This is a genomic window from Psychrobacter sp. 4Dc, assembly GCF_002836715.1.
Lineage (GTDB): Bacteria > Pseudomonadota > Gammaproteobacteria > Pseudomonadales > Moraxellaceae > Psychrobacter.
Genome location: NZ_PJAT01000106.1, coordinates 1 through 40797, shown reverse-complemented (window position 1 = coordinate 40797; position 40797 = coordinate 1). Strand labels below are relative to the sequence as shown.

The following is a 40797-nucleotide window of genomic DNA, read 5'->3' as shown; positions in this document are numbered from 1 at the left end:
ATAAGCCAATCTGAAAGCTTTTTCATATCAACAGTAATTACTTCCACAGCGATATTTGGAGCAATTTTCTCTAGGCTTGAGAGAATTAAAGGTAAAAAATACATACCTCCGATATCTGTCAAAGCGATTCTAAAGCAGCGATTACTGTTCCTAAAATCAAACTCCTTCACTTCATTGATAACATTTTCAATATCCAATAAAGGTTGATTTAGAGAATCGTATAGTTGAGTTGCATGAAAGGTTGGAATCATTCCCTCTCTAGTTCGGGTAAATAATTGATCTTTCATCAAATATCGCAACCGAGAAAGGCTATGACTGACCGAAGGTTGGGTAATATTCAAACGTTCAGCTGCTAAACTCACACTCTTCGTATCAAAAATTGTAATAAATACTTTTATCAACTTCAAATCGACAACCATGGTTTCATCCTACCAACACTACAAATATAGATAACAGTTATATTTAAACATATATTTTATTAATTTGCTCTATAAAAAAAATCTATCTAAGCTAAAAGATACAAATCAATATGCATGACTGATAAAGAACATCAGTCCAAGTGTATATCTGATAGTAAACAGGGATTGGGCAAAAACTAAATCGACATGTACGATTTTTATAGTTTTTAGCCTCAAAAGGATGAAGTAATGCAAAATATCAATGCTGCAACACTGATTGATAAGGCTCCATTAAATACTCAACATAAAATTTTAGTATTTTGGTGTGCCTTAATTATGTTATTTGATGGCTATGACCTAGTCATATATGGCTCTGTATTGCCCCGTTTAATGGCTGAATGGCACCTTACACCACAAACCGCGGGATTATTAGGCGCAGCCTCCTTAATGGGTATGATGATAGGTGCAGTTACTCTAGGAATGGCAGCCGACAAATTTGGTCGAAAGAATATTATCGTCGCCTGTACAATTTTATCAAGCCTAGCCGTTGCAATGAATGGCTTTGCCTATGATACAACAACTTTCTTTATTTGCCGCTTATTAACGGGTGTTGGATTAGGCGGGGCAGTACCTAATCTTGTTACTATTATTAAGGAAATGGCACCTAGTAGTCATCGTAATCGTTTAATTAATTTAATGCTATCGTTCTATGGAGTAGGTGCAATTATTTCAGCTTTATCTGGTTTGTTTTTAATTCCAACCTTTGGATGGGAAGTCACGTTTTGGATAGCAGGTAGCTGTATCTTAGTTGTTCCAATTATGTATAAAACTTTACCTGAATCAATTAGTTATCTCATTCAAAAAAACAAACAATCCGAAGTTATTAGAACTCTAGCGAAGTTTAATCCCGCTCATAAACATCAGCCAAATATGCATTATGTAGTTGATGTCACAGCTCATCAGCAAAAAATTCCATTAATTGGTTTGTTTACTGAAGGTAAAGCGACCAAAACCTTATTGATTTGGATTGGTTTTGCAATGGTAATGCTTATGGTTTATGGGTTAAGCACATGGTTACCAAAGCTAATGAATGTCGGAGGATATTCTCTAGGTTCGAGTATTACTTTCCTTGTTACCCTCAACTTAGGAGCAATTATTGGTGCATTAGTTTTTGGTGTGCTGGCCGATAAATGGGGAGCAAAAGCTACGCTAATCTTTGGCTATTTACTCGCGGCTGTATCCATCAGCTTTTTAGGCTTTCATCCACCGGCATTTATTCTAAGTTTTTTACTGATAATTGCAGGCGGTGCGACCGTAGGTTCAATGTCAGTCATACATACCTTAGCGGCAGATTTCTATCCTGCTAATATTCGTTCTACCGGCGTCAGTTTCTCTGCAGCAATGGGACGTTTCGGAGCAATTTCAGGTCCTTTATTTGGAGGGTACCTCTTAGCGATGGATCTACCATTTGAGCAAAATTTTATGTTCTTTGCGATTCCAGGCATTATTGGTGCAGTTGCAATCGGTTTATTTACACATCAAAAATCATCATTAGCCCATCAAGCTTTAAAAGGAGAAGTTTATGAATAATCAGATAAATAGTACGGGTCATATTTGGAAGGATCATATTTTCCAAGGCAAATGGGTTAAAACAAATCATAAATCCCGCAATATTGTGAATCCAGCTAATGGTAATATTCTATCATCGGTTCAATTGGCTTCTACAGACAATGTAAATACTTCTGCTGAGATTGCTACTCAAGCACAAATTTTATGGAAAAGCAGTACTTTTGAAGTACGTGCAAAAATTATAAGAAAAGCAGCTCAATGGTTCGAAAAAAACATTCAAACTTTCATTGACTGGAATGTTCAGGAATGCGGCTCGACTTTATTAAAAGCTGGTTGGGAGGCAAACGCCTGTATTGAGCAGCTTTATATGGCATCTTCTATGCCTATGGCAGCTTCGGGAGAAGTTTTCCCTTCTTCTATCCCAAACAGAACGAATGTATGGCAACGTGTACCTCTAGGGGTAGTTGGAGTAATTTCCCCATGGAACTTCCCATTGCTTCTGTCCATTCGCTCTATAGCTCCGGCTTTAGCCATGGGTAACAGTGTCATTTTGAAACCATCTGAATTTAGTAATATCACAGGTGGAGCCTTATTGGCATGGTTATTTGAAATGGCTGAATTACCTGAAGGTGTATTTCAGGTTTTAAACGGAGAAAGTCAAATTGGCGAAGCTCTAGTTAACCATCACCAAGTTAATATGATTTCATTTACAGGTTCAACTGGCGTAGGTAAAAAAATTGCTGAATCTTGTGCTAAACAATTAAAAAAATGTGCACTGGAATTGGGTGGAAATAATGCCATGATTATCTGTGAAGATGCCGACTTGGATATAGCTGTAAATAACGCAGTTTGGGGGACTTTCCTGCATCAAGGGCAAATTTGTATGCAAACTGGGCGCCATCTAGTTCATCGTAATGTTGCAGATTCTTATATTCAGAAGTTAAAGCAAAAAGCATTATCTCTTAAAGTTGGAGATCCATCTTCACCAGATACACATTTAGGTCCACTCATCAATGCAGCACAACACCAAAAAGTCTCTGATATGGTAGAGAATGCTGTAAGTCAAGGTGCCGTTCTAGAATGTGGCGGTAGAGGTGACAAATTATTCTATCATCCTACCATAGTTACCAATATCAATAAGGATGATCCAATTTTTACCGATGAAATCTTTGGCCCTGTGGCTCCTGTTTTAATATTTGATGATATTGACGAAGCAATTGATATTGTCAATTCATCTAAATATGGACTTGCTGTTGCAATCCATAGCCGTCGTACCGCAGCAGCATTTAATTTAGCCAAAGAAATCAAAAGTGGTATGATTCATATTAACGATCAGACCGTAAACAATGAATACCATGTACCTTTTGGCGGTATGGGTGAATCAGGCTATGGTGGTCGTTTTGGTGGACCAGCTAATTTTGATGAATTTAGTCAACGCCAATGGGTCAGTATTCTCGATCAAGGAATTCAGTATCCATTGTGAGATTCTCTTGTTAACTAGCAAAAATAAACCCAGCTAAAAAGCTGGGTTTATTGATTAACACATATAGGGCATATTGAATATTTAAAGTTTTAACCAGAGATACGCCCAATCGAGTGCTACCATATTCTCGTAACTTTACTTGAGACGATCAAAGCTAGTCGCAACTGTCCTGTAGTTTCTCAATGTAGCAAAAGCATTTTCTATTAAGTATCGCGCCTTGCACAAGTGCCAGTCTATATGATCATTAGTGGACTTAATGTTCTGTTTTCTGGGAGTATTATTGAAGAAAATCGCTTGTTTAATATACGCCCGCGATGGGTCAAAATTATAATGAGCTATGCTGAAGCAAGCGTAGAGACAAACTTGGTAACCTGGCGACTCGATAGGGAGCTTACCATTACTAAGAGAGACCTAACCTAAAGCACAGAGTTCAAAGCCGAAGCTATTAAGAAAATATCATACAACAGCGATAATATCTCAGCCGCCGAAAAACAGTTTGGCACAGCCATGCAGACCTTATCTAACTTTCACAATAAAGCCAACCAAGGTAAGTTTTTCGTTACAGAAAAATATGATCCTGAGCTTATGAGAGCTCTTGAAGAGAACAATCGCCTTAAACGACAGCTTAAAGTTGTGGAGGAGAAACGAGGGGTATCAAATGAGGAGGAATAAAGCAAAGCACTGCTTTATCCCGATGTACAAGCCACCGCGTACTTTGCGAAAAATAGTCAGTGAAGTATGCCTTTATCAAAGCCAACCAAAAGATATTTAGCATCGCCCGTATGTGCAATATGTTGGACATTAAACCATTAAGCGACTATGACTAGCTAAGTCGTGATATTAGCGACTATTGTGAGCTACTAGTTAAGGCCGCTCACAGTGAAACTAGTGAGTGTTAAGGTGTTAATCGATTGCATGTGAAGCTGACAGAGCAAGGCTATGATATTAACCCATATATGATCAGAAGCATCAAAGAAGTACACGGCATCACATGCTGTCGTCACAAACATTTTAAAGTCACTACTGACTCAAAGTACAACAAGCTGGTTGATCCAAGCGTGTTGAATTAGACGTTTGATGCCAACCGTCCTAATGAGTCTTGGGTCAGTGATATTACCTATATTTGGACGAATAAAGGTCGGTTATATTTAACAGGGATTAATGACTTGTACATCAAAGAGCTGTGTTAGCAGTGAGACAAGAATTCAAAAAGGTTTGGGCTACAGATCGTCAAGATAGATGTTGTTTGACTTTTATCGGCAGGCTGCGTAACTAAAACATCCCAAGTTTAACTGTACGGATTCGACAATATAGGTCTTAATGTTGCCCTTTGAGTATTGTGCGAGAACTTAAAGACTAACCATTTCCTATTATTTTCTTCTCAATTTTCAGTAAGCCCCAGCAATATTTTAAGTAATTAAAATATCTGACCCTAGTTTCTTATTTAGCTGAAGTCAGATATTTTGAATTTAACAAATTGGTAGACGGACATCCAATTTGCGCTAGCGTTCGATCGACATCTTGTTTTAAAAGCTGAATGACCCCATCGACCCCCGCTTCTCCTTGAGCTGCTAAACCGTAAAGCGTAGCTCGTCCTAGACAAACCATATCTGCGCCTAGACACAATGCTTTAACAATATCCGAACCTCGTCTAAAACCGCTGTCAATTAATACAGGTTTATCCATTACTTGTGCAACTTCCGCCAATGTTTCCATTGGTGAAATACTACAGTCTAATTGTCTTCCACCATGATTAGATAAGATCACACCATCAGCCCCGCATTGCACTGCAATATTTGCATCTTCATGACGGACGAGCCCTTTTAATAATAAGGTATGGGGCCAAATTTCCCGAATGCGTTTTAAACTCTCGGTATCAAAAGTGGCATCCATTTGACGACTCATCAGTGCTGCTTGAACTTCCAGACTAGTGCTTTGTGAAGTGACAAAATTCGCCAATTGAGGCATACCATTACGCATAAAACGCAATGCCCAAGCAGGATGCAATATCCCATCTAGCAATAAACTTGGAGTGAAACGGAGTGGTAAACCAAACTCATTACGAATATCACGTTCGCGATAACCATTCACACTAACATCTAAGGTAATAATTAAAGTAGTATAGCCTGCAGTCAATGCTCGCTGTACCATGTGTTCAGCTAGCTCCTGATGTACAACATAAAGTTGAAACCACTTTTCTCCATCACAAGCCTGTGCCACTTCTTCAAACCCCAATTCTAACCTTTTAACCTAACAAAATCATAAAATCTAAAAACCTCTTAAAGCTATATTTTATATAGCTTTAAGAGGTTTTTTATATCTAAAATAATACTAAATGTTTAATAAAATTAATTATTTTACGATTTTAAAACCCACAAAAATAAAGCGTTTGACACCTGAGTGGTTATTAGATAACATGAATTGTATTCACTAATATCGTATATAAGATGAAAAATAATAAACTTAAGGTTGGGCAAAAACTTGCTATTCCTAGTAAGGATTATTTGTATGTACATCCGTATGCTAGAGCTGCTTTATGTGTTTGGCAGAGACTGAGACCTAAAACTCCTTATATCGATATGAAGTTTTTGGATAACTTTTACCGTCCACCACTTCGCTTGGTTGAGGGAAGGAATAATACTTTTTATTTCTTTAACGATTTCGAGAGAGTCGATCAGGTCTTAAGATTCGAGAATGATAGTGATTACCCATGTTTAATCATCCCTGAAAGTATCAATGATATTCAGCAGCTAGCATGGCGAGAAGTAGTCAGTTTGATTTCCTTGAAAGGTGTCAATCATCCTGATTTATTTAAGACACTGAAAAATAACGCGCCTCAAAGTGTTATATGTCAGTTGATGCGTATTAAGTATTTGACCGTAAAGGAATACTGCCGCTTTGCACGTATTAGCCAGAGCAACTATGAGTATCAACAATGCAAGTTTGCATCAGAAGAGCGTGTCATAGGTATGCCTAAAAGCATGGACTGGCTGAGTGACGCACGCTAATGAATATGCATAAATTCGATACTACTGAATTACAGAGAGTCCTAGAACAGTTGGTACCCTCTAACTCACCGCACTATATAAAAGTACAAAATCTGGTTGTTAATCTGCTGGATATCAATCCAAACTTTTACCTGCACATTGGTGAACATGCCAGCCTAGATATACAGGTATTGACACCGTCTGAATGTGAAGCTATTGCTGGTACAGTTATCAAAGAGAAAAAGATTGAGGATTGGGCCGTCACTTATATGCTGGTTTTGTTTTACCAGAGATATGGTCAAGTACATATTAATAATGAAGCATGGCGGTTTATGAGTGCATACCTGCAAGTCATTATTATGATTGCTGCACGTAAAGATGAGCACTCTGCCAAAATCAATCAGCTAAGTGTGCGCTTTAGAATGGGATTAAAGAACAACAACCCACAATCTAAGATCGTCGACAAGTTAATCACTATTCATGCTCAACATGATTCAATGGCAAACGTACTATCAGCGTTACGTCAGTATGAAGCTCAGACAAAAAATAACGAAGCATCAGGCAAAGTCATTAATCAAAAATTGGCGGGTAAAATTGGGCAAATACGACTTGCTTATGAAGTGATTGCAGAGAACAAAGTCTTTGTAGGCAAAACTTATAGCAATTCAAAAGATAATGAGCCTAGCAAAGAACACTCTAATACGTTGTACCTTGATAGTACTGACGAACCACTAAGAGCGACAGTATTTGGCAATACCCATAGAGAGGATAACGTTGCTTACGATGAAAATATTGCTGACGACGAACCACCTAAACTTTTAGACAATGACTTCAAACCTTCCAAGACAACAGCCAAATCCTCAGAGTTACAACAATGGAGGCTAAAAAACAACTACCGACATGCCCGCCGCAATCAATTTAATTTTCCCACCAATATTCGTCAACTCAGCCTACTAAGTTATCAAATGCTATTTGCTCGAATGTGGCAGCTTTTTACCACTGTCAGCTATAAACAGCGTCAGGTTTATGCCGTTATATTACTATCAATGCTAAGTGGCCGTAAGATTCAAGAAGTGGTTCAGGAGCTGCAGTTGGATAAAAGTCAGCGTAAGTGGCTGAGTCATGAGAGCGGTTCGGCTGCTGATGGTTATGTTATGAGCATCACTATTAACGTGACCTCGAATCGTAGAAGTCACTTATTACCGTATCGTCAGAGTTACGATAATGAATTCAAACTACCTCTACCAATTAGATTACAAGCGGTTATTAAGAATAAGTTTTTGGTTAATAGCCATGATGTTTCTGAGGTGCTAGTAAGCTTAAAAAAACAGCTGGACTTGCCAGCATTATCAAACCAGCATATTGATGCTTGTTTATATACGATTATCAAGAATGAGCTTCATGAGCCACTCCATGCCGAGATTCTGACTGGGGTTGATGTGAAGCACAGCTCACCTTTGTACTACACCAGTATTGAGACGATAAGCTTAGAGCAGACATACAGCAATGCTATACATCTATTGACCCAATATTGTACAGCGGACATTCAGAATGAAGTTCGACCATTTATTCTATCTAGCACGAAAAGTAATCAGTACAAAAAATATATCGGTAGTGACATGACTTTAAATACTGATATCTGCCAAAGATTCTTTGATGAGCTTGCTGAGGCAGCTGAGAGCTATAACGGTCGATTAAAGCGGAACGTAAGCATAAGGCAGGACCGTTATATTGAGCAGTTTAATGCTTATGGTGTCTGGCTATGGCACATCATATTTATTCAGACTGGGATTAGACCTGTAAAGCATGCGCCGGGGCTTTTAAATCAATTTGACTTTAGGCAAAGGCTGTTATGGGTGTCCGATAAAGAAGAGCGTCAGGGACAAGGGCAGGGAAGACTCATTCCTCTAAGTGATTTCTTGATCACAGCCGTTCAAACCTATATTGAATATATCAATCAATTTGCAGTCCTCCATAATGCAATTTATCCAAATGACCAATTCCCACTAGACGACATATTGAAATCTAAACAGCCGCTCATCCAGCTTTTTAGTAAAAATCCTAAAGGGTTTTCTGGTATTACGCCTAGTAAAATTCGTTATCAGACAAGGCATTTTTTTAGCCATCAAGATAATTGGCTAAGGCATCAATTACGCTCAATCCTAACAAATAAGCCTCCTGAGCATCTGATCTGCGCCTTATATGGTCATGAACATCCAGATCAGGAGGCTATGAACCCCATGTCGTCACTATCCATTAATGAGCTAAAAGAACTATCTGCTGACTTAGATAAAGTTGCAGTTGAGCTTAACCTACGACAAGTTGAGGTGAATGTATATGGATAATGCCGTTGCTCATCAGTTAAGAGAAGAAAATAGAAGCAAAAGTTATGATGCTATCAAAAATGAGGCGAAAGTTTTGATAGCGTCTTATGTGGACGAGAATGCTATAACTACAGAAACAGACTTAACTGAATACTATCAAGCAATCGATAACGCGCTTAAGACGCGCTTTGATACCGCCCATACTTACTATTTAGCCAGACAAGGTTTTTTAGCATCCATTCGAAATTACAACAAAAAGAATGGTACTGATTTAGATGAACCTGTGGTGCCCGTCATCGCAGAGCGCGATAATTTAATCATCTCTTATGATTGGATGGTGAATGGCGCTCAAGTAAGCCTTGCTAGTCAGCAAATGATTGAAATATGGCAACGAAAAAGAAAGTTCTCAAACAATGATTTAATTGAGTCAGCGCTCTACTGTAGCATGATGTATGGTGGATTAAATGATATAGATGCACTAAAAGCTCTGTATCAATGGCTCCTAGGCGAACGCGATATCTACCGGCTGCAGTTGCCAGGAGCGGATCAGTCATCAATCTCGAATGCTAGCAGTGAACATTTAGCGCTAATTTTACTAAGTATTTATGATGACAATTATGGTTGTTCTCATAGGAAAGGTCATATTTTAGAGAATGTATCTACTACAAGCTTACAGCGCTATGTAGAGTACATACCTGACGATATGACACTTTGCTTTCTATATGCGCTGAAAGATAAAAACCTGAACAGAGAAGGTGTGAAATCGTTTGAAACCATTATTAGTGATACTTGTAAGAAGCTAAAACTACAAAATAAAGATAAAAGTAAACCGCATCTATCGCAATTAATAAAATATGCGAACTATCATTGGCGGCAGATGAAGGGTACCGATATAGATAGTGCGCTGTCTATTGTTAGACAAGGCAAAATCAAAACCACTGGCTTAAGTATAAATGAGCTCATTAATTATAACCAAGAGGCGATTGGCTCAAACCCGCCACCACTTAATTGGTCAGAGCTGTTTGTAGCAAGTTATTCAGGATTAAGTAAAAGAAGTGCTAATAAAAATAATTATCCAAGCTTTAGCAAAAATCTCATTAAAAAGGTGCAAGATGCTCTCAAAGGCAGCAGGGTATCAGCTATTTCGCATATAGAGTTATTACAACAGGATTTCGCTCAACCGAATGCCACGCGTCTTTTAGGGTGGGTCAAGAGCTTATTGAGTGATAGTAATAGCAGGCTAGATACCATCAGTAAATACGTGGGCTGTATTGGTCGTGATTGGCTGATGCTAACGATGGATGAGACTCTTGATGAATGGTCGGATGAAGACTTTGAAGCTGTCTATGAGGAGATTATTCAAAGTAAGATTAAGGATGGTCGTAAATTTTCGATACTTAAAAAAGATTCTGATTTCAACGATGAAGCTATAAGTAACATAAATGAAGATGCAGGCATTATCGAAAGTGAGGTACCTGATTCCCCAAGCGTATTAAATGAGCTGGCAAGTGACATTAAAGTATCTTACTTAGATCAGCTTAAAGATACTCAAAAATTTACCTATGGTCGCCTGAGAGCATTTCATGATTATCAAATAGAGTATTACGATGCTCCATATGTGTATTTTCCATGGGGTAATAAACGTCAGGTTATAAAGGCGAGTATGATATCGCCTCGTATATATCATGCGATGAAAGAGTATCTGGTCACCTCGGATTTAGACTATGAACAGAAAAACCTTTGCTTAGTAGTCTTAAATCTGGCATACCGAACAGGAATGCGAATAAAGGAACTCATCGGTATTAAAGTTGCTGATGTAGCAGATATCTATGCTGATGAGCATGGACAACGAATAGAACAACCACAAATATGGCTAAGACCGAATCGCTATCGAAGATTGAAAAGTAGCAGTGCAAGTAGGCTTATACTGGTTGATTGCTTACTTAAGCAAGACGAGCTGGAACAATTTGTTCAGCTATATCATCAGCAGAAAAGACTGAAGCGACGTTACTTGTTTTCTCAAGGATCAGGTGATCAGCCGTTACCCAGTGTATTTTTTAGTAATCTCATGAAGTTGATTTGGGATAGATTGCTAGGAGAGCATGACTTCACATTTCATAGCTTTAGACATACTGCTATTAGTCAACTGGCATTAGTACTACGTGAATCTTCATTGGTACAGGTGATGACGGATTATAATAACGACCAGTGCGAAAAAATAGTGAAAGGAATTCTTGGTTATCACAAAGAGCAGGGCGCTTGGTTTGGGCTGGCAAGTCTTGCAGGGCATTTAACGTGCGACACAACCTTCGAGCATTACATTCATACTGCTCACTTGCTAGCAGGGGAACAGCTCAGCAGAGCGTGCTTGCAGCTACCTATAACCGTTTTAGAGTTAATAACAGGGCTTGGTTATTCCGCTATATATAGACAAGATAAAACTGCTTATGATGCAACGACAAAGACGGTGCAGCTAAATAAGATAAGACCATATTTACTTAAAAAGATAGCTTCCAATAAAGTACCATTATTCAAGAATATAGATGAATCTGAAAACAATGCTAGCCAGCAACTGTTAAACGATAGTTTGAATGGATCGAAAGAGTCTATTCAAAAGTCAATTTTCATTCATCCTAAATATGCGGACGTCATAGGTTTTTTAGAGGACTTACAGAAGTTAAATATCAACTCTAGAAATGAGCTGTTACCTGAGATTGCTATTAGACATGGTATAAGTCTAAATGAATCTAAATGTTTATATCTGCGCGCTAGCGAGCTGTTTGATGATGACAGGCTATTACTAGGTAGGCCTAAAGGTAGTAAAAATCAGGAAGTAATAATTAGAGCATTAGATAGAGCTTATCAGATGTCTATAAAGGATCCTGAGAAGTTGGGAGTGTTTATTGAGATATTTGCACATAAACATAACTTAAATAACTCATCGATTCATTTTGGTATTAAGGAGACCCAGCTGGAGATGCTACAGAGTTTTATGCTAGTAGGCTGTCAGCTTATTGATGCCAGTCATTGGCAGGTTAGGGCATATAGCGAGCAAGTTGTAAGTGATGTTAAAAAAGACTTGAATCTGAACAGCTCAATACGTGTCGGTGCTCGTGAAAACTTCCACGGCTATGAGGTAAGGGTAGTGCAGAAAAAGCGTAAACGTTCTGGTAAGAATTTGGCTATTACTGATGATTACTACGCTTCGTCGGGGGTGCTGAAATATCTAGGGTATCTTTTGATTGTGCTAATTAAACATGACAATAAATAGTTAGTAATCATTATCGTTGCAAGTAGCAGCTATGAAACAATTAAGCCCGAGTAATTAAATTATTTAGGTTTATTATGTGAATCAACAGCTAAGCTAGCTAGCTCAGACCTATATTCTTCGAGTACAGACTCCGCTGTATCTATAAAGACAGTTAAGTTTTGAATGCGTTCTTCTATATTTTCAATTTTATCTGTCTCTGCTGTCTCATCACCATAAAACCTACTTAAAAAGGATTCTGGAGAGTTAAAAGCTTCAATAGACTCAATGAGTTTCACAATATCATTGTTTTTATCAGCAATATCGTTAAGGTATTTTAAGACACAGTGTGACATGACTACTTTTGATGATTTGTCGATAGCTAACAGTCTTTCTTGCCATCCTGCTTCGCTAACTTCAAGTGTGTCTTTACTATCATAGGGATTAAAAAACGAGCTAATGGGTATAACGGACTGAGGGCTTATCTTCTCTAACGTATCAATAAGAGCTTGGTTTTTCTTAAATAAACTATCTTCATCTGCTAAGCGATATCTTAATCGCCAAAACTCTAAAATTATTTCTTTAATCTCAAGTTGAATAGTTTTTGTCTCGTCTGCATTACCATATTCTCTTTCTTTATCAAAAAGTTCAGCTAAATAGTGAAGCATCCATCTCTCTAAAGTACTGGTAGAGCTTTCAAGCCCATATTCTTCTACAAGATTCTTTCCTAACTGCTCCAGTGATTTAGTATCCATATAACTCGCCGTCCTTAGTGATTAAATATACTTTTTTACTATTAGGAATATACCCAAACTCCTTATAATAATCCTCGTCCTTTCCATGTCTTGAATGAAGTCGATGTTCACCTGAAAATGATACTATTAAGTTCATATTTAAAGCTCTAAGCATACTGATGAGAAAATGCTTAGAAACGAGCATTTTAGTACCACGGGAGTACTCTTGATTACGAGAGCGCAAACGCCCCCAATAAGACGTTCTAATAACTTCACTACCATTTTTATCAAACCAAGTCTTACCAAGTGAGTCACAGCTTATGTTCATAAGTTCAATAACACTGTCAGTAGGTTTTAGACTTCTATACTCAATAGATGCTGACCAAGGGTCTTTCTCGAAAATGGTATTATCGAACCATTCAGATTCTGATATAAATGATTTTAAATTAAAGACACCGTTGTCAATATTAAAGTCGTCGCCTTGTTTTGGTAAACAATAATCGCTAGGGTCTGTGTAAGACTGCAACGAACGCAATAAAGCAAAAGATGTCTTAGGATCTACTAAGCTTGAACGCATGTTAAAACTTTTTTCTTTTCTATCAAATACTTCTGTCCAACTACCCCATATGGGCAACCAATCGTTATCAAAATTGAAATGTTCATCAAAGTCGCTTGATGACATACTGTACTCCCAACTTGGACTATTCTGCTCTATACCAATATGCCACTCGGTCGTTCGTTTAGGTGTAGGGTCTCTATAGTTCGATAGCCAAACGCCATTCAGCAATGTAAAATCATACTTCGATAGCCAATAAGAAAATGTATACCAGTCTTGTTGAACTAAGGGCCTTTTATTTAGCAATATATCTGCCGCAATCATCAGTGAATGATAGTTTCTATAAAATTCTAAATCTTCTACTTCTGGTGCTGAGCCATGACTATGATTTGTTGCTTGCCACTCATATATTGAAGATGAGTGTCTGCTATCTGTTAATTTATTCGGATTATTAAACAAGCTATCTTTGACAAGAGATACTTCATAGTAGGCATATTTGGCATGTAAACCAAAATATTCGCCAAGAGGCTCAATCCAATAAGGTCCAAAATCAATACCAAATGAATCTACTTCAGACTTATCGATATTCTGATATTCATCTAAATTAACAGCTTCTTTTTCTATAACCTCAAAATTTGAAGTTCCAATTGACTCGTAAGCTTCTACTTCAGTCAGTGTTAAACTAATAATATCTTGCTCATGTAGGTTCAGAAGAATTTTAGCAGAATAAAAACGGATTAAAATGTGAGGTTTATCTGGATTTATATTAGACTTGAAGAAGTCAATATAAGGTGCTATTGCGCTGGCATGTCCATTAGAAACCTTTAAAAAAGCTATGAGCAACCATTGAAGGGCAGTATAACTGTAATAACTAAAACGGTTGTCGATAAACGCTTTATTAGTCTGCATATCTATCTGATTTATTAAAGCATCTAATACGGGTTTTTGTTGGAGCTCTACCAGTACTTTGACAGCATGAGAATTAAGCCAACGTGTATAAAGAAAGGGTGATGCTAACCCTGAGACAACATAACCTGCATAGGCTTCCTCAATATTATCTGGAGGTATCAAATGAGCAAGCCACTCACCGTCAGATATATCATCAGATAAATCTTGTTCTAACAAGGTTAAACCATATTCTAATACGTCTTTTGAGTCTTCAGGATCGATGATTTTACTAATCATGCTTACCATGTTAAATAGTTGGTCACTATCTAGAAGTTCCGCGCTTTCTGAACGCCCTAATAATACCTGTCCAAGTAACTCACTCTCTGGAAGATTAGATATTAAACTCATTACAGTAATTAACTTCAAGTCACCATAGCGAAGACTGATGAATAGCTCTAATGTATGCCTGCGACAATATACTTTGAATTGTTCGCTAAAACATTCTCTTACGGCTTCACGTTGTTTCCATTTGTCAGGTATTGTTTTCAAAATAAAGTTTAATCTATATACCCCTATTTTAGGATCATTTAAGGTCGACTCTATATAATCGTAAACGTAGGTATTAGACAGCCTATTATGAAGCTCGCTATAGTAGCTATCATCTAATGAACTATATTCTTTAATACTTAGGTATCTATCTTGAGCTGATTGATAATCGTATTGGCTATCTAGTTGATCATCGATAAAAACGTTGGCCCAATCTATACTCTCAACTGTAGAGCTACAATCATAACTGGAGTCTCTTGATTTAAGTTTATCAGGCTCATAGGTATCGAAAAACCGTTGTATATCATCTATTTGTAGTGAGTAATTATCGTATAGCTTTTTAAGTATAGTTCTATTGTTTTCAGATGGATTAGGTATAACTTGATATTGATAGACTATAAGAATCACAGCTTTTTGAATTTCATTATCTAAACTATTAAATTGAATACCATCTAATATGTCTTTTAAATAAGAACCTGTTTCTAGGCAAAGCAAGGAAAGAAGTGCTAATGGTGAGATAAGCTTATGTTCTAAAAGCTTTTCTCCTATTGCACTGATTACTAAGTCATCTTCGCCAAACTGTCTATCACGCCACCTACTTGCAATAGCTAAAGCTGAATTTGGATGGATATCAACGAGTGCTTTAACGGTTGCATCCCAGTTAAAATGGTCTTCGTATATATATTTATATGTGAGCTCAGAACATCTAGCGAATCTGTAGGCTAGTTCAGGTTGTCCACTATACGTTAGCCCAGTGGTATTAGAAGCATGATAAATTAAAGCCTCCCATCGAGAAAAGTTTTCATCGCCAATCTTACTACTGACTTCTATAGCTTTATTAAAATATGACTCAGCCTGCTTGGTATCTAACGGTAGTATTGCTCTTGCAACTTCTACAATATCGTCCAGTATCTCATTTGCATTTATTTGAGCTTTAATTGCTCTCTCGAAGTTTTGTTGACTCAAATCGTAAGCAAAGTCTTTAAGTTCAGAACGCTGACAGCATATTCTTGTAAACTCATTTAGGGTTCTAGGAAGTAATGTAATTTCCCTAATACTAAGATAATCAAATAACTCCTGTACTAACTGTTTTATGTTTTGACTATTAGTAATGATAATTTTAAACCATGCCCATGCAATGTCTTCTACCATACTACGATTAAAGCGATATTCATCTGCTTTAGGGAGATAGGAGTCATTTAAAACAATACTAATCGACTCTTCAATACCTGAAATGGTTGACGTAGATAACAGGCTATCAGCTAACAAGTTATACCAAGGAATTAACTTTTCAATATTATTGGTAATTTCATTCAGTTCAAATGAACTGTTAGATTTTTCGATTTTTGCTTTACTGTTTGCGTCAATAATGTCTTCTATTGTTAATTCGCTAGCTTGCCACTTAGCTAATAATGCATAAGCAAGCATATATATTGATTTTTCATAGTGACCACGAGTATCTTCAAGCTCATAAGGAAATCTGATTGGCATATAACGGGATAATATATCTGAAGCAGTTATCCCATTACAGACTTCAGATCTATAACATGCTAACAGGTAGTTCGTCATAGTATGCAAACTTACAGGTCGAGTTCCATCTTGTAATTCAATTAAAACGCCTTTACGACTTATAATTTTGAAAGATCTTGATAAATATTGAGCGGGAATATCATAGTTATGTTGAACGGTTTCGTTTACTATACCCAATGTGAAATAAATGTTATTGCTGGCATGTTGTAGCATGGACTTTAAATCTGCCAACTTGTTATAAAGTAGAAATTCCTGTGCTACTTGAGTTGCTACCATATAGATTACTGATTTTGGTTTCCATTTATTCAGCCAAATTAAGCTTTGTTCAGCGCCATGTATGTTGAAATGAGCAATAAATAGCCGCACAATATCTTTATCATCAACTCCTGTATGATATCTTCCATCTTCAGGTTGCTTGAACAAGCTATGAAGCCAGTCTTCAGCTACTCGAAGTTTACTTCTTGCTTCACTCATTAAGTTTTCTTTATATGAAAGCAGTTGCGCTTCATAGGCGAATTTTGCACCTAGCCATTTATTTTCTAAAGTGAAAATATCATTAGCGATTAACTCTTGTAACTTGTTATCATCAAAAAAAACTGAAGCTAAGTCTAAATTTTCTGCTATTAAGGCATTTTGTCGGGTTTGAGCGGCACTTTCACCACCAGCCATTAATGCTAGCTTAGCAACATCAACTAACCTATTAAGCTTAATGCCTGCTTTGATTGCAAATTGAAGCCGTTGTACTTCAATGTGTCTTCTTTCTAGTGAGGAGGTTTCAGGTAGAAGTTTAGAGCTTAAGACTGCATCGAAAAGATCTTCATATTCCTCAGCCTCTAGCATTAGCTGTGGTAAAACTGAGGCAACATAATGTGAGTCGCTAACCAGAGGTTTGAGCGTAGTGATATAAGCTCCAAGTTGTTGACTGTCTTTGGGACGATACTTGTCTCTAAACCAAGTTTCTGTTGGTTCATCAATAAATTGGATATAATCATCTAGTAACCGAATGGGATGTCCACCAATATCTGCGATAAAGCTTCTGATTTGCTCTTCAGGAACCTGTGATATTTTCGCGAGTACCTCGATAGGTAGTAGAGGTCTAAGAATCGCAATAGACTCACACAGCTTGTCTATTTTGGCGCTCTCAATAAAGTTATCTTCTTTAATCTTATCGACGGCTGCTTCTAATAAATCACTTATAGTGTCTTCAATGCTTTTAGGGTTTGTACCGAAGAAGCGTAGGGTTTCTGGTAAGCTTTGCTCTTTTGCCAGTGCCATATATTGGATACGTGGATTTTGAGATGTTAGTCTGTGAAATTCCGACACATCTGCAGGCGATATTTGATCATAGTGTTTTTCTAAATTATGCTTAGTCTCTTCAAGAGTAAAGGGGTTTAAATTAAGTAACTTAACTGCTGAAGGTGCATCAAGTAACGTCAATCTGTAGGGTCTACAGAAACTAATTAATTTGACATTGTCAGGAAAAGATTCTTTGATTAAGTCTTTAATAAAAGATCTGACTTCTCCAAATTCTTCAGCTGCCATTTGAGCGTTATCAGCGGCATCAATCACAATCGAAAGGATTGCGTTAGGGTTAATGTAATTAAGCTTCTCTGCGGCTTGCTCAATTCTTGATAAAAATGCTTTAATATAATCGAAATCTGTAGCTGAGGAGCTTGGAATTAAAGGATGGGATAACCCTTTTGCTGCTAGTTCATTAGCTATTTGAACCAAAGCTGTTCTGTGAGTATGCCTTAAAGTTGAGGTGTTTCTATAATCCCCATCCCCAAAACAATCGTAAACAATAGAGATTGAATCTTCAGGTAGGTATTCATGAATGTGAGAAGCAAAGATAGTTTTGCCAACACCACCTTCTGCTTGAATTATAAAAACATTGAAATTATCATCAATAATCTGGCTAGTAAGTTGTTGCTCTTGCTCACGTTGAATAGGGTTCTCAACTATCTTAATTAGATTTTTCACTGGAAATAGAGCGTCTTCATTTGTATTAAGCGTTCTTAAAACGTCGATTTTATTAATAGAGTTGCTATTTTGACTTTCGCTTAACGCCTTTCTCGTGATTAGCTCTTTTAAACTAATAGGGGAGTGTGCGTCAGAGCCAGCGAGATAAGTTGCGGTTTCTGAGGCAAGAATATTACGTTGTTCCCAGTAATCGTCAGCAGTGATATCAAAAGTTATTAATTTACAAAAGTCAGAGAGGTTTTGACCGTTTAAGCCTGTATATAGCTCAAGCTTTCTTTGATTAGTCAGCTTAGTAGAGTACCCTAAAGCTACTTGTTTGATACTCTCATGAAAGCCTTCATTAATAGATCTGTTCGATACGAATATAAACTTGAGCTTAGCTTGGGCTGATTCTTTACCAATAACCTCAATAAGAGCTTTGTAGCGGTCGCTGAAACCTTCTATCGTATTTCTTAGTTTACTTGGGTCAAAAGGAGTTTCCTTACTCTTCGTCGTATGCTTTAGCTGATAATATTTGATGCTATCAGCTGTCTCAAAACTTTCTCCGCCATAATATTCAGCGACGTCAACCACATATTCCCCATCAGAAACATGCTGGTCACCTAACTCAACAGAAGAGACTCCTTCTATCGTTATTAGCTTTAATTTGGAATCCGACTGTAGCAGTAATAAAGCTCTTCTTGATGCCCATAAATAGTGAAACTGGTCACCATCACGGCTTGTTCTGACTAAATCAGTTGACGACATTTTAAAGAACTCTTCTTGGAATTTTAGTAGGTTAGTAATATTTACTGATTATTTCAGCTTGTGTCAAGCTAGCATGCTGACAATAAAAGGACTCTATTGAGTTTAAAGCGTCTCTTAGTTGCCGCTGTGACACTTGAACATACTGTAGGGTAACATCATCGCTTGATTTAGCTTCACGATGATTGAGCAAGCGTTTAAGGACTGGATAGCTGATATTTAAGCTATTGGCTACCGTTCCGAAAGTACGACGCAGATCATGTGGAGTAATATATAGGTTTGCTTGATTACCTATGGCCTTGTAACTACCACTTAAGTCTTTTATATGATCATCGCTGGCTTGCAAGTCACTTGGAAATACCCATTGCTTACCAGAACTCATTCTCCACCTTTCTTCGAGTAGGGCCTGTAAAATATTACTAGTAGGCATATGATAATCAGAACCGTTTTTTGTATCTTTGAATATTATCCTGCCAGCTTTAAGGTCGATGTCAGACCACTTTAAAGACTGCGCTTCGTTTAAACGCACACCAGTAAACATAAAAAATAGCATGATATCTCGTGCATTATTGCTATGGGGCGCTTGCATGTGTGAGCTTCTATCAACATAATTTAAAAGCGTTTTAAGATACATACCTATATATTCTTCTTCAATATGTTTGGTACGTGGTTTAATTCTATTCCAGTCTTTTTTAGCATTGAGTATACGTATAGGTTGCTCTTTTATTAAAAAGTCTTCGTCATCATCTAAAAAGCTATCACGGCAATAATTCCAAACTGATCGCAGAGCTCTCATCGTTGCATTAGCCTGAGCTTCGCTATGCTTGCTTATCTCCTTATGTTTATCACTTATCATTGACTTAGTAATATCATTTAGAGAGATATTTAGCCAGACTTTTAGCTTATGTAGTATTTGACGGTCATAAGTGGTAATAGTGCCTTCAGCTAAGCCAGTCTTCGTTGATTTAAAGTAGTCATAAGCTTCTTGCAGTGTTGGCACATTATTGGTCTTATCTTTCGGATCTTCTAGGTTCTCATGAAGCCCGTCATAAACATGCATGCCTTTTTTGATGTTAGCCATCATTATGCTTGCTTTTTCACGTGCTTCGGTTAGTGTAATTAAATGCGTTTCTTCTACTTCGTCTCTATACAGCTTTCCATTGATGCGCTTATGCAATGTATAGCGTTTAGACTGCTTACCGACACGTAGCGCAAATCCAGTTAATACATCATCCATATAGATATCAGTACCTTTAGCGGTATAGTCTATTGAATCAATAAATTTTTTGGTAAGTTTAACTTTCATATATCACCCATGCAGCAGTATATAACCATAGTATTAGTAGTCATCATACTTTAATTACTACAAGGGTCAAAGTATCAAGATAGTATCAAAAAATTAATTATATCAGTGCACTTGCATGAAATTTAGACAATAAAAAACCCTTACAAGTCAATGACTGTAAGGGTTTGAATTTGGTGGGCCCAGTAGGACTTGAACCTACGACCAAAGGATTATGAGTCCTCTGCTCTAACCAACTGAGCTATGGGCCCTAACGTTAGACGCACAATGATACCTGATTTTTTTAATTTTTCAAGTAAAAGATAGGCAGTAATCAAGATATTTTTTATTGAGCCATATTTTTGTATTACAGGTGACCGCCAGCTATGGTTAGACTACGGCCTCCATCCACAGTGATAATCTCTCCTGTGACATAATTTGCCTGAACAAGATATAGTACGCTATGAGCAACCTCATCAGGTTGGCCTATGCGCCGCATGGGGATAGCATTGATAATACTTTGTTGCTGCTCGTTATCAATAGCTTGGTCGCTAGTAGGGTCAGGTAAAATATTGACCCCAGGTGCCACCCCATTAACCCGCACTTCTGGCGCCATCTCTAGCGCTAGCGACTGTACCATCATCCGATGTGCAGCCTTTGCCATGTTGTAGACAGTGTAGTTATTAAACGGTCTATCATGCGCGTGTATGTCCAATAAGCTAATAATGCAGCCTTGTTGTTGCCTAAGATAAGGTAATAGGGCTTGGCTCAGTAATAAAGGGGCTTTCGCGTTGGTCAAAAGCAACTCATCCCACTGTGCATGATTGATACTACCGAGCGGGCTAGGATAAAACCGCGAAGCATTATGCACCAATACATCAAGCTGTCCAAACGCCTCTACGATATTTTTAACAAAGCTGTCTAAAGCTGCTTTATCATTAACTATTGTCAAGTCAGCAACGATAACTTTTGCACTATTAGCACGGATGTCGTTCAGATGGTCAGCCAAGTCATTAGCGTCTTGTTCACTACGGTGACAATGAATGATGACGCGGTAACCTTGCCTATGAGCCGCTTTAACAATAGCCGCACCAATGCGCCTAGCACTACCTGTGACAAGCATCACTGGCGCTTGGTTATTGATATTTTCTGCTTGGTAGGCATTAGTTTCTTGGTCCATAGCAATACTACTTTTTTCTCTAAGGTGCTTGTCTATATCATTCTTGCGCTTGCAAGTGTTCAATCCTGCTTTGTCGTAAGGCTGTACCAATAGCCGGGCCTTTAAGGTCTGGCGCAATGTCAGTCATACCGATGGCGTGAAAGCTGTTTAGTGCTAACATCATTTGGCGATGCTGTGTTGCTAGCTGTAACACATGACTGCACACTAGCAGTTGAGAGAGCTTGTCAGGCTCCTTATGCGCACCGCAGGCTTGGATTAGATCGATTTTTTCAGCCGCATTTAGACTGTTTATTGTGCTTAGTTTGTCAGCTTGCTGAGCGAATAAAATTGCGAACTGAGTATGTGCTTTGGGGACTTTGGCTTTATTACCGATAGCGTTAATATTTTTTATAGCGGTTGATACGTTAGACGTAGACTCAGAGTTTTCGCTATTAAATAATGATGAAGACAGGCTAGTCATTAGTAGCGCCCAACGCTGTGACAAGTTTAGACGCATTTGGCCTGCAAAATATAATGCTGTCTGCGCTGTTTCTCTTATTTGGATATTGTCCCAAGCATGATGCAATGGCGCGAAATACTCTATGAGCGCACCAATTTCAAACAGTTTTTGCCAATAGACTTGCGGTGATAACTGCATAGTTGCACGGCTCGATTCTTGCCAAATACGTTCGGCGCTTAAATGAGCCAGCTCTCCTGTATCAACCAATTGACGCATCAGCGTTAAAGTGTCATCCGCGATGGTGAACCCTAAATCGTAGTAACGACTATAGAAGCGCACTGTTCGAAGTACACGTAATGGATCTTCATTAAAAGCATTAGACACATGACGCAATGTCTTACTTTTTAAGTCTTGTAGGCCACCATAGTAGTCGATGACTTGTCCATTAATCGGGGTATCGTCAGTTAAGCTGGTAACTTCAATTGCCATCGCGTTGATGGTTAAATCACGACGGCGCAAATCATCCTCTAGACTAACATCAGGGCTGGCATGTACGCTAAAACCTTTGTAGCCTGAGCCTTGCTTACGTTCTGTGCGTGCTAGGGCATATTCTTCGTGACTGGTCGGGTGCAAAAACACCGGAAAATCAGCACCGACTTGTTGAAACCCTGCGTCAATCATCTCTGCCACGGTAGCACCAACGACGACGAAGTCCTTGTCCTTGATAGGACGCTTGAGCAGTCGATCGCGTACAGCACCGCCTACGAGGTAAATTTGCATAGAAGCCTCTTGTTATTATCGAGCTTTATATCACTAGCTCAATTTTTATGAATCAAAAAACCAGCCAATGCTCTATAAGTTGCATTGACTGGTTTTAGTATAGCAGAAGGGCTCTGTCAATGGATGACAGAGCCCTTCTTAATATAGTCAATCCTCTATAAATTGAGTATGGTGTCAGCCTCGCTCAGTCTACTACTCGTAGTACTTTCACTCGGCTTCCTTGCATCCAAATTAACTTGAACCGACTACAGTGCATTCATACTGGGTATGATATATGACTATTTTTCGTTTTCTAGGTCTTGCGCTTCAGTAACGGTCAATGCAGTCATATTAACGATACCACGTGCTGTCGCTGATGGTGTCAAAATGTGTACCGGCTTATTAGTACCTAATAGGATAGGGCCGATAGAAGCACTGCCAGTCGCTGTTTTAAGCAGGTTGAAAGCGATGTTTGAGGCATCAAGGGTTGGCAAGATAAGCAGGTTCGCCGCACCTTTTAACGGGCTTGATGGCATATCGTTTAGACGAATATTTTCGTTAAGCGCGGCATCACCTTGCATTTCGCCTTCAAACTCAAAGTCGACATTCATATTTGTTAATAGTTCATGAACCTTGCGCATTTTGACAGCGCTGGCACGATCTGAAGCACCAAAGTTAGAATGAGACACTAGCGCGACGCGTGGCGTAATACCAAAGCGACGTAGCTGATCCGTTGCCAAGACAGTCATTTCAGCCAATTGCTCAGCTGTTGGGTCTTCATGGACATAAGTATCAGCGATAAAGATATTACGATCTTGCATGAGTACCGCATTCATCGCATAGAAGTCGTTCATACCTTGTTTTTTGCCAATGACGCTTTCAACGTATTTTAGATGCAATTGGTAATGGCCAAAGGTACCACATACCATGCCATCTGCTGCACCATTTTCAACCAGCAAAGAACCAATCAAAGTCGTCTTACGGCGAACATCACGACGAGCAAGCTCAATGCTTACACCGCGGCGTTTGTTCTTCTCGTAGTAGCCCTGCCAGTAGTCTTTGTAGCGAGGATCGTCATCAACGTTGACGATGGTAATGTTCTCGCCAGCTTTTAGACGTAGGCCTAGCTTTTTGATATTGGCTTCGATAACTGAAGGGCGACCAACCAAGATAGGTTGTGCTAACTTCTCATCAACGACGACTTGCACAGCAAGTAAGATATTGTTGTCTTCACCTTCACAGTACACGATACGTTTTGGATCGGCTTTAGCACGAGCAAAGATTGGCTTCATGACAAACGCTGAGTTATAAACAAACTCAGACAGACGCTGACGATAGGCTTGCATGTCATCGATAGGTAACGTGGCAACGCCTGAATCCATCGCTGCTTTGGCAACAGCAGATGCGATTTCAATGATTAGATTTGGCTCTAGAGGGCCTGGGATTAAGTAGTCACGACCAAAGCTCTGCATCTTTTCGATGTTTCTAGCGCTGGTAGTTGGAGTGGCTTCAACGTGTGCCATCGCAGCGATTGCTTTTACGCAGGCGACTTTCATCTCTTCGTTAACGGTGGTCGCACCAACATCCAATGCACCACGGAAGATGTATGGGAAACATAGCGCGTTGTTTACTTGGTTTGGATAGTCTGAACGACCAGTTGCCATGATGACGTCTGGACGTACGGCATGTGCCAATTCTGGCATGATTTCAGGTGTTGGGTTGGCAAGTGCAAAGACGATAGGGTCTTTGGCCATACGGCGAACCATGTCTTCAGACAATGTACCAGGCATAGATAAGCCTAAGAACATATCGACATCGTCCATGACTTCTTCGATAGAAGTAGCCGTAACATCACGAGCATAGCGTTGTTTGGTTTCATCAAGGTTTTCACGGCTAGTACTGATGATACCGCGTGAATCTGAAACAATAATGTTGTTCTTATTAACGCCAAGCGCGCAAATGATATCTAGGCAAGAAATAGCTGCTGCGCCTGCACCTGAACAAACAATTTTAATCTCTTCGATTTTTTTGCCAGTAATCAACAAAGCATTTAGCATGGCTGCGGCAACGATGATTGACGTACCATGTTGGTCATCATGGAACACAGGAATGTTCATGCGCTCACGTAGTACGCGCTCAATTTTGAAACATTCTGGTGCTTTGATATCTTCTAAGTTGATACCACCAAAGGTAGGTTCAAGCGAGGCAACCGCTTCGATGAACTTATCTGGATCGTTTTGAGCAATTTCAATATCAAAAACGTCGATACCTGCGAACTTCTTAAATAGAACGCCTTTACCTTCCATAACTGGCTTCGATGCCAATGGACCGATATTACCCAGACCCAATACAGCAGTACCGTTAGTGATAACACCAACTAGGTTGTTACGTGCCGTGTATTTAGACGCAAGTTTTGGATCTCTTTGGATCTCAAGACAAGGTACAGCAACGCCTGGAGAGTAGGCGAGTGCTAAATCACGTTGGTTGGCTAGCTGCTTAGTAGGGGTTACCGAAATTTTACCTGGGCGTGGAAACTCATGGTAATGTAAGGCAGCTTGTTCAAACTGCTCTTTTTCTGTATTGAGGTTATCCGTATTCGAAGTGGTATCGTCATTCATAATAATTGCCATGGTTGGAATAAATTGGAATAAATTAAATGGTGATAAAAAACAACGTCTAACCCTCCAAAGATCATTGAATGATAATAATTGAAAGGTACAAAGACGTTAAACGACTCACGACCATCAAAATCATGGTCGACGATCAAAAATCAGGTCAAAAAAGCAAACTAGCTAAAATATTCATTCTAGCATTATAGCCAATTCACTGCCTAGTCAACAACGGTGAATTGTGCGAATAATATAATAAAATGATATTCGTTATTTATCTCGTTGATAATGCCAAAAAATGCGGTTAGATATCAACCTTAATTTCATAATATTTCAAAATATTACAGAATTGAAAGGTACTAAGACGAGCAACTACTAAGACGAGCAACTACTAAGACGAGCAACTACTAAGACGAGCAACTACTAAGACGAGCAACTAATAGGCATCTGCGGTGTATCAGGCGCAGGCGCATTACTATCTAGATCATTAGCGATATCTTGCACGCTATAAGGATTGGCTAATAAACGAAACACTCGATCAACCTCTTCAAACTGACCTTGCTCTGCGGCAGTAATTGCACGCTGCGCCATGCCATTACGAAGGACATAAACAGGATTGTTGGTTGTCATGTCATCAACTGCCTGCTCAAGTGACAGCTGCTCGATGCTTGCAAGATAACGTGTTGACCAGTCTTGCCATACTTGCTGCGCATCATTGCTTAATTCAGTGGTCATAGTAGCCAGTAGTTTTTGTTCATAAGGATGATCTGCTGGTGCGACCAAACCGAGTAGGGCGCGGAAGCTATTGGTATAGTCGAGCAAATTGTCTTCTAATAGTGTCAACCATTCAAAAGCCAAGTTGAGGCTTTCTCTTTGATGCGGTAAGCCAAGCTTGCGGCACAGACCTTGCTGATAGTGCTGCATAAAGGTTGCTTCGTAAGGTGCTAAGCACTCAGAGAGAGTCTCACGAGTGACGCCTTCTAGGCGCATAAAGTGTGGCAGCCAAACATTTAGATTCCAGTGCCCGATAGCAGGCTGATTCTGATAAGCATAGCGACCCGTATGGTCTGAGTGATTATTAATCCATGCAGGATTGAAGCGCTCCATAAAGCCAAACGGCCCGAAGTCCAAAGTACTGCCTGTGATAGATAAGTTATCTGTGTTCATGACACCGTGAGCAAAGCCAATCAATTGCCAATCAGCAATCATACGCGCCGTACGCTCAATCACTGCGGTCAAGAAAGCTAAGACAGGTGTTTCGCTATCGCGGCACTCTGGATAATAAGTGTCAATCATATAGTTAGTGAACTCACCCAGTACATCAGGGGCAAAGCTAGCAATCCATTCGACATGACCTAAACGAATATGACTATCGGCCACACGCATTAGTGCTGCACCTGCTTCGATACGCTCACGGCGCACTCTCGTATTAGATACCACAAACCCTAGAGCGTTAGATGAGGGGATGCCAAGCTGCGTCAATGCATGACCGCACAGGTACTCGCGAATGGTACTACGTAAGACTGCTCGTCCATCACCCATGCGTGAATAGGGTGTCAAGCCAGCGCCTTTTAGATGCAAGTCTTGTGGCTGCCCATGATTATCGAGTACTTGCGCCATGAGCAAACCGCGTCCGTCACCCAATTGCCCAGCCCATTGTCCAAACTGGTGACCAGCATAGGCCATAGATAGTGGTTTGAAATCAGCTGGCACGTATTGACCGCCCAATATCTCAACCCAATTGGTCATCAGGTCCTCGTCGTTTGCCCAGCCTAACTGCTGTGCAACTTGAGTGTTGAAGTGACCGACACGAGGATTGTCTAGTGGCGTCGGTGGCTGCTCATGATAAAGGCGCGTGTCTAGGTTGACGTAAGTGTTTTGATAACGCATACAGGCCGTTTCCATTAAAATATAAAAGTGAGAATGTCACTATAGCATAGCTCTCATATGGCATCGTTGCACTCTGTCCGTCTCTTGTAATATCTGATCGGAAAATGAATTTTTCGGTCGTTAATTAACTGAATGTGATGAACGAGATTGTTATTGCTTGTAGGTTGAATCTGGCAATGGCTCAGTCAATGTATTTGACCATTTATTATGATGATAAGGTCGTTAGAAGTAGCTGTAGTGACATAAGCGATAAATTATAAGCAAAAAAATCCCCCTATCTAGGACGGATAGGGGGATGGAGAAGCTTCAAAATTATAAAACAAATCAGAGGTTAATTAAGCCGCTTTTTCGTTAGCGCCAATAGAGCGGAAGGCGGTTTTTAGATTGCTGTTATGCTCAAGGATTTTCTGTTCAATTTTCGCATAATCATGCTTTAGCTTATCATCAACTTCACGTAAGCGATCAGCACATTCTATTTTTTTCATTTCAATAGTTTGAGCTTTCAGTGATTGCCATTCTTCGACAGTTTGTTTAAATGCATCGTATTCAAACTTAATGCGGTCTTGGAAGCTCTTCATCGCATGAGGAAGATCAAGCCCAGTGCTTGTGGCTGTATCGATCTGCTGTTGTGCTGCTTTGAACTGCATTTGCACTTCGGCATGCTTAATAGTCGTATCATCAACAGTACGCAAATCCGTCGTTAAACCGATTTTTGATAAACCAGCAATCAACCATTTTGTTGGATCATATTGCCACCATTTCACGCCATTACGATAATCATACTGGAAGAAATGATGATAGTTATGATAACCCTCGCCCCACGTAAAGATAGCTAAGAAAAAGTTATCACGAGCACTATTAGTATCCGTATAAGGACGTGTACCAAACATATGACATAGCGAATTGATGAAGAAGGTGAAGTGATGAGTTAATACCAAGCGCAGCAAACCAGCGATCAGTAAAGTACCCCAAACATCACCAATGAGCCAACCAATAGCAGCAACCATACCAACATTCATGGCAACTACCCACAAACCATAATATTTATGCTGAATCTGTAAGACTCTGTCTTTGGTCAAATCAGGAATGTTTTTATAATCAAATTTACCGCTAGGGTAGTTGCGTAGCATCCAACCAATATGGCTGAACCAAAAACCACGCTGTGCTGAATATGGATCGTCCAAACGATCATCTACATGACGATGGTGAGTACGATGTCCAGAAACCCAATCAAACGCTGAGCCTTGTACGGCTAAGGTTGAACCTAACAATAAAAAGTTTTTGACAATAGGGTGCGCTTTGTAAGCACGGTGCGATAGCAGACGATGGTAACCCGCCGTGATACTGATACCTGTCCATACCATAAAGGCACCAAACACACCCCAAACAGGAGCGCTAACTTCATGAGTCCATAGATACCATGGCGTAATCACAGCAGCAGCAATTGGCGTCGCTACTAAAATAGCCGCTGGAATCCAGTTAATTGGTGCTTTGGTAAATTCAAACTCACGCATATCAATGCTTTGCTCTTGCGCAGAAAGATCCGCTTGCTCAGAAGCTTTCGCATAATTGCGTTTTGCAACAGGCTGCTCATCAAGCGCCATTTGCGCTTTTTTCTCATCGAAACGAGTTTTAAAACGCGTTACTTGAGTGCTGGCGGTCTTTACAAGCGTATCACCAGATTTGATAGCGAAACGTAAGCCTTTAAGCGGTAAGCCAAGTGCTTTTTTTGCAATCATATAATATCCCTAACGGTATTAATTTAAGCCACCATAGTACCTTAAAAAGCGTGTAAAGTGAACACTTATACACTATAAAAATATTGCTAAATAACAATAACTTGTATGGATTATAGAATGTATTGATCAAAAATACGAGTGACTTATCAGACATGAAGGAGAAGTGTAACAAGAAGGGTAGATATGTAGGAAAGAATGCGTTTATCGAAAAAATGATTAAATATCAAAAAAGTACGGATAACTCGGTTAAGGCAACAGCAAATGACTTGGAAAATCCGTAATGATGACATCGGTCTGCCATTTGATGAGCTGCTCAATGGTGGGAATATCATTAACCGTCCAAGCACTTACGGGCAATCCATAACGGTGGCTATGCTTGATGACGGCTTGGGTCAAAAGCGGATAATGAATGCCCAGTTGAATACAACCGAGTTGCAATGCAGTGTTGGTCGCGCTTGCCAACGCTTCTGGCGTACGAATAAGCAAGCCGCGAGGCATATGAGATAATAGTTTGTGACGTTGTAAACGGTTGTGTAACTCGACATCGAAGCTCGTCAACACAACTGGTAAGCTGGCAAGAGGTGTATCAATAAATGCCTGCCGAAGCGCTGCAATCAATACTGCATAATTGGTACGGCTATGCGTTTTAATTTCAAGCTCAATAACGTTAAACCCGCTAAGCGCAGGTGCCATGCTCGCCAATGTCATAATAGGTTGGCCAAACTGCAATTGGCACTGAATCTCAGTCAGTTTTAACTGATCAATACGTGATTGCCGACCGCACATACGCTCTAAATCATCGTCATGGAATACGATTAAGTGACCGTCAGCGTTTAGTTGTATATCAAACTCTACGCCTGCTAAGCCTCTTGACTTGAGGTTTTGAGAGTATTGAAAGCCTGAAAAAGTATTTTCTAACGCCTCACCGCGTGCGCCTCGATGACCTAATAACAACGTATCTCTAAAATTTATCATATGCACCAATTATCGATGATTTTTATGCCCAATCATATAGCGTCATATCAACGACGTCTAACAAAAACTGCGATGCAATCCGTACTTTTTTGAATATGACTTTTTAAAGTCCAAATCTGCGAATGTTTGTTATGTTTTTGCAACCAAACGCAGGTTTTTTCCACAATGAGGGGCACTATTTGTATATCCATGGGCTACACTAATGACCATTTGATTTAAACACCGTATAATGATGTGGTTTTCATATCTGTAGCAGCTAGCGTTGCGATTTGAATGTTGAACACTGTCAGTCAGTGGCGGTACGAACCTGTAAATTGGGAGTAGAGTTAGTATGAGCGTAGCAAATATAAGTTTGAGCAAGTGGCATAAAGTTGCTGGGATTGGATTGGTATGTGGTTTGGCGCTTGCAGGCTGTGATCGCTCAGATAAAGAAGACACTACTGAGCAGGCAGAGCTAACAGAACAAGAGACGGTCGATGCTGAAAATAGTGTTGCGCCTGCGATCAGTTGTGATGATCCTATGGTGCAAGATCGCCTTAAGTCAGCTCTAAAGAATACGCTCAATCAACAAGCACAGTCATTGGCTGCCAATTATGCAAATGATGCTGAAATCAGTTTAGCAAATGGTGTGGTTAGCGAAAAAACCAATGGTGTTGTCATTGACGTCCAAAACGCTGCGATCTTGCAACAAGCCAATGAGAACGGCATGACCACCTGCCAAGCAAGTGTCAGCATGACGCTACCAAGTGAAGACTTGTATCAAGCCAGTCAGGTACAAGCGGCCAATAATCAGCCAAGTCTACAATCGCGTTTAGCGCAAGACAATATCCGTATCAATAACAATATGCTCGTTGATGACGCGTTCACTTACATCGTCGGTACTCAAGGCGGTCAAGTGCGTACGCGTATTGCAGGTCAGCCTGCTTTGATTACTGTTGTTGCAGATGTGATGGCAGGTTCTGTCTTTAAAACTGCAATGGATGAGCAACGCGCCCAACGTGCTGCTGAGCGCCGTGCAACACAGAACAACGATACGGCTCAAACAGCGCCAATCCGTCAGCCAAGAACCGTAACGCCAGTTGAGCCAATTCGCCCAACTGAACCTACGCCACCGCCAACCATCAATAAACCTGCTGAAAGTCAGAGCAGTTCGACTGCAAACACCCAAGCAGCAGCTGAGCCTAGCAAGCCAGCTACACCAAAGGCCGTACCTAAAGATGAAACCATTGATATGGTCATCATTGAAGACAACAGTGCGACTTATTAATTGGTCATTGTAATGAGTTAGCGATTTCTAGTAAACCGAATTGCTATCGCTCAATAATAAAAACCCCGCAACAATCGTGTCGCGGGGTTTTTTGTGTTTAAGCTCTTTATTGCTAAATACTTAGTTTGTATTATTGACTGTCAGGAACGTTTTCAATGCTTGGCTGTCCCATAACACCTCAGAAACCTTCTCTGGGTCTGTACAGAAGCGTGCAGCGACAAACAACCAATCAGATAAGCGATTGATAAAGCTGACAGCAGTACTTCGAATCGCTTGTGGGCGCTGCTGCTGCAATATCACAGCTTGACGTTCAGCACGGCGACATACACTACGCGCCACGTGTAATTGACTGACCAATATAGAACCTGTCGGCAGAATAAAGTCTTTTAGCGGTGGCAATGTGGCATTCATCATATCTATTTGCTGCTCTAACCATTCAATATGAGTGGCATTAACTCCTTCATATTCTGGCATGGCAAGCTCGCCGCCTATATTGAATAACAAGTGCTGAATGATGACCAAGGCTTCAGAGAACTCTTTCTCTATAGATTGCCCTTTATTGTGTTTTAGTTGCGCACATACCAAGCCAACATGCGAATTGAGCTCGTCGATGTCACCCATGACGCTAAATAGATCGTCCGCTTTACTAAGGCGGCTGCCATCAGCCATACCAGTGCTGCCGTCATCTCCAGTACGTGTGTATATTTTGCTTAAGCGATTGCCCATCTTTACATCCTTAACGGTTTTTATGATTGAATAGCGTTAGTTGCACGCTCATTGTAGTATTTTACGCCTGTTTTCGCTAAGATAATGGGTTACGTTTTATATCACGACGTTTTTGGTCTGAATTTTTTATTTTCTGGATTTATAGTCTCAGTCGTTGATATGACTTATTCATATACGGCGGCTGAGATTTCACATTTCTCTATTTTATTCACGTTACAAGGCTTTTTTACTATGACCACACCACTTGCAGATGCGATGTCCCAACTTGCCATTTACGATTCATTGACTGGCAGCAAGCGTCAGTTTGTACCACTCAAAGCAGGGCAGGTTGGTATGTATGTATGCGGCATGACCGTTTATGACTATTGTCATATTGGTCATGCGCGAGTGATGGTCAGTTTTGATATGGCTGTTCGTTGGTTGGCACGTTTGGGTTACGACGTGAACTACGTACGTAATATCACTGATATCGATGATAAAATCATTGCCCGTGCTGCTGAAAATGGTGAAGAGATTGGTACATTGACGCAGCGTTTTATTGAAGCGATGCATGAAGACGCGACTGCCCTTGGTTGTGAGATGCCAAATGCTGAGCCACGTGCGACTGATCATATCGATGATATGCAGGATATGATTGAGACATTAGTCACTGGCAACTACGCGTACGCAGGCGACAACGGTGATGTCTATTATGCCGTCGATAGCTTTGACGGTTATGGCAAATTATCTAAGCGCAATCTAGACGATATGCAGGCAGGTTCGCGAGTCGAAGTTGAAAATGATAAACGCAATCCATTTGACTTTGTACTATGGAAAGCGGCAAAACCTGACGAGCCGCAGTGGGCATCACCATGGGGTCAAGGGCGTCCAGGCTGGCATATTGAATGTTCAGCGATGTCGACTAAGTGCTTAGGTAGCACCTTTGATATTCATGGCGGTGGTCATGACTTACAGTTCCCGCATCATGAAAACGAAATCGCGCAGTCTGAGGCAGCAACTGGTTGTGAGTATGCACGCAACTGGATGCATGTTGGTTTTATCAATGTCGATGGCGAAAAAATGTCTAAGTCATTGGGCAACTTTTTTACCATTCGCGATGTAATGGCAAAGTACTTACCCGAGACGGTGCGTTTTTTCTTATTATCGAGCCATTACCGCAGCCAAGTTAACTTCTCTGATAGTGCCTTAGATGAAGCGCATAATAGCCTAAGTAGGTTGTACAATGCACTAAAATTGGCTGAGCAGCAAAAAGGACAGTCAATCGTAATCAATGAAGACTCAGTGGCTGAAGTTTATAATAGCGCGGTTGGTCAAGACTTCATCAAGGCGATGAATGACGACTTTAATAGCTCGACGGCTATCAGTGTCTTATTCGGATTGGCTCGTGATATCAATAAAGCCATTAAAGCAGAAGACGTCGACACCGCATGGCAGTTGGCACAGCAACTAAAAGCATTGGCGCAGGTATTAAATATTTTACAGCAGCCAGTGCAGCAGTTTTTGCAAGCAGTGATTGGTGATCAGGCAGAAGATGGTCTAACGGATGCGGTTATTGATAATTTAATCATCGAACGTGCAGAGTCTAAAGCCAACAAAAACTTTGCCCGTGCTGATGAGATACGTGAGCAACTAAAAGAGGCGGGTATTGAGCTCGAAGATAGCCGTGCTGGCACCACATGGCGCCGCGCTTAAAACAACTCTTGCCGTTTATAGGGTAAATAGCTACAAATCTCGTAATAAATTAAGTCAGCTTTAGGCTGGCTTTTTTTTGCTTACTGAATTAGGTTAAAGCAGCACCGATATATTTTTTATACTTCCCTTTGTAGACTGATGGCTTTGAAAACATGAATACTCTTAAACAAAATCCTATGAACAATCATTGTGATGTTTTGCGCTCAGATGATAATCATCAAGTAGATGTAGAGAAAAGTCGTTTTAAAAGCCACATGCTGCAAGTATTGTTGGGCTTTTTGATTGTCGCTATAAATGTCATCTATTCACCCGTTTATGCAGCAAATAGTGAAAATGCACAGAGTGCGAGCGAGCCGGAAAAACAAACGCCTAGTAAGCCTGATAGTTTTTCTGAATATGCCGCTCAGCAAGTCAATGCGCTTAAAGATGAAAGTGTTAGTATTTCTGGTATTACTGAAGAAATCTTTGATCCTACTGAACGTAACGCAGTAGAGCAGGCAGGCAGGCTACAAGGGGATACGGCACTGACCGGAGAATATAGTGAGAGCTACTATATTCTCGATAAACTAAATGCAGGGTTGCCACCGTTATCTGAGCCAGCTAATTTAGAAACACCGCTTGCAGCCTTAGAGTTTTTTCAATCAGCGTTAATGAAGCAGCAGTATGATTTGGCCGCTTACGCACTAAATATGAACTTGATTGATGAGAAAAGCCAACGTAGTCGTGCGCTTGATCTCACAAAACGACTGGATTTTTTATTGTCCGAAAAGGAGCTATATGTATTCGATGATATGCCAGATCGTCCCGATGGCTTAATTGAACCACCGCTTGGTAATAATAGCAGTGTCATGGGTATTGCCAGACGTTCTATTCAGCTTGGCTATGTTGATTATCGCGAGCGCCGTGTTCCTATTTATTTGCAACGAGTACGAGTAGGGGATGAAGCCCCTGTCTGGGTATTTTCGGCGCAGACAGTAGGCAATATTGATAATCTCTATGAGCAGTATCATCCAGCCGAGTTTGAGCGTTATTTGCCCACTTGGTTAAAGCTAAAGTTTTTTGGAATTGCGCTATGGGAATTCTCAGCGCTGATATTGTTCTTTTTATTAACCATGGGGATGGGTTGGCTACTGAGTAAAGGTACTGCAAAAATCATCAATCATTATATCGATGAAGAAAAATACAGCGTGTATGTTGGCAGTACCAATGGCGTCGCAGATTTGGTTAGCAAGCTAACAGTACCATTAACCTTTACCATCAGTTTTTCACTGGTTTTTACCTTGGTTTCTGGTGGTTTTCCTTATTTAGATGCAGTCGCCTCATCTACTCGTCCATTGATTTGGATTGGACTGGTATTTAGTACCATGTGGTTAGGCATTCGTATCATTAACTTTTTTGCCAATCGCTATCAAGACATGCAGATTGAAAATTTGGCTGCAGAGCATTTCGATAAAGAACGTCGCCGCCGTACTTATGTATCAATATTTCGCCGTGTGTTTATTTTCGCGATGATTTTGGGAAGCTTCTGGATAGGTCTTAGTGAATTTGCAAATATGGAAGGCCTTGGCAAAACTTTATTGACTTCAGCGGGTATTGCAGGTGTGGTTATCGGTATTGCGGCACAGCCAATATTAGGGAATATCATCGCTGGTGTACAGGTAGCAGTGACGCAGCCAGTGCGAATCGGCGATAGTGTGATAATGGACGGTAATTTTAGTACGGTTGAAGACCTGCGTTACACGTATGCCGTGTTAAAAACATGGGATGAGCGTCGCTTGATCGTGCCAATGCGTGAGCTAATCACTGAACGAGTAGAAAACTGGTCGCATACAGAGGTTCATCAGACCTGTCCTGTGTTTTTGTATATCGACTATGGTGCAGATATTGACGCTATCCGAGAGACGTTTATATCGATGGTCAAGGACAATAAACTTTGGGATGATAAAACAGAACCTGAAATGTATGTGGTTGATGTAACCGAAAACACCATTCAGCTGCGCGGCGCTGTTTCATCAGTAGGGCCTATAGAAGCATGGACGCTGGCCTGTGAGATACGGGAGCAAATGCTTGGTTACCTGCATGCACAGCAAAACAAATATCTACCCACAGAGCGCTTTACGTTAACAAGAAGCGACTAGAGATTGGGAATAGCGATGAGCTTTGCGAGCTTGATTAGCTTTAAAAGCGAGCTATTGATGGTTTGAGATATGATTGACATCGATAAAGACGCACTTGTGTAAAATAATCTGACAAATATAGTGTGTCAGCGAGGCGCTTATTTGTTATAATGTGGCGTTATTTTTATAGGATAACTGAGTGGTTGGCGATGAGTCGGCACTGTGCTTGCAGCTGCAATGATTGATACGCTTAACCCTGAGCTCCTACCCATCAAAATAACCACCACTAGGGGTCTGTATGTTGCGAATTGTCGATGAAGCCTTAACCTTTGATGACGTTTTATTATTACCAGCCTATTCTGAAGTTCTGCCAAAAACTGCTGATCTGTCTACTCGTTTGACCAAAAACATCACACTTAATCTTCCGCTAATCTCTGCGGCAATGGATACTGTGACTGAGTCTGAAATGGCTATCACAATGGCACAGCTTGGTGGCATGGGTATTTTGCATAAGAGCATGGACATCGAAAAGCAAGCCACACAAGTACGCCGTGTCAAAAAATTTGAAGCGGGTACCGTTGTTGATCCTATCACTGTCCACCCAGAGATGACGATTGGTGAATTGCTGCGTTTGACCCAAGATAACAATATCTCAGGTGTGCCTGTAGTCGAGAAAGGCACAGATAACGTTGTGGGTATTGTTACCCATAGAGATTGGCGTTTTGAGACCAATTTGTCATTGCCAGTTAGCCAGATTATGACGCCTAAAGAGCAGCTAGTAACTGTACATGAAGGTGAAAGCAACGAGAATATCAAAAGATTGTTGCATGAGCATCGCATCGAAAAAGTCATCGTTATTGACGATAATTTCCGCCTGCGTGGTTTGATTACTGTTAATGACTTTGCCAAAGCTGAAAACAATCCAAATGCGTGTAAAGACGAGCAAGGTCGCCTACGTGTTGGCGCGGCTGTTGGTACAGGTGCCGATACGCAAGCACGCGTTGAAGCATTAATCGCTGCTGATGTCGACGTTATCGTCGTTGATACTGCGCACGGTCACTCAAAAGGCGTGATCGATAAAGTATCTTGGATTAAGAAAAACTATCCACATGTGCAAGTAATCGGTGGCAACATCGCAACAGGTGAAGCTGCAATCGCTTTACGTGACGCAGGTGCTGATGCAGTAAAAGTAGGTATCGGCCCTGGTTCTATCTGTACCACGCGTATTATCGCAGGTATCGGTGTCCCACAAATATCAGCCATTGATAATGTTGCTAGTGCTTTAAAAGACAGCATTCCATTGATTGCTGACGGTGGTATTCGCTACTCTGGTGATATGGCAAAAGCAATCGCTGCTGGTGCATCATGTATCATGGTTGGTTCACTCATGGCTGGTACTGAAGAAGCGCCAGGTGAAGTTGAGCTGTTCCAAGGTCGCTACTATAAAGCTTATCGCGGTATGGGTAGTTTGGGTGCGATGTCAGGATCAAATGGTTCTTCAGATCGCTACTTCCAAGATGCAAAAGATGGCGTAGAGAAGCTAGTACCAGAAGGTATCGAAGGCCGTGTTCCTTATAAAGGACCCGTTGCGGGTATCGTTAATCAGTTGGTTGGTGGCTTACGTTCATCAATGGGTTATACTGGTTCTGCCACGATTGAAGATATGCGTACCAATCCGCAGTTTATCAAAGTAACCTCAGCGGGTATGAAAGAGTCGCATGTGCATGATGTGCAAATCACTAAAGAAGCACCGAACTATCGAGTAAACTAGATCGTTCTGTAAAATACTTCTCTTTTGTAGATTTAAAATGTATTGATGTTAGCTGAGACGTAAGGCTGCAGCGAGCTTAAGATACAAACAGCCAACAATGCTCTGTTATTGTTGGCTGTTTTTTTTGTAAAATACAGAAACAGATTATTACAACAATAGTATTGCCTGCGTATACGTTTGGCCTTTTATTTTTTTGACTTGAGGAACACATAATGAGCTATTTTGGCACTGATGGAATTCGCGGAAAATTTGGTGAATTACCAATTACACCGGATTTTATTTTAAAACTAGGCTACGTCACTGGGCTTGTTCTCATAGAAAAAAATGAAAATCTTACGCGTAAGCCAAGTGTGGTGATTGGTAAAGATACGCGTCTATCAGGCTATGTGATAGAGGGAGCATTACAAGCAGGTTTTAATGCGGCTGGTGTTGATGTTTATATGCTTGGTCCATTGCCAACCCCAGCGATTGCGCATTTGACCCGTAGTTTCAATGCAGATGCTGGCGTGGTTATCTCAGCCTCGCACAACCCCTATTATGATAATGGTATCAAGTTTTTCTCAGGTGACGGCAAAAAGATAAGTGATGAGATGCAGACTGCAATTAATGATAAATTGACAGCAATTATGAACGACGTTGGTAGTGATGTTGCCATAATGCCTATTCTTGATCCTGCAAATTTGGGTAAGAACAATCGTATTGACGATGCAAAAGGTCGCTACATTGAATTTTGCAAAGGCAGTTTCCCTTATCAATATGACCTCAGTCATCTGACGGTAGTAGTGGATTGTGCCAATGGTGCTGGCTATAGCGTAGCACCTAGAGTAATGCGCGAGTTGGGGGCCAACGTGATTGCCATCAATAATACGCCAGACGGTATCAATATCAATGCTGAATGTGGTTCTACCCATCCTGAAAGCTTACAAAAGGCTGTGCTTGAGCATGAAGCAGATGTCGGTATTGCACTAGATGGTGATGGCGACCGTATCGTAATGGTTGATGAGACGGGTAAGCTAGTCGACGGCGACGGTATCTTATATGTACTTGCTACCCAAGGTAAAACCAAAGCTGAAGGTGTTGTCGGCACACTCATGAGTAATATGGGATTAGAGCTGGCATTAAAAGATGCAAATATTCAATTTACTCGCGCAAAAGTGGGTGATCGCTATGTGATGCAGGATTTAGAAGCTAATGGCTGGATATTGGGCGGTGAGCCATCTGGCCATATTCTTTGCTTAGACAAAAGTCGCACAGGGGACGCTATCATTGCTGGCTTGCAAGTATTGGCAGTGATGCAAGCCAGAGAGCGTGCGTTAAGTGAGCTTGTTGAAGGTTTTGAAGTATTGCCACAAAAGCTAGTCAATGTACGTTTGTCTCAAATGCAAGACCCATTCAAACATGAGGAGTTGGTTGCTGCTTTTGACAAAGCACAGGCAACGCTAGAGGGTCGAGGTCGTCTATTGATACGTCAGTCAGGTACAGAGCCTATGATTCGCGTGATGGTGGAATCAGATGATGAGATAGAGTGTGATGTAATGGCTAATGACTTAGCTGATCTTATAAAGTCAGTACTAGGCTAATAGTATTTAGGGCAATAACTGGTATTCAAGATAATGACTGGTATTCGAGACAACAACATTATAGTTTTCAAATAAGGAGTTGCCATGAGCATGGACTTTACCGACCAACGCCTCTCATATGAGAAAGGTGAGCTTGACCAACAGTCAGTACCAACGTCACCATTCGAGCTCTTTAAAGCTTGGATGAACGAGGCGTTAGCGCAAAAGGTGCAAGAGCCTTATGCAATGAGTTTGGCGACATGTGGCGCAGACAATAAGCCTAGCGTCCGTATTGTGTTATTACGCGAAATTACTGAGACAGGTATTGTTTTTTATACCAATTATGAAAGCGCAAAAGGGCAGGATATCGCAGAAAACCCTAACGCTGAAGCATTATTCTTTTGGCATGAGCTAGAGCGTCAAGTCCGTATCAGCGGTAGTATCGCTAAAATAGATGCTGATAAATCGGCTGCTTACTTCCAAAAGCGTCCCCATGATAGCCAAGTAGGCGCTTGGGTGAGTCAACCGCAAAGTGGTGAAGTGGCCAATCGTGCAATCATGGAGCAAACATTTGAACAGCTTCAAGCAGAGCACCCTGACAATACCACTGTACCAACGCCAGAGTTTTGGGGTGGGTATGAGATTACGATTGAAAGTATTGAGTTTTGGCAAGGTCGCGCCAATCGGATGCATGACCGAATTGTGTATACGCACAGTAGCGACGACGACAGTGAAGGCAATAAAGGCTGGACAACCAAACGTTTATTACCATAGTTGTTGTAGTTTGAAGCTATAGATTATAGAAAACTAAAAAAGCCACTCTAAATCCAATTTCTTTGGTATCTAGAGTGGCTTTTTTACGTTAACTACTATTTAACTTGTTTGGCATTATTCTCTATTTAATTTTTTATTCAACCTTTCATTTAATATTGGTATCGACATCCACTGAGACTGACATGCCAGGGCGTAAGCGTGCCAGTTCAGGCTGGTTTTGGTCTAGGTCTATGCGTACAGGAATACGTTGAGCAATTTTTATGTAGTTACCTGTCGCAGGGTTGGCAGCAGCAGCACTAAACTCGCTACCAGTCGCTGGCGAGATATTACTCACGTGACCCGTAAATTTGGCACTGCCAAGCGCATCGACATGAATGGTCGCAGGCTCGCCGATTGCCATATTGGCTATTTGAGTTTCCTTAAAGTTTGCAATGATCCAAATGCCTTTTGGTACGATATACATGAGCTGCGTACCAGCGCTGACGTATTGACCTTCTTTGACACTGACTTGGCTTAGCTGGCCAGATTCAGGCGCAGTGATGATAGTATTGTCTAGATTGATTTGCGCTTGCTTGACGCCTGCCTCAGCATTTTTGATATTTGCGTCCAGCGATGAGCGACTACCGCTAGTTTTTTCACGGTTTTCTTGAGCGGCCTGTAAATTAGCCTCTGCTTGCTGTACACCTGCTTGTGCTTGAGCCAATTGCGCCTTGATATGAGCAACTTCTGCTTTCGATACCGCACCAATAGCATCCAAACCTTGATAACGGTTGACATCTTCACGCGCGCTTTCTACATTGATTTTGGCACTATACAAATCAGCCCTACGTGCTTCGATTTGTGCTTGGCTGGTTTGCGTGTCTTGTTCATTAGTAGAACGGTTAGTAAGGGCTACTTCGGTATTTGCTTGTGCTTGTTCGAGCTGCTGCTGAAAGGTTCGATCATCTATCTTTATGAGTAAGTCGCCCGCTTTTACGTTGGCGAAGTCTTGCACGGCTACCTTGGTCACATAGCCAGAAACTTGCGGGCTAA

The 40797-nt window shown here is 40.5% G+C and carries 24 protein-coding genes, 1 tRNA gene and 2 pseudogenes; 12 read left to right on the top strand and 15 right to left on the bottom strand.

The genetic code is table 11. The features are described 5' to 3' along the window. The coding region (locus tag CXF61_RS09440) for a LysR family transcriptional regulator (protein WP_165598017.1) at window positions 1-419 on the bottom strand (419 nt) is incomplete at its 3' end. A gap of 228 nt (window positions 420-647) precedes the next feature. Here CXF61_RS09440 and CXF61_RS09435 point away from each other — a divergent pair. Both CXF61_RS09435 and CXF61_RS09430 read left to right on the top strand, forming a co-directional pair. Continuing rightward, a complete protein-coding gene (locus tag CXF61_RS09435; RefSeq protein ID WP_102078019.1) occupies window positions 648-1988 on the top strand; it encodes an MFS transporter in 1341 nt (446 codons plus the stop codon). Further along, complete coding sequence (locus CXF61_RS09430) at window positions 1981-3450, top strand: aldehyde dehydrogenase family protein (RefSeq protein WP_102078018.1); 1470 nt, start codon at window positions 1981-1983, stop codon at window positions 3448-3450. Before CXF61_RS09435 ends, CXF61_RS09430 begins: the two co-directional genes overlap by 8 nt. A gap of 135 nt (window positions 3451-3585) precedes the next feature. Here CXF61_RS09430 and CXF61_RS14185 read toward each other — a convergent pair. Then, a pseudogene (locus CXF61_RS14185) lies at window positions 3586-3762 on the bottom strand (IS5/IS1182 family transposase); the annotation flags it as partial. 132 nt (window positions 3763-3894) lie between these two features. On the opposite strand from CXF61_RS14185, the pseudogene CXF61_RS14180 reads away from it, so the two are divergent. After that, a pseudogene (locus CXF61_RS14180) lies at window positions 3895-4634 on the top strand (IS3 family transposase); the annotation flags it as partial. Window positions 4635-4890: 256 nt separating this feature from the next. Here CXF61_RS14180 and CXF61_RS09420 read toward each other — a convergent pair. Beyond that, window positions 4891-5685, bottom strand: a complete 795-nt coding sequence (locus CXF61_RS09420) for an alpha-hydroxy-acid oxidizing protein (RefSeq protein ID WP_165598015.1) — start codon at window positions 5683-5685, stop codon at window positions 4891-4893. Window positions 5686-5897: 212 nt separating this feature from the next. On the opposite strand from CXF61_RS09420, the gene CXF61_RS09415 reads away from it, so the two are divergent. From CXF61_RS09415 to CXF61_RS09405, 3 genes are read left to right on the top strand one after another with little or no spacing between them, the layout of a single operon-like run. Then, window positions 5898-6458: a hypothetical protein gene (locus CXF61_RS09415; RefSeq protein WP_102078014.1), complete on the top strand. Its 561-nt coding sequence runs from the start codon at window positions 5898-5900 to the stop codon at window positions 6456-6458. Further along, window positions 6458-8782, top strand: coding sequence for a hypothetical protein (locus CXF61_RS09410; RefSeq protein ID WP_102078013.1), 2325 nt, complete (start codon window positions 6458-6460; stop codon window positions 8780-8782). The genes CXF61_RS09415 and CXF61_RS09410 overlap by 1 nt, the downstream gene beginning before the upstream one ends. After that, window positions 8775-12032, top strand: coding sequence for a site-specific integrase (locus tag CXF61_RS09405; RefSeq protein WP_180952614.1), 3258 nt, complete (start codon window positions 8775-8777; stop codon window positions 12030-12032). The genes CXF61_RS09410 and CXF61_RS09405 overlap by 8 nt, the downstream gene beginning before the upstream one ends. A 59-nt stretch (window positions 12033-12091) precedes the next feature. Here the strand turns inward: CXF61_RS09405 and CXF61_RS09400 are convergent, their stop codons facing one another. The 10 genes from CXF61_RS09400 to CXF61_RS09355 all read right to left on the bottom strand — a co-directional run bounded on the left by CXF61_RS09400 (window position 12092) and on the right by CXF61_RS09355 (window position 29859). Beyond that, a complete protein-coding gene (locus CXF61_RS09400; protein ID WP_102078011.1) occupies window positions 12092-12763 on the bottom strand; it encodes a hypothetical protein in 672 nt (223 codons plus the stop codon). After that, window positions 12753-18989, bottom strand: a complete 6237-nt coding sequence (locus CXF61_RS09395) for a P-loop domain-containing protein (RefSeq protein WP_102078010.1) — start codon at window positions 18987-18989, stop codon at window positions 12753-12755. The genes CXF61_RS09400 and CXF61_RS09395 overlap by 11 nt, the downstream gene beginning before the upstream one ends. Before the next feature lie 31 nt (window positions 18990-19020). Further along, window positions 19021-20292 (bottom strand): integrase family protein, encoded by a 1272-nt coding sequence (locus CXF61_RS09390; RefSeq protein WP_102078009.1) that lies wholly within the window; start codon window positions 20290-20292, stop codon window positions 19021-19023. A 171-nt stretch (window positions 20293-20463) separates the two neighbouring features. Next, window positions 20464-20540, bottom strand: a tRNA-Ile gene (locus CXF61_RS09385). A gap of 95 nt (window positions 20541-20635) precedes the next feature. Then, a complete protein-coding gene (locus CXF61_RS09380) occupies window positions 20636-21448 on the bottom strand; it encodes a pteridine reductase (protein WP_165598014.1) in 813 nt (270 codons plus the stop codon). Window positions 21449-21485: 37 nt separating this feature from the next. Next, window positions 21486-22667, bottom strand: a complete 1182-nt coding sequence (locus CXF61_RS09375; RefSeq protein ID WP_165598013.1) for a tRNA nucleotidyltransferase/poly(A) polymerase-related protein — start codon at window positions 22665-22667, stop codon at window positions 21486-21488. A gap of 278 nt (window positions 22668-22945) precedes the next feature. Then, the gene (locus CXF61_RS09370; RefSeq protein WP_165598012.1) at window positions 22946-25264 is read right to left on the bottom strand and encodes an NADP-dependent malic enzyme; all 2319 of its coding nucleotides are present in this window, start codon (window positions 25262-25264) and stop codon (window positions 22946-22948) included. Window positions 25265-25678: 414 nt separating this feature from the next. Beyond that, window positions 25679-27145, bottom strand: coding sequence for a protein adenylyltransferase SelO (locus CXF61_RS09365; RefSeq protein ID WP_165598011.1), 1467 nt, complete (start codon window positions 27143-27145; stop codon window positions 25679-25681). 335 nt (window positions 27146-27480) lie between these two features. Continuing rightward, window positions 27481-28659 (bottom strand): acyl-CoA desaturase, encoded by a 1179-nt coding sequence (locus CXF61_RS09360; protein WP_179799003.1) that lies wholly within the window; start codon window positions 28657-28659, stop codon window positions 27481-27483. Between the two features lie 471 nt (window positions 28660-29130). Then, window positions 29131-29859 carry a glycerophosphodiester phosphodiesterase gene (locus tag CXF61_RS09355; RefSeq protein WP_165598010.1) on the bottom strand — a complete coding sequence of 243 codons (729 nt, stop codon included), beginning with the start codon at window positions 29857-29859 and terminating at the stop codon, window positions 29131-29133. 331 nt (window positions 29860-30190) lie between these two features. On the opposite strand from CXF61_RS09355, the gene CXF61_RS09350 reads away from it, so the two are divergent. Then, window positions 30191-31126 carry a hypothetical protein gene (locus CXF61_RS09350; protein ID WP_165598009.1) on the top strand — a complete coding sequence of 312 codons (936 nt, stop codon included), beginning with the start codon at window positions 30191-30193 and terminating at the stop codon, window positions 31124-31126. Between the two features lie 120 nt (window positions 31127-31246). Here CXF61_RS09350 and CXF61_RS09345 read toward each other — a convergent pair whose 3' ends face one another. After that, entirely contained in the window at window positions 31247-31852 is a 606-nt protein-coding gene (locus CXF61_RS09345) for a cob(I)yrinic acid a,c-diamide adenosyltransferase (protein WP_165598008.1), read from the bottom strand. Between the two features lie 231 nt (window positions 31853-32083). Here CXF61_RS09345 and cysS point away from each other — a divergent pair, with 231 nt between their 5' ends. The 5 genes from cysS (at window position 32084) to pdxH (ending at window position 39765) form a co-directional block, all read left to right on the top strand. Then, window positions 32084-33544, top strand: a complete 1461-nt coding sequence (gene cysS, locus CXF61_RS09340) for a cysteine--tRNA ligase (protein WP_165598007.1) — start codon at window positions 32084-32086, stop codon at window positions 33542-33544. Window positions 33545-33696: 152 nt separating this feature from the next. Beyond that, on the top strand, window positions 33697-35682 hold the full coding sequence (locus CXF61_RS09335; protein ID WP_227526652.1) for a mechanosensitive ion channel family protein: 1986 nt from the start codon (window positions 33697-33699) through the stop codon (window positions 35680-35682). 277 nt (window positions 35683-35959) lie between these two features. Further along, on the top strand, window positions 35960-37432 hold the full coding sequence (gene guaB / locus CXF61_RS09330) for an IMP dehydrogenase (RefSeq protein ID WP_057760534.1): 1473 nt from the start codon (window positions 35960-35962) through the stop codon (window positions 37430-37432). A gap of 212 nt (window positions 37433-37644) precedes the next feature. Continuing rightward, complete coding sequence (glmM, locus tag CXF61_RS09325) at window positions 37645-39012, top strand: phosphoglucosamine mutase (RefSeq protein WP_165598006.1); 1368 nt, start codon at window positions 37645-37647, stop codon at window positions 39010-39012. Between the two features lie 90 nt (window positions 39013-39102). After that, complete coding sequence (gene pdxH / locus CXF61_RS09320; protein ID WP_193834211.1) at window positions 39103-39765, top strand: pyridoxamine 5'-phosphate oxidase; 663 nt, start codon at window positions 39103-39105, stop codon at window positions 39763-39765. A 145-nt stretch (window positions 39766-39910) separates the two neighbouring features. Here pdxH and CXF61_RS09315 read toward each other — a convergent pair. Next, window positions 39911-40797 (bottom strand): HlyD family secretion protein (locus tag CXF61_RS09315; protein WP_165598004.1); only part of this gene is annotated, 887 nt, incomplete at its 5' end.

What these genes read in the sequence shown, in the direction of transcription:
- CXF61_RS09415 (WP_102078014.1), top strand. Translation starts at nt 5,898, where the DNA reads ATGAAAAATAATAAACTTAAGGTTGGGCAAAAACTTGCTATTCCTAGT.
- CXF61_RS09435 (WP_102078019.1), top strand. Translation starts at nt 648, where the DNA reads ATGCAAAATATCAATGCTGCAACACTGATTGATAAGGCTCCATTAAAT.
- CXF61_RS09405 (WP_180952614.1), top strand. Translation starts at nt 8,775, where the DNA reads ATGGATAATGCCGTTGCTCATCAGTTAAGAGAAGAAAATAGAAGCAAA.
- CXF61_RS09355 (WP_165598010.1), bottom strand. Translation starts at nt 29,859, where the DNA reads ATGATAAATTTTAGAGATACGTTGTTATTAGGTCATCGAGGCGCACGC.
- CXF61_RS09395 (WP_102078010.1), bottom strand. Translation starts at nt 18,989, where the DNA reads ATGTCGTCAACTGATTTAGTCAGAACAAGCCGTGATGGTGACCAGTTT.
- glmM (WP_165598006.1), top strand. Translation starts at nt 37,645, where the DNA reads ATGAGCTATTTTGGCACTGATGGAATTCGCGGAAAATTTGGTGAATTA.
- CXF61_RS09400 (WP_102078011.1), bottom strand. Translation starts at nt 12,763, where the DNA reads ATGGATACTAAATCACTGGAGCAGTTAGGAAAGAATCTTGTAGAAGAA.
- pdxH (WP_193834211.1), top strand. Translation starts at nt 39,103, where the DNA reads ATGGACTTTACCGACCAACGCCTCTCATATGAGAAAGGTGAGCTTGAC.
- CXF61_RS09345 (WP_165598008.1), bottom strand. Translation starts at nt 31,852, where the DNA reads ATGGGCAATCGCTTAAGCAAAATATACACACGTACTGGAGATGACGGC.
- CXF61_RS09360 (WP_179799003.1), bottom strand. Translation starts at nt 28,659, where the DNA reads ATGCGTGAGTTTGAATTTACCAAAGCACCAATTAACTGGATTCCAGCG.
- CXF61_RS09350 (WP_165598009.1), top strand. Translation starts at nt 30,191, where the DNA reads ATGAGCGTAGCAAATATAAGTTTGAGCAAGTGGCATAAAGTTGCTGGG.
- CXF61_RS09410 (WP_102078013.1), top strand. Translation starts at nt 6,458, where the DNA reads ATGAATATGCATAAATTCGATACTACTGAATTACAGAGAGTCCTAGAA.
- CXF61_RS09430 (WP_102078018.1), top strand. Translation starts at nt 1,981, where the DNA reads ATGAATAATCAGATAAATAGTACGGGTCATATTTGGAAGGATCATATT.
- cysS (WP_165598007.1), top strand. Translation starts at nt 32,084, where the DNA reads ATGACCACACCACTTGCAGATGCGATGTCCCAACTTGCCATTTACGAT.
- CXF61_RS09335 (WP_227526652.1), top strand. Translation starts at nt 33,697, where the DNA reads ATGAATACTCTTAAACAAAATCCTATGAACAATCATTGTGATGTTTTG.
- CXF61_RS09375 (WP_165598013.1), bottom strand. Translation starts at nt 22,667, where the DNA reads ATGCAAATTTACCTCGTAGGCGGTGCTGTACGCGATCGACTGCTCAAG.
- CXF61_RS09390 (WP_102078009.1), bottom strand. Translation starts at nt 20,292, where the DNA reads ATGAAAGTTAAACTTACCAAAAAATTTATTGATTCAATAGACTATACC.
- guaB (WP_057760534.1), top strand. Translation starts at nt 35,960, where the DNA reads ATGTTGCGAATTGTCGATGAAGCCTTAACCTTTGATGACGTTTTATTA.
- CXF61_RS09380 (WP_165598014.1), bottom strand. Translation starts at nt 21,448, where the DNA reads ATGGACCAAGAAACTAATGCCTACCAAGCAGAAAATATCAATAACCAA.
- CXF61_RS09365 (WP_165598011.1), bottom strand. Translation starts at nt 27,145, where the DNA reads ATGCGTTATCAAAACACTTACGTCAACCTAGACACGCGCCTTTATCAT.
- CXF61_RS09370 (WP_165598012.1), bottom strand. Translation starts at nt 25,264, where the DNA reads ATGAATGACGATACCACTTCGAATACGGATAACCTCAATACAGAAAAA.